The organism is Streptomyces sp. NBC_00154 (assembly GCF_026342835.1).
Taxonomy (GTDB): Bacteria; Actinomycetota; Actinomycetes; order Streptomycetales; family Streptomycetaceae; genus Streptomyces.
On the sequence record NZ_JAPEMI010000002.1, the window covers coordinates 115,343 to 172,850 of the forward strand.

At 70.5% G+C, this 57,508-nt stretch carries 48 protein-coding genes and 2 pseudogenes (1 of these 50 only partly in view); 31 read left to right on the forward strand and 19 right to left on the reverse strand.

What is annotated here, in order from left to right:
- The first annotated feature begins 36 nt into the window (after window positions 1-36).
- From OHA03_RS36895 to OHA03_RS36910, 4 genes are all read left to right on the forward strand, one after another.
- On the forward strand, window positions 37-2,043 hold the full coding sequence (locus OHA03_RS36895) for a GxGYxYP domain-containing protein (RefSeq protein WP_267008384.1): 2,007 nt from the start codon (window positions 37-39) through the stop codon (window positions 2,041-2,043).
- 259 nt (window positions 2,044-2,302) lie between these two features.
- A complete protein-coding gene (gene panD, locus OHA03_RS36900; protein WP_267008385.1) occupies window positions 2,303-2,728 on the forward strand; it encodes an aspartate 1-decarboxylase in 426 nt (141 codons plus the stop codon).
- 28 nt (window positions 2,729-2,756) lie between these two features.
- Window positions 2,757-3,107: a GNAT family N-acetyltransferase gene (locus OHA03_RS36905; RefSeq protein WP_267008386.1), complete on the forward strand. Its 351-nt coding sequence runs from the start codon at window positions 2,757-2,759 to the stop codon at window positions 3,105-3,107.
- Window positions 3,108-3,156: 49 nt separating this feature from the next.
- Window positions 3,157-3,783, forward strand: coding sequence for an aspartate/glutamate racemase family protein (locus OHA03_RS36910; RefSeq protein ID WP_267008387.1), 627 nt, complete (start codon window positions 3,157-3,159; stop codon window positions 3,781-3,783).
- A 351-nt stretch (window positions 3,784-4,134) separates the two neighbouring features.
- Here the strand turns inward: OHA03_RS36910 and OHA03_RS36915 are convergent, their stop codons facing one another.
- The 4 genes and pseudogenes from OHA03_RS36915 to OHA03_RS36925 all read right to left on the reverse strand — a co-directional run bounded on the left by OHA03_RS36915 (window position 4,135) and on the right by OHA03_RS36925 (window position 8,950).
- The gene (locus OHA03_RS36915; RefSeq protein WP_267008388.1) at window positions 4,135-5,517 is read right to left on the reverse strand and encodes a diaminopimelate decarboxylase; all 1,383 of its coding nucleotides are present in this window, start codon (window positions 5,515-5,517) and stop codon (window positions 4,135-4,137) included.
- A 101-nt stretch (window positions 5,518-5,618) separates the two neighbouring features.
- A pseudogene (locus tag OHA03_RS47910) lies at window positions 5,619-5,818 on the reverse strand (helix-turn-helix domain-containing protein); the annotation flags it as partial.
- A 32-nt stretch (window positions 5,819-5,850) separates the two neighbouring features.
- The gene (locus tag OHA03_RS36920; protein ID WP_267008389.1) at window positions 5,851-7,311 is read right to left on the reverse strand and encodes a transcriptional regulator; all 1,461 of its coding nucleotides are present in this window, start codon (window positions 7,309-7,311) and stop codon (window positions 5,851-5,853) included.
- Between the two features lie 247 nt (window positions 7,312-7,558).
- Entirely contained in the window at window positions 7,559-8,950 is a 1,392-nt protein-coding gene (locus tag OHA03_RS36925) for an IS1380 family transposase (RefSeq protein ID WP_266999817.1), read from the reverse strand.
- 205 nt (window positions 8,951-9,155) lie between these two features.
- Here OHA03_RS36925 and OHA03_RS36930 point away from each other — a divergent pair, with 205 nt between their 5' ends.
- Window positions 9,156-9,977: a M64 family metallopeptidase gene (locus OHA03_RS36930; protein ID WP_267008390.1), complete on the forward strand. Its 822-nt coding sequence runs from the start codon at window positions 9,156-9,158 to the stop codon at window positions 9,975-9,977.
- 320 nt (window positions 9,978-10,297) lie between these two features.
- On the forward strand, window positions 10,298-10,783 hold the full coding sequence (locus OHA03_RS36935; protein ID WP_267008391.1) for a M64 family metallopeptidase: 486 nt from the start codon (window positions 10,298-10,300) through the stop codon (window positions 10,781-10,783).
- Window positions 10,784-10,915: 132 nt separating this feature from the next.
- On the opposite strand, the gene OHA03_RS36940 is transcribed toward OHA03_RS36935, so the two are convergent.
- The 4 genes from OHA03_RS36940 to OHA03_RS36955 form a co-directional block, all read right to left on the reverse strand.
- Window positions 10,916-11,713, reverse strand: coding sequence for a family 1 encapsulin nanocompartment shell protein (locus tag OHA03_RS36940; protein WP_267008392.1), 798 nt, complete (start codon window positions 11,711-11,713; stop codon window positions 10,916-10,918).
- Window positions 11,713-12,783 (reverse strand): Dyp-type peroxidase, encoded by a 1,071-nt coding sequence (locus OHA03_RS36945; protein ID WP_267008393.1) that lies wholly within the window; start codon window positions 12,781-12,783, stop codon window positions 11,713-11,715. Before OHA03_RS36945 ends, OHA03_RS36940 begins: the two co-directional genes overlap by 1 nt.
- A 142-nt stretch (window positions 12,784-12,925) precedes the next feature.
- Window positions 12,926-14,368 (reverse strand): NADP-dependent phosphogluconate dehydrogenase, encoded by a 1,443-nt coding sequence (gene gndA / locus OHA03_RS36950; protein ID WP_267008394.1) that lies wholly within the window; start codon window positions 14,366-14,368, stop codon window positions 12,926-12,928.
- Window positions 14,369-14,662: 294 nt separating this feature from the next.
- Window positions 14,663-16,192 (reverse strand): SDR family oxidoreductase, encoded by a 1,530-nt coding sequence (locus OHA03_RS36955; protein ID WP_267008395.1) that lies wholly within the window; start codon window positions 16,190-16,192, stop codon window positions 14,663-14,665.
- Between the two features lie 408 nt (window positions 16,193-16,600).
- On the opposite strand from OHA03_RS36955, the gene lepB reads away from it, so the two are divergent.
- The 4 genes from lepB (at window position 16,601) to OHA03_RS36975 (ending at window position 20,953) form a co-directional block, all read left to right on the forward strand.
- Window positions 16,601-17,326, forward strand: a complete 726-nt coding sequence (gene lepB, locus OHA03_RS36960) for a signal peptidase I (RefSeq protein WP_267008396.1) — start codon at window positions 16,601-16,603, stop codon at window positions 17,324-17,326.
- Between the two features lie 93 nt (window positions 17,327-17,419).
- Entirely contained in the window at window positions 17,420-18,019 is a 600-nt protein-coding gene (locus tag OHA03_RS36965) for a TetR/AcrR family transcriptional regulator (RefSeq protein WP_267008397.1), read from the forward strand.
- A 158-nt stretch (window positions 18,020-18,177) separates the two neighbouring features.
- Window positions 18,178-19,557: an ROK family transcriptional regulator gene (locus OHA03_RS36970; RefSeq protein ID WP_267008398.1), complete on the forward strand. Its 1,380-nt coding sequence runs from the start codon at window positions 18,178-18,180 to the stop codon at window positions 19,555-19,557.
- Between the two features lie 127 nt (window positions 19,558-19,684).
- Window positions 19,685-20,953 (forward strand): transglycosylase family protein, encoded by a 1,269-nt coding sequence (locus tag OHA03_RS36975; protein ID WP_267008399.1) that lies wholly within the window; start codon window positions 19,685-19,687, stop codon window positions 20,951-20,953.
- On the opposite strand, the gene OHA03_RS36980 is transcribed toward OHA03_RS36975, so the two are convergent.
- Window positions 20,923-22,131 carry a DMT family transporter gene (locus OHA03_RS36980; RefSeq protein ID WP_267008400.1) on the reverse strand — a complete coding sequence of 403 codons (1,209 nt, stop codon included), beginning with the start codon at window positions 22,129-22,131 and terminating at the stop codon, window positions 20,923-20,925. The genes OHA03_RS36975 and OHA03_RS36980 overlap by 31 nt on opposite strands.
- Before the next feature lie 224 nt (window positions 22,132-22,355).
- Between OHA03_RS36980 and OHA03_RS36985 the strand changes: the two genes are divergently transcribed.
- The 3 genes from OHA03_RS36985 (at window position 22,356) to OHA03_RS36995 (ending at window position 28,497) form a co-directional block, all read left to right on the forward strand.
- On the forward strand, window positions 22,356-23,066 hold the full coding sequence (locus OHA03_RS36985) for a (2Fe-2S)-binding protein (protein WP_267008401.1): 711 nt from the start codon (window positions 22,356-22,358) through the stop codon (window positions 23,064-23,066).
- A gap of 325 nt (window positions 23,067-23,391) precedes the next feature.
- Window positions 23,392-25,995, forward strand: a complete 2,604-nt coding sequence (locus tag OHA03_RS36990) for a PA14 domain-containing protein (protein ID WP_267008402.1) — start codon at window positions 23,392-23,394, stop codon at window positions 25,993-25,995.
- A gap of 150 nt (window positions 25,996-26,145) precedes the next feature.
- Window positions 26,146-28,497 carry a GH92 family glycosyl hydrolase gene (locus OHA03_RS36995; protein ID WP_267009599.1) on the forward strand — a complete coding sequence of 784 codons (2,352 nt, stop codon included), beginning with the start codon at window positions 26,146-26,148 and terminating at the stop codon, window positions 28,495-28,497.
- Window positions 28,498-28,541: 44 nt separating this feature from the next.
- Here OHA03_RS36995 and OHA03_RS37000 read toward each other — a convergent pair whose 3' ends face one another.
- Both OHA03_RS37000 and OHA03_RS37005 read right to left on the reverse strand, forming a co-directional pair.
- Window positions 28,542-28,997 (reverse strand): ATP-binding protein, encoded by a 456-nt coding sequence (locus tag OHA03_RS37000; RefSeq protein WP_267008403.1) that lies wholly within the window; start codon window positions 28,995-28,997, stop codon window positions 28,542-28,544.
- Window positions 28,998-29,099: 102 nt separating this feature from the next.
- Window positions 29,100-29,945 (reverse strand): RNA polymerase sigma factor SigF, encoded by an 846-nt coding sequence (locus OHA03_RS37005; RefSeq protein ID WP_267009600.1) that lies wholly within the window; start codon window positions 29,943-29,945, stop codon window positions 29,100-29,102.
- A gap of 216 nt (window positions 29,946-30,161) precedes the next feature.
- Here OHA03_RS37005 and OHA03_RS37010 point away from each other — a divergent pair, with 216 nt between their 5' ends.
- From OHA03_RS37010 to OHA03_RS37020, 3 genes are all read left to right on the forward strand, one after another.
- Window positions 30,162-31,646 carry an SDR family NAD(P)-dependent oxidoreductase gene (locus OHA03_RS37010; RefSeq protein WP_267008404.1) on the forward strand — a complete coding sequence of 495 codons (1,485 nt, stop codon included), beginning with the start codon at window positions 30,162-30,164 and terminating at the stop codon, window positions 31,644-31,646.
- Between the two features lie 279 nt (window positions 31,647-31,925).
- Window positions 31,926-32,099 (forward strand): hypothetical protein, encoded by a 174-nt coding sequence (locus OHA03_RS37015; protein WP_267008405.1) that lies wholly within the window; start codon window positions 31,926-31,928, stop codon window positions 32,097-32,099.
- A 242-nt stretch (window positions 32,100-32,341) separates the two neighbouring features.
- Window positions 32,342-34,702 carry an alpha-L-fucosidase gene (locus tag OHA03_RS37020; RefSeq protein WP_267008406.1) on the forward strand — a complete coding sequence of 787 codons (2,361 nt, stop codon included), beginning with the start codon at window positions 32,342-32,344 and terminating at the stop codon, window positions 34,700-34,702.
- Here the strand turns inward: OHA03_RS37020 and OHA03_RS37025 are convergent.
- The 4 genes from OHA03_RS37025 to OHA03_RS37040 all read right to left on the reverse strand — a co-directional run bounded on the left by OHA03_RS37025 (window position 34,680) and on the right by OHA03_RS37040 (window position 38,268).
- Window positions 34,680-36,116, reverse strand: coding sequence for a lipase maturation factor family protein (locus OHA03_RS37025; protein ID WP_267008407.1), 1,437 nt, complete (start codon window positions 36,114-36,116; stop codon window positions 34,680-34,682). The genes OHA03_RS37020 and OHA03_RS37025 overlap by 23 nt on opposite strands.
- A gap of 38 nt (window positions 36,117-36,154) precedes the next feature.
- The gene (locus OHA03_RS37030) at window positions 36,155-36,664 is read right to left on the reverse strand and encodes a DUF1990 family protein (protein ID WP_267008408.1); all 510 of its coding nucleotides are present in this window, start codon (window positions 36,662-36,664) and stop codon (window positions 36,155-36,157) included.
- A complete protein-coding gene (locus OHA03_RS37035) occupies window positions 36,661-37,614 on the reverse strand; it encodes a YndJ family protein (RefSeq protein ID WP_267008409.1) in 954 nt (317 codons plus the stop codon). Before OHA03_RS37035 ends, OHA03_RS37030 begins: the two co-directional genes overlap by 4 nt.
- A gap of 150 nt (window positions 37,615-37,764) precedes the next feature.
- Window positions 37,765-38,268, reverse strand: a complete 504-nt coding sequence (locus OHA03_RS37040; protein WP_267008410.1) for a cyclic nucleotide-binding domain-containing protein — start codon at window positions 38,266-38,268, stop codon at window positions 37,765-37,767.
- A gap of 201 nt (window positions 38,269-38,469) precedes the next feature.
- On the opposite strand from OHA03_RS37040, the pseudogene OHA03_RS37045 reads away from it, so the two are divergent.
- From OHA03_RS37045 to OHA03_RS37075, 7 genes and pseudogenes are all read left to right on the forward strand, one after another.
- Window positions 38,470-38,802: pseudogene (locus tag OHA03_RS37045) on the forward strand (carbohydrate-binding protein CenC); the annotation flags it as partial.
- Window positions 38,803-38,911: 109 nt separating this feature from the next.
- On the forward strand, window positions 38,912-40,978 hold the full coding sequence (locus OHA03_RS37050) for a SpoIIE family protein phosphatase (RefSeq protein WP_267008411.1): 2,067 nt from the start codon (window positions 38,912-38,914) through the stop codon (window positions 40,976-40,978).
- A gap of 166 nt (window positions 40,979-41,144) precedes the next feature.
- Window positions 41,145-42,569, forward strand: a complete 1,425-nt coding sequence (locus tag OHA03_RS37055) for a wax ester/triacylglycerol synthase family O-acyltransferase (RefSeq protein ID WP_267008412.1) — start codon at window positions 41,145-41,147, stop codon at window positions 42,567-42,569.
- 120 nt (window positions 42,570-42,689) lie between these two features.
- A complete protein-coding gene (locus OHA03_RS37060; protein ID WP_267008413.1) occupies window positions 42,690-43,688 on the forward strand; it encodes an aldo/keto reductase in 999 nt (332 codons plus the stop codon).
- 2 nt (window positions 43,689-43,690) lie between these two features.
- Window positions 43,691-44,002 (forward strand): L-rhamnose mutarotase, encoded by a 312-nt coding sequence (locus tag OHA03_RS37065; protein ID WP_267008414.1) that lies wholly within the window; start codon window positions 43,691-43,693, stop codon window positions 44,000-44,002.
- Between the two features lies 1 nt (window position 44,003).
- Window positions 44,004-44,861, forward strand: a complete 858-nt coding sequence (locus OHA03_RS37070) for an amidohydrolase (protein WP_267008415.1) — start codon at window positions 44,004-44,006, stop codon at window positions 44,859-44,861.
- Window positions 44,862-44,895: 34 nt separating this feature from the next.
- On the forward strand, window positions 44,896-45,756 hold the full coding sequence (locus tag OHA03_RS37075) for an Fpg/Nei family DNA glycosylase (RefSeq protein ID WP_267008416.1): 861 nt from the start codon (window positions 44,896-44,898) through the stop codon (window positions 45,754-45,756).
- A gap of 26 nt (window positions 45,757-45,782) precedes the next feature.
- Here the strand turns inward: OHA03_RS37075 and OHA03_RS37080 are convergent, their stop codons facing one another.
- Window positions 45,783-46,478, reverse strand: a complete 696-nt coding sequence (locus OHA03_RS37080) for a zf-HC2 domain-containing protein (protein WP_323181354.1) — start codon at window positions 46,476-46,478, stop codon at window positions 45,783-45,785.
- Between the two features lie 36 nt (window positions 46,479-46,514).
- On the opposite strand from OHA03_RS37080, the gene OHA03_RS37085 reads away from it, so the two are divergent.
- From OHA03_RS37085 to OHA03_RS37100, 4 genes are all read left to right on the forward strand, one after another.
- Window positions 46,515-47,297 carry a LytTR family DNA-binding domain-containing protein gene (locus tag OHA03_RS37085; protein WP_267008417.1) on the forward strand — a complete coding sequence of 261 codons (783 nt, stop codon included), beginning with the start codon at window positions 46,515-46,517 and terminating at the stop codon, window positions 47,295-47,297.
- Between the two features lie 62 nt (window positions 47,298-47,359).
- Window positions 47,360-47,722: a hypothetical protein gene (locus OHA03_RS37090; RefSeq protein WP_052189755.1), complete on the forward strand. Its 363-nt coding sequence runs from the start codon at window positions 47,360-47,362 to the stop codon at window positions 47,720-47,722.
- On the forward strand, window positions 47,719-49,200 hold the full coding sequence (locus tag OHA03_RS37095) for a cation acetate symporter (protein ID WP_267008418.1): 1,482 nt from the start codon (window positions 47,719-47,721) through the stop codon (window positions 49,198-49,200). The genes OHA03_RS37090 and OHA03_RS37095 overlap by 4 nt, the downstream gene beginning before the upstream one ends.
- 61 nt (window positions 49,201-49,261) lie before the next feature.
- Window positions 49,262-50,491, forward strand: a complete 1,230-nt coding sequence (locus OHA03_RS37100; RefSeq protein WP_267008419.1) for a sensor histidine kinase — start codon at window positions 49,262-49,264, stop codon at window positions 50,489-50,491.
- Between the two features lie 37 nt (window positions 50,492-50,528).
- On the opposite strand, the gene OHA03_RS37105 is transcribed toward OHA03_RS37100, so the two are convergent.
- Window positions 50,529-51,062 (reverse strand): hypothetical protein, encoded by a 534-nt coding sequence (locus tag OHA03_RS37105; RefSeq protein ID WP_267008420.1) that lies wholly within the window; start codon window positions 51,060-51,062, stop codon window positions 50,529-50,531.
- 129 nt (window positions 51,063-51,191) lie between these two features.
- Between OHA03_RS37105 and OHA03_RS37110 the strand changes: the two genes are divergently transcribed.
- A complete protein-coding gene (locus tag OHA03_RS37110) occupies window positions 51,192-51,392 on the forward strand; it encodes a zf-HC2 domain-containing protein (protein ID WP_267008421.1) in 201 nt (66 codons plus the stop codon).
- Here OHA03_RS37110 and OHA03_RS37115 read toward each other — a convergent pair.
- Both OHA03_RS37115 and OHA03_RS37120 read right to left on the reverse strand, forming a co-directional pair.
- Window positions 51,323-51,895: a sigma-70 family RNA polymerase sigma factor gene (locus OHA03_RS37115; RefSeq protein ID WP_267008422.1), complete on the reverse strand. Its 573-nt coding sequence runs from the start codon at window positions 51,893-51,895 to the stop codon at window positions 51,323-51,325. The genes OHA03_RS37110 and OHA03_RS37115 overlap by 70 nt on opposite strands.
- A gap of 227 nt (window positions 51,896-52,122) precedes the next feature.
- The gene (locus tag OHA03_RS37120; protein WP_267008423.1) at window positions 52,123-55,023 is read right to left on the reverse strand and encodes a glycoside hydrolase domain-containing protein; all 2,901 of its coding nucleotides are present in this window, start codon (window positions 55,021-55,023) and stop codon (window positions 52,123-52,125) included.
- Window positions 55,024-55,120: 97 nt separating this feature from the next.
- On the opposite strand from OHA03_RS37120, the gene OHA03_RS37125 reads away from it, so the two are divergent.
- The 3 genes from OHA03_RS37125 to OHA03_RS37135 all read left to right on the forward strand — a co-directional run.
- Entirely contained in the window at window positions 55,121-56,260 is a 1,140-nt protein-coding gene (locus tag OHA03_RS37125) for an ROK family protein (RefSeq protein ID WP_267008424.1), read from the forward strand.
- A gap of 177 nt (window positions 56,261-56,437) precedes the next feature.
- Window positions 56,438-57,352: a sugar ABC transporter permease gene (locus tag OHA03_RS37130; RefSeq protein ID WP_267009602.1), complete on the forward strand. Its 915-nt coding sequence runs from the start codon at window positions 56,438-56,440 to the stop codon at window positions 57,350-57,352.
- A protein-coding gene (locus OHA03_RS37135; RefSeq protein ID WP_267008425.1) for a carbohydrate ABC transporter permease crosses the window boundary here: on the forward strand, window positions 57,349-57,508 show its beginning. Its footprint extends 761 nt past the window's final position; 160 of the gene's 921 nt are visible here — the first part of the coding sequence; it begins with the start codon at window positions 57,349-57,351; its stop codon lies beyond the right edge, outside the window. Before OHA03_RS37130 ends, OHA03_RS37135 begins: the two co-directional genes overlap by 4 nt.

Genomic DNA, 57,508 nt, shown 5'->3' on the forward strand with positions numbered 1-57,508 from the left:
GATGTCAACTCCGCATCCGAGGAGGAGTGATCGTCCATGGTGTCACGAAGAGACTTCTTGCTGACCAACGGAACGATCCTGGCGGCAGCCGGACTGGGCTTCGGCCTCCCCGGTCGGGCCGCCGCCGCCGAACGCGACAGCCACACCCCCCTGCTGCCGTCCTTCGGCCACGCCACCACGCTCGACGTCGCCGACGTGAGCAGCCTGCACGGGGACGATCAGCTGCTGCTGACCACCCTGCAGGGGGTCGTCAACCGGCGCCGCCCTCGTCTCTACTTCAACTACGACGCCGCCGGCGTCGACCTGCGCTGGCTGGCCGGCACCGGCGCCGACGTCACCCGCCACGACAACGCCCTCGACCTGATCGGCCGCTACCGCGGCGAGGTCCGCGGCGCCGTCCTGCACGACCCCGAGGTCCCCGACTCGGTCAACGTCGCCACCACCCTCGCCGGTCTGGAGAACGCCGTCGCGGCCACCGCCGAACAGGCGAGCCGGTACGGCCTGAAGGTCGTCGCCGATCTGCGGGGCCGTTTCGCCGACGACCCGCAGGCGGTCTACCGCTGGCAACTGGACAACCTTTTCCCCCGCTGCGCCCACACACTGCTGGCCGGGCTGCCGCCCACCAGGACCGTGAAGGTGGACGGTGTCCAGTGGCGTGAGATCGCCCGCGAGCCGGACCGTATCCGCGACTCCTCCAACCGGGAGGTGCGCACCTTCGACCTCAGCCCCGAACTGCCCGGCACGGACGGGGCCTTCCTCCGCTTCCAGGACTCCCTGGGGGACGACGGCTGGGGCGCTTCGGTGGGGCGGGTCACCGTACGGGCCGACGGCCAGGAGATCGCTTCCTTCGCGCCGGGTACGGACGCCGAGGCCCCGTACCTCTTCGACGGGCTCAACTCTTCCCTCGGCGGCGACGCCAACCGCTTCTGCGACGGGGGCGGTTACTTCGTCTACCGGTTCACCGCACCGGCCGGGACCACCCGGCTCACGGTCGATGTCGACCTGTGGAACCAGTACCTGGTCACTGCCACGACCACCGCGCCCACCCGCGTCGAGCCCTTCCCGTACTTCCGCGACTACGCGGTCGCCTCCCGGGCCATGGTGGTGTGGCTGCCGCCGTCGGGGGCCACCGGCGCGCTGCTCGACGAGGTGTTCAGCCGGGTCGAGCCGACCACCCCGTACTGCGGCTGGTTCTCCAATGACGTGGCCGGGGAGTGGGGCGGCGTCGACCGGGCCTCGCAGCACGGGGTGGAAGTGGTGCCGGCCGACTACTACATGAACGGCACGGTGCACGCCGGCACCCGGGCGAAGGTCTCCGACCGGGTTCGGCCGCGCCCGCCGGCGACGCTTCGCAACCGGGTGTACCTCACGCTCACCGTCGGCGAGGGCGACAACGTCCAGTACTGCCAGCGCCGCATGCGTGACCTGTGGGACAACCCCGCGCGCGGCCAGGTGCCCGTCAACTGGACGGTCAGCCCGCTCCTGGCCGACATCGGACCCGCGCTGCTGGCCCACTACCAGCGCACCGCCACCGCCAACGACCTGCTGATCAGCGGCCCGTCCGGCGCCGGATACACCTACCCCGGCTCCTGGCCGCGAGAGGCGCTGGACGCGTATACCCGGCTCACCGGGAGGTTCCTGCGGCGGACCGGCATGGATCTGGTCTACGCGTACAACCAACGGCTCCCGGAGGGCAACGGCTGGGTCCCCTTCGACGAGCGCATCGTCCGCTCCTACCGGGACAACACCCCGTTGCGCGGCATCATCCAGTCCTGGGAGACCGGTGACCTGCAGATCCGTCCCGCCGGGCTGCCGGTGATCGGTAACTACTGGCCGCAGGGCAACGCGGCGGAGTACCGGGACGGGCTGGTGAAGCACATCGAGGGCTGGGACGGGAACGGCCCGCTGTTCATTGCCGGGGCGGTCAACGCGTGGAACTGGACGCCGAGCGACATTGCCGAGCTCGGTGAGCTGCTCACCGACCCGTTCGAGGTGGTGAGAGGGGACACCTTCTTCGAGCTGCTGGACCGGGCCTCCCGGTAGGAGGAGCGAAGAGAGCCGTCCTGCGACTCGCACGACACGAGACCGTCCGGGTCACAGGGGCGATCCGGGGTCTTCGCGCGATCGACAGGCGGGGAGAAGACGCTCTGCGGACTGCCGGCTGACCGGCGCGGTCGCCGGTCAGCGCGGGTCCTCGAAGAATGGGGAGAGCTGACCGAACATACGAATCGTTGTAGGCTGCGGAGACCGCCCTTGACCTGCAGAAAGCAGGCAGGGAGCAGACATTTCCGGGAGTTTCCCCATGCTTCGTACCATGTTCAAGTCGAAGATCCACCGGGCCACCGTGACCCAGGCCGATCTGCACTACGTCGGCTCCGTCACTGTTGATGCCGAGCTGATGGAAGCGGCCGATCTGCTGCCCGGTGAGCTCGTGCACATCGTCGACATAGACAACGGTGCCCGGCTGGAGACGTACGTCATCGAGGGCGAGCGCGGCTCCGGTGTCATCGGCATCAACGGCGCAGCCGCCCACCTCGTGCACCCCGGCGATCTGGTCATCCTGATCAGCTACGCCCAGGTCGACGACGCCGAGTCCCGCACTCTGACTCCGCGCATCGTCCATGTCGACGCCGACAACCGGATCGTCGAGCTCGGAACCGATGCCTCGGCACCCGTGCCCGGCACCGCCACCGAACGCAGCCCGTATGCCCTTCCCGCAGCCAACTGACCGTTCCGTTCACGAGGGAGACCCCGCCATGGCTGAGAACACCGCGCTCGAATTCTTCGACGACCGGGCGAACGGCAACCTGCTGGCACGGGTGGACGGCCGGACCGCCGGAGTCATTGCGTACTTCGTGATGGACGGCACCCCCGCCGCGCTCGTCGCCGTGCACACCGTCGTCGAACCCGAGCACAGGGGCAAGGGTTTCGCCGGAGCCCTGGTCCAGGAGTTCTACGCCATGGCGGACCGCGAGGGAGTGCCCGTCGTCCCGCTCTGCCCGTACGCCGCGAAGTGGGCCCTGGGCCACCCCGACCAGGCTCCGGTGGCGCCCACCGAGCTGGTGGAGCAGGCAAAGCAGCAGCTCAAGTCCCACCCCGAGCTGTAGCGATCCGATCCCGTCCCGTCCCGTCCGAACAGGATCCGAGCCCGCGCCGATGACACTTGCGCTCCTGCACACCTCCCCGGTCCACGTCCCGGTCTTCGAGGCGCTCCGCGACGCCGACCACCCCGGTCTCGCCCTGCGGCATCTCGTGCACGAGGACCTGCTCGCCCGTGCCCGGGACGCAGGTCCGGACGCGGTGCGGGGCGAGATCGGGGCGCTGCTCGCGGGAGCGGTCGCCGAGGGTGCGACCGCGGTGCTCTGCACCTGTTCGACGATCGGCGCGGTCGCCGAGTCCGCCGCGGAGTCGCTCGGCGTCCCCGTCCTGCGCGTCGACCGTCCGATGGCGGCGGCCGCCGCCACGTGGGACCGGGTGGTGGTCCTCGCGGCGATCGACGACACCCTGCCGCCGACGCTCGCCCTGCTCACCGAGGAGGCCGGCAATCGGTGCGTGGACATTCGCACGGTGCTGGTGGACGGCGCATGGGCGCGGTTCCGGGCCGGTGACCGTGACGGTTACCTCGACCTGGTGGCGGCGGCCGCCGACCGGGTGACGGACGCCGATGTGATCGTGCTGGCCCAGGCATCCATGGCCGATGCCGCCACCCGCACAGCCACCCGGATACCGGTCCTCTCCAGCCCCCGACCCGGGCTCTCCGCCGCGGCCGCCGCGGCGGGTTGAGCCGCCGTACGGGTTCTCGTCCGACGGTACGGAACTCGTACGTATGGACTCGGCAGGCGAGGGCAGCCGCTCCGGGAGACGGTGGACTCGAGATCTGCCCGAACCTTCGGAGGCCCGAGATGACCAACCCGTATCCCGACCCCATTCCACCCGCGCCGACCCCCGGCCCCATGCCGGGACCGCCGTCGCCGCTGCCCGAGCCGGCGCCCGCGCCGCCCGTCCCCGGCCCTGTGCCGCCCGGTCCGTCGCCCCACCCGATTCCGCAGCCGCCGCGGCCCGAGCCGGTGCCGGAGCCGGAGCCGTCGCCCCAGCCGCCCGGATGACGGGGCCGGTCCGTACCGCCGCGACCTGCTACCGGTCGCGCCGCGGTCCGAGCCCGAGGAGCGAATCGGCGTGGCCGGCGCCGCTCTCCTCGGCGATCGAGTCCAGCGACTGCGCATCACGCACCGGCGCGAAGCGCACCGTGTCCCCGTCCGAGCTGTCGTCCCCGCCGTCGCCGACCGTGCTGAAGCCGTACACGGCGGGGCGCGGCAGGCTGTTGTACGCCCACGGTGTGGAGAAGTAGTACGCGCCCGTGTCGTACAGCACCACGAAGTCGCCCTCCCGCAGCTCCGGCAGCTCCCGGGCGTGCGCGACGACATCACCGGCGAAGCAGCACGGCCCCGCGATGTCCTGGACCAGCGGCGGGCCCTCCTTGGGCCGCCCCTCGGCGTCGAACGCCCCCGCCCGCAGGGGCCAGGCGTCAGGCATGAAGACGGTACGGGTGGCGATCTGCGCCCCCGCGTGGGTGAGCGCGATACGGCGGCCCCCCGCATCCTTTGTGTACTCGACGAGCGCCCCGATGAACCCGTTCTTGGCGAGCAGCGACCGGCCGAACTCGGTGACCAGCCCGTAGCGGCCGTCGAAGAGACCCGGCACCGCCGCCCGCAGCGCCGCCGCATAGGCGGCGAAGGTGGGCCGTACGGAGTCGTCGTCGAAGTTGACGGGAAGGCCGCCGCCGATGTCGATGCTGGTGACCTGCGGGGTGCCGAGCGTCTTGTTGATCTCCTCGGCGAGCTCGTACATCTCCGCGACACCGGCCGCGATCAGCTCCAGCGAACAGCCCTGGGAACCGACATGGGCATGCAGCTGGGTCAGCCAGGAGTGCTCGGCGAAGGCCTGTACGACACGCTCGCGCGCGCCGGGGTCGAGCAGCGCCACGCCGAACTTGGAGGTCGACGTGGCGGTGCTCATCGCCCCGATGGAGCCGCCGCCCACCTGCGGGTTGACGCGTATCCCGATGACGGAGGCCGAGCTGCTGGGCCGCAGTGAGGCGATCCGGCGTACCTCGTCGAGGCTGTCGGCGTTGAGCGCCACGCCGAGCGCGAGCGCCTGACGGATCTCGTCACGGGTCTTGGCGGGGGAGTCGAGCACGATGGACGAGGGCGCGAAACCGGCGTCGAGAGCGATTCTCAGCTCACCCGGGCTGGCGACCTCGCACCCCATGCCGCAGTCGGCGAGCAGCCGCAGTACGGGGACCAGCGACGCGGCCTTGGCGGCGAACGTGTGCAGCACGCCGGGAGTCCCGGCGAACGCGTCCTGGAGGGCGGCGACCGAGTCGCGCACCCCGTCGGTGTCGATGAACCCGGCGACGGGCCGGGACTCGCCGAGCAGCCCGGCGCCGACGGCGTGGCGGACCGCGGCGGCGACACGCGCGGAGGACGGAGGGTCGGGAGCGGGCGCGGTGAGAGGCATACGGCGAGAGTCGGTGATGGGAGCCCCGCAGGTCTCTGTCGGACGGGACAGGATCGGTGTCGGTCCTTGGCCGTGAACGGTTGTAGCAATACAGGACAAATCTATCCGCTGAGGCGGACGGCGGAAGTGATGAGCAGCCGGGTGTCGGGGTCGCCTAGATCGACGCCGAACCGCTCCCGGGCGCGGCGCAGCCGGTACCGCAGGGCGTGCGAGGGAGGACGAGCCGCCGGGCCGCCCGTGCGCCATCGCCCGACGCGTCCACAGGGGCGGCGAGCGAGCGGACCAGCTCGCCGCCGGTCGCCCTGCGGCATGCACCGCCCCGCGCACTGCGCTCTACGAGGTCGGCGGGCGCACCGGCGCCGGACCCAGCGTCGTGCTGCCGGGCGCCGCCCGGTGGCCGAGGCCGGTCCGGTACGCGTCCATCGCGGCCTCGGTACGCCCGGCCCGCCGCAGCAGATCCCCGAGAAGCCGGCAGATGTCCGCAAGGTCACCGGCGGCGCCTGCCCGCTCCAGCAGGCCGAGCGCGGTGACGTAATGCTCCTCGGCGCGGTCGAGGTCGCTCCGCTCCTCGGCGATCAGGCCGAGCAGCCGGTGCACGCCGCCCGCATGGACCGACCCCCGGTCCGCCTGCAGTTCGCCCAACAGCCGCAGCAGCAGCGCCTCCGCCTCCTGTCGCTTGCCGAGTCGGCGTAGGACATCTGCGAGTTCCACCTCGACCTGCGCCGTGTAGAGCGCGGCCCGCTTCGACGCCAGCATGTCGCGGGCGGCGCGCAGTTCGGTCTCGGCGCCGGACAGATCGCCGTCCTGCGCATGGACGTAGCCGCGCATCCAGTGGCAGTGCGCCATCTCCGTACGGATCTGCAGCTGTTGGTAGATCTCGGCTGCTTTGGCGAGCGAGGCGTCGGCCTCCTGTGTGCGACCGGCCGCGATGAGCGTACGGGCGACGCCCCGGTGCAGCCCGGCGACCAGCTCCGGGTCGGACACCTGGGGAGCCAGGGCCAGGGCCAGTTCGCCGGCCTGCGCGGCACGGGCGTGGGCGCCCATGTCCATGTAGGGGGCGATCGCGGCCGTGTACAGGAGCAGGAGGGCGCCGGGGTCCTGCAGACCGGAGGCGTTCAGTTCGTCGATCGCGCTCTCCAGCAGATAGCAGGCGTACCGGAGTTCACCCGCCAGGAGGTGCGCGACGGCCCGGCCGCGCACCGCCGGCGCGCGCTGCGGGAGCGGGGCGTCCGCAAGCAGCTTCTCCGCGGCCTCGAAGCGCTCGCGGGCCACCGGCAGCTCGCCCGTCTCCAGCGCGCACTGCCCGAGCCCCAGCAGAGCCGTGGCGCGTTCGCCGTCGAGGCCGAGCTGTTCGGCCTCGGCGAGCAGCCTGGTGTAGTCGGCCACGGCGTCCTCGGCGGCGCCGGTGGCCAGGGTCCGCTGGGCTTCGACAAGTTTCAGCCGCAGGTCGGTGGCGAGATGGGCGGGACGTCCCGTCTCCAGCTCCTCGTACGTCACCCCCAGACGCTCGGCGAGATGACGTATGGCAGCCTCCGAGGGGCGGACCCGGCCCGCCTCCAAGGTGGAGATGTACGCCGGGGTGTAGGCGGGTTCGGCCAGCTGACGCTGGGTGAGGCCGCGCTCCGTACGCAGTCGGTGCACGCGTCGTCCGACGGCGCCCGGGTCGTCGGACGACGCACGCCGGGCCCCCTGTTCGCCCCCGTCGCTCGGCTTCTGCCCGGTGTCCGTCCCTGCGGTGTGCTTCGCGGCCACTGAGTCACCCTCCTGCTTCTCACATCTCACCCTGCGCCCCATGAGGGGCAGTTGACCGGTTACGAACACCAACCACGGTCCGTCCGGGCCTTGTTCCGCGTCCGACGCACCTCTAGGTTAAGCCTCGCGCTAAGCCTTGATCCACCGAGGTGGTTTGAGAGTGGTCTTTTGATCGGCTTCGGGTCGGGTGGCCGGGTGAGGGCAGCTTGTGTCCGCTGGTCTGCCCAGCATTTCCACGGTTCGGTTCCGGTCGGGCCCTTGCGGGCGGGGCGGGCAGGGGCTGTTCGTATCAGCCGGCCGGTCCGTGGGCGGTGGAGAACAGGTGTGTCCAGGCGTGCTGCCAGGGCCAGTTGTGCGGTAGGTGCAGGGTGATGCGGCGGCCGGAGCGGGCGATCCGGGCCGGAACGTGGACCAGGTGGGTGCGGATCGTGGCGGTGGTGGCCCTGGCGTGGAAGGCGGAGGCCTGTGCGCCGGTGGCCCGCAGCAGGTTGTAGGTCATCGCCCACAGGGTGAGCCATGCGGCGTTGGCGTGGAAGTGTGCGGAGGGCAGGTGGGCCAGGGCAGAGGCTTTGCTGTCGGCGATGACCTGCTCGATGACCGCGTGGTGACGGTGTTCGCGTTCGGCCTGGAGGGTCTGTGCGGGCTGGTCGGTGAAGAACGGGTGGTAGCGCCAGACGGGAAACAACTCGCCCTGCTCACCCACAACGGCGGGTTTGGCCAGGTCGCGGACCCGGCGCACGATCAGCCGCGCGGTGACCCGCTCTGCTTTTGTGCGGCTGGCGAACGCGGTGTAGGCGGGGATCTCGGCGACTTCGGCGTCCGAGATGAGTTCACCGGTTGCGGGATCGGGCACCGCGGTCGGGTACGTGATCTGCTGCCAGGCCTGGTCGGGGAGGGTGTGGATGGCCCGTTTGATGGAGGGGTTCATCCCGCAGGTGATCGAGAAGTGGGCTCCGGCCCGGCGGCAGGCGGCGATCACCCCGGCGTTGTAGAACTGCGAGTCCGCTCGCAGGATCCGGGTGCCGGTGCAGCCCGCCTCGACGGCGGTGGCCAGCGCCTCACTGACGAATTTCGGGGCCCCACGGGAATCGGCTGCCTTGCCGCGGCGCATCCGTACTGTTGCGATCACCGGCCGGGAGGTGGGGGTGCAGATCGTGGCAAGCAGGGGGTGCAGGGTGCGGATGCCCTTGAACCGGCCGTACTCGGCGCCCTGCTTGGCCCGGCCGTAGACCCGCTTGTGGGTGGAGTCGACATCAATGAACACCATCTGATCGGCGCCGGGAAGCAGCGGGGTGTGCGCGGCCAGTTGACCGAGGAACCTGCGGTGGACAGCGTGGAGTTGGAGTGCGTGACCGTGGGTGAACGCGCGAAGGAACGTGCCCAGCGTGGACGGCGCACGAACCCCTCGGAACAGGGCGGGCATCGCGCCGTGCCGCAGCACGTGGAGGTCGTCGATGCTGTCCGCGCCCGCCGCCATGCCGGCCACGATGCTGCTGACCTTGGCGCCCGCCGACGCACCCGCGCCGTTCGTCGTCCCGCTCAGCTCCACCTTCTGCGTCACCAGGCCCGACAGCCCACACCGTTCGGCCAGCCGCATCACCGGAACCAGCCCGGCAAGCGCGACCAGATTCGGGTCATCGAACGCAGCGGAGACCGCCGCTGGAGTATGGGAAACTTGCATCTCGGAAGTGCCTTGCCGATCGTGCGTGCTGGAAGCCTCAAGAACTCCCATCATCGCAGGTCACAAGGCACTTCCTTGTTTCCCGAAGAGTCATCCACAGCCATCAGATCGGTGGATCAAGGCTAAGTCGATTTAACCCACAAGTTAATCGACGGTTGCGCCGACTCGCGTCCGCCCGAAGTCCGAGGCTCTCAAGGAGTTCTACATGCGCATACGTCCAGGCACGCGCCGAACGGCAGGATCGGTGGCGGGACTCGCCCTCGCCGGCCTGCTGGCAGCGACTGCCGCCGGCACCGCCCCCGCGGAAGCCGCCCCGACCGGGAACGGCCGAGGGGGAAGCCACCGGGTCGAATACTTCCCGCAGCCCGGCGGCGCCGGGAGGACCGTCGAGGTCCCGGCCGACACACCCGCGCGGACCGGTCGGAGCTCCGGGGCGTCCCTGAGCGCCGCCGAGGCCGCTGTGGACGGTACGGTCGGCGAGCAGGCCGTGACCGGATCGACCGACGACCGGCTCGATGTCGTGATCATCGGGGACGGCTACACGGCCGACCAGCAGGACGACTTCCACGCGGACGCCACCGCCAAGTGGGCCGACATCACCGCCATGGAGCCGTACCGGAGCTACCAGAACCTGTTCAACGTCTGGACCGTCGACGCCGTCTCCAACGAGTCCGGCATCAGCGGCGATCCGGGCGCCGACGTCGTCAAGGACACAGCGCTTTCCAGCTACTTCTGGTGCGCGGACACCGAGCGCCTGGTCTGCACCGACATCGACAAGGTGGCGTCGTACGCGGCCGAGGCGCCCGCCGCCGACCTCGTCGTCGTCATCGCCAACTCCACCAAGTACGGCGGTGCCGGCTACTCCGGTCTGCAGGCCGAGGGGTACCCGTTCAACGGCGTGTCCACCCTCTCCTCCGACCACGCGTCGTCGAGCATGATCGCCGCCCATGAGATCGGCCACTCGGTGGGTCTGCTGGAGGACGAGTACACGTACCGTTCCTGGGCAGTGAGCAGGAGTGAGTCCTGACTCACCGGCGCGCCCCGAACGGTGTTGGGCGCGCTGGTCCTCCGCTTTCGCGTCCCGGTCGGCGACGCATATCCCGTATGCGGTCCGTCCCGGGCGGGCGGCATCCCTACGACCTGGCCATATGGGTGTGGCTAGAGGCGACGGGGAGGCCCCGAACCATCTCGCTGGTGACACGGGGGCCCCGACCGCTGACGCCACACCCGGCGTCCCAGATCGCACCGAGAACATTACGCACACCCCGCCAGCCATGCCCACAGACCGTCGCACCGTTCACTCAATCGTGCCCATGTTTGCCAAAGCAGCTTGTGTGCCCAGCAGTTGTGAACCCCTCGTACGGCGCCTGGACGGGCGGCGAGACGGACGGCCCCAACTCCACCACGTACACACCGGCGCAGCTCATCGAGAAGCGGGCCAAGTGGTACCGCTGGCTGGGGCAGAGCGACCCGACGGGCTCCACGGTCGGCACGTACGAGGGGAGCGCCTACTACCCGTACGGCATCTACCGGCCGACCTCCACGTCGATCATGCGTGAGCTGTCCAGCACCGACTTCAACCTGCCCGGACGCGAGGCGATGATCGCCGGCTTCTACCGTGCGGGCAACGCGCTCAGCACCACCCTCGACACGAACACCGCGGTCAAGCGCGGCAAGCGGATCCCGGTCAGCCTGGCCATGGGTACCACCGGCCTCGCCCGGACGGATCTGCGCTGGTACGTCGACGGTGTCGAGAAGGTCCACGCCCGGGGCCGTACGCCGTCACCCCCGGCTCGCTCGGCGTCCGTGCCGACGGTCGCAGTCACAAGGTGACGGCCGAGGCCGTGGACCGTACGGACGCCATCCGGGATCCCGCCGTCCGCGCCCTGGCCACCGACACGCTCACCTGGAGCGTCCAGGCCACCGGCCACCGGAAGTAGCGGGGCTGTTCCGGGCTCTCCCGGCTCAGGCGACGATCGGGATCACGGCCTCCGGCGTCAGCATCCGGAACGTGAACGACTGGTGGAAGTAGAGCCGGATGTGGGTCGCATCGTGGTCCTGATAGCCGATGGACAAGTCCTGGCCCAGCCGCAGCTCGAAGTCGCCGCCACGGGTGGACAGCAGTACCCCGCCCTTGACGGCGGGCGCCCACAGGATCTGGTCGTCCAGCAGTCGCGCGAGATGCGTGGCCACCGGGTAGCCGTGGTCGGACGTCTCGGTCGCCTCGGTGAACGCGTCGGCGCCGAGCAGCAGCCGGTACGGCCCGTCCACACCGGCCAGCCGCAGCTGGGTCAGCGCCTGGCTCACGGTGGTCGGGTAGTCGCGGGCATCGGCCGGCAGTGGCAGCGCGGGATGCGAGGAGCCGTCCCGAAGACCGGTGATCCCGGCGGCGGCGTACCCGTCGATGATGGCCATGTCCTCGGCGAAAGCACAGGTCCGGGCGGCGTCCTTGACGGGCTGCCAGTCGCTGTCGTCGGAGCCGCGCTCGACGTCGTCCACGGCCGCCCGGGTCACCGTGAACGGCACCCGCCACTCGATGACCGGCTTCGACGTACGGGCCCGGGCGATGACGTCCGGTGTCGGCGGATCGATGTCACGCAGATGCCCGTCACCGACCGCCGCGAGCGCGGGCCCTTCCGGGTCCGTCACATCGACGACGCGGCGGCCCGCCAGATGGCGGCTGAAGGTGCGCCGGGCCTCTTCTTCGATCTGGTCCCAGGCGGCTTCCGTGACGGGGGCGAGTTCGCGGTGGAGGTTGTTCATCACTGGGCGCTTTCTTGCAGGCTGCCGATGTGCAGCGAACCGTCGCCCGCACCCGTCGGAGCCGGGGCCTGGGCCACCGGCGCGGACGCCGGATGCGGCAGGGACTCGGTCCCGGACAGGACGGGAGACGGCGGCGGGGCGTCGAAGAAGTCGGCGCAGGGGGCGTAGAAGAGCGTGCCGGTGACCGCGGTCGAGAAGTCGAGAATGCGGTCGTACGTACCGGGCGGACTGCCGAGGAACATGTTGCGGAGCATCTGCTCGGTCACGTCCGGGTCGGCGGCGTAACCGATGAAGTACGTGCCGAACTCGCCCTGCTCGAAGCTGCCGAACGGCATATTGGCACGCACGATCTCGCGCGCCGACCCGTCCGGCGCGGTGAGGGTGTTCAGCGCGACATGGGAGTTGGCGGGCTTGACGGCATCGGACATTTCGACGTCGTCGGCCTTGGTGCGGCCGATGACCCGCTCCTGCTCCTCCGTGCTCAGCGAGTTCCAGCCGGCCAGGTCGTGGAGATACTTCTGCACGATGACATAGCTGCCGCCGGCGAAGTCCGGGTCGGCGGAGCCCACGAGGGCCGCAGCCCGCGCACCGGCACCCACCGGGTTCTCCGTCCCGTCGACGAAGCCGAGCAGATCCCGGTGGTCGAGATAGCGGAAGCCCTGGGTCTCGTCGACGACCTTCACCGCCCCACCGAGTCTGCCGATCAGCCGGGCGGCCCACTCGTAGCACACGTCCATCCGCTCGCCCCGGATGTGGAACAGCAGATCGCCGGGGGTGGCGGGCGCGTGGTGGCGGGCGCCGCGCAGCTCCTGGAACGGATGGAGTCCGGCCGGCCGCGGCCCCGCGAACAGCCGGTCCCAGGCATCCGAGCCGAACCCGGTCACACACGCCAGATCGGAGCCCGGGAACCGGAAGTCGATGGACCGGGCGAATGCCCCGAGGTCCGGCAGTGCTTCGCGTACGGCGGCCTCACCACCGGGCTCGATCGTGACGACCAGGATCAGGGCGGCGGTGGTCAGCGGCGAGACGACGGGCTGGGCGGCGGCCGGGTCCGGGACGGCGTCGGGCATGCGGCGGCTCCGAGGAGTGGTGGCGACAGCGCGCTCGTGGCGGCGGTGCAGGAGTACGGCGGGACTCGCTGCTACTTACGCATACGTACGGTCCTGCCGCACTCCGGGTGACCCGGCCGGACGAACAGCTGCCCGAGGCCCGTCAGCCGGTGGCGGTCTCCGACCGGTCGCCGCCCCAGAGCGTGTGGAAGGAGCCAGGACGGTCCGTACGCCGGTAGGTGTGCGCCCCGAAGAAGTCCCGCTGCCCCTGAGTGAGCGCCGCCGGGAGCCGGTCGGCGCGCAGACCGTCGTAGTACGAGAGCGCGGCGGCGAATCCGGGGGTCGGCACTCCCTGGCGTACCGCCTCGGCGACCACCGTCCGCCAGTCGTCCTGCGCCGCACCGATCTCCTGGGCGAACTGCTGGTCGGAGAGGAGACTCACCAGCTCCGGCCGTGCGTCGTACGCTGCCCGGATCCGGTCCAGGAATGCCGCCCGGATGATGCAGCCGGCCCGCCAGATCGCCGCCACCGCACCGAGATCGATCTTCCAGTCGTACGTCTCGCTGCCCGCGCGGATCTGATGGAACCCCTGCGTGTAGGAGACGATCTTGGAGGCGTACAGCGCCTGCTCCACCCGGTCGGCGAACGCCGCGGCCTCGGCTCCGGCCAGTGGAGTGGCCGATGGGCCCGGCAGCTCCCGTGCGGCCTCCCGCAGATCCGCGTGGCCCGACAGCGAACGGGCGAAGACGGCCTCCGCGATGCCGGAGACCGGCACGCCCAGATCGAGTGCGATCTGCACGGTCCAGCGGCCGGTGCCCTTCTGCTCGGCCCGGTCCTGCACGATGTCGACGAACGGCTTCCCCGTCTCCGGGTCCGTGTGGGAGAGGACTTCCGCCGTGATCTCGATCAGATACGAGTCGAGCCGGCCGGTGTTCCAGCTGCGGAACGTCTCGGCGATCTTCGCGGGGGAGTAGCCGGCCACCCTCCGCAGCAGGTCGTACGCCTCCGCGATCAGCTGCATGTCCGCGTACTCGATGCCGTTGTGGACCATCTTCACGTAGTGCCCGGCACCGTCGGGGCCGATGTGTGTGGTGCACGGAGTGCCGTCCTTCGCCTTCGCGGCGATCTTCTCCAGCAGCGGCCCCAGTGATTCGTACGACCGGGTGGAACCGCCGGGCATGATGCTCGGCCCGTTCAGCGCGCCCTCCTCGCCGCCCGAGATACCGACACCGACGAAATGGATGCCGCGCTCGCGCAGATCCTTCTCGCGGCGGCGGGTGTCCTCGAAGTGTGCGTTGCCGCCGTCGATGATGACGTCGCCCTCGTCGAGCAGCGGGGCGAACTCCTCGATCACCGCGTCCGTCGGATCGCCGGCCTTCACCATGATGACCAGCCTGCGGGGGCGTTCCAGCGCCGCCACGAACTCCTCGGGCGTGCGCGCGGCGACGAATGTTCCCTCGTCGCCGAACTCCTTGACCAGGGCATCGGTCTTCGCAGTCGTACGGTTGTGCACCGCGACGGTGAAGCCGTTACGTGCGAAGTTCCGGGCGAGATTGCGGCCCATCACCGCAAGTCCAGTGACGCCGATCTGCGCAGTGCCGCTCATCTGTGTGCTCCTGCAATCTGTCGAGGATGCCGGGATGCCCAGTATGGATACGGGGCGCGGGGAAGGCCTGTTCAAGCCGCCGCACGCCGGTCACGTCGCCGCAGCAAAACCTCCGTACGGTCGAGTGGGGAGCCGGCCGGACCGGCCGGTGGAACGGGAGCTCCGGCGAAGGGGCCGGCGGGATGACCGTGCTCGGGCTCGTGGGGGCGCCCGGATCGGGTCGGCCGGTTGCGTCGCCGGAGCCCGGCCGGGGCGGTGTGCGGCTGTCGCGGTGCCACGCTCGCGTGTCGCCTGTCAGAGGGCGGAGGCTGCCTTCACCTGCTCCGACCGGGTGGGCAGCATGGTGGCGCGAGCGATGTTGCGGGCCATCCCTCCGAAGACGACGGCGTGGAAGGGGGCGACACTCCACCAATAGGCGTGACCCAGCAGCCCCCGGGGATGGAACAGCGCGCGCTGCCGGTAGTGCGCGCCTCCGGTCCCGTTCCGTTCGGCGTACAGCTCCAGCCAGGCCAGGCCGGGCAGCCGCATCTCCGCGCGCAGCCGGAGCAGATGGCCCGGCACGATCTCCTCGACCCGCCAGAAGTCCAGCGAGTCGCCCACCCTGAGCCGGGTGGCGTCCCGGCGGCCCCGGGTCAGTCCGACACCGCCGATCGCACGGTCGAGCCAGCCGCGGACGGCCCATGCCAGGGGGAAGGAATACCAGCCGTTGTCGCCCCCGATGCTTTCGATGACCCGCCACAGGGCCTCCGGGGCGGCGTCGATGTCGAGTTCCCGCTCGTCGGTGTAGAGACTGCCGCCTGCCCAGCCGGGGTCCGTGGGCAGCGGGTCGCTCGGTGCACCGTGCACAGACGCCGACGACCACCGGGTCGTCACGTTCGCCTCGCGCACCCGCTGCAGTGCGAGCGCGAGCGCTCTCCGGAAGGTGAACGGCTGTCCCGGCCCGTCGGGGACGTAGCGTGTGATGTCGTGCTCGCGGCACACGACCTCGTACTTCAGCGATTCGGCGAGCGGGCGTGCGATGGAGGCGGGGACGGGTGTGACCAGCCCGATCCAGTGGCTCGACAGCCCGGGCGTCAGCATCGGGACGGGCAGGATCAGCCGATGCGGCAAGCGGGCGACGGCCGCGTAGTCCTGCATCATCTCCCGGTACGTGACGATGTCCGGGCCGCCGATGTCGAAGGTGCGACTCACCTCGGCAGGCATGGTCGCACTGCCCACGAGATACCGCAGTACGTCACGGACGGCGACCGGCTGGATCCTGGTCGACACCCAGCTCGGCGTGACCATGACCGGTAGACGTTCGGTGAGGTATCGCAACATCTCGAAGGAGGCCGAACCGGAGCCGATGATCACGGCCGCGCGCAACGCCGTGGTCGGCACGCCCGACTCCAGCAGGATCCTGCCGACCTCGGCACGCGAGCGCAGATGCGGCGACAGTTCGTGCTCGGGGACCCCGGCGGGTGTGAGTCCGCCCAGGTAGACGATGCGTGACACACCTGCGGCGCGCGCCTGCTCGCCGAATGTCCTGGCCGCCTTCCGGTCCGTGGCCTCGAAGTCCGAGCCGCTGCCGAGCGCGTGCACCAGGTAGTAGGCGACGTCCACTCCCTGCATGGCCGGCCCCAGCGACTCCGGGTCCATGACGTCACCGCGGACGACCTCGGCCCGGCCGGCCCAGGGGTGGTCCCGCAGCTTCTCGGGCGTACGTGCGAGACAGCGCACGCTGTGCCCGGCATCGAGCAGTTCGGGGACCAGCCGTCCCCCGATGTAGCCCGTCGCACCGGTGACCAGGCAGCGCAGTACCGGTGCGCCGTCTTGGTGATTCATGGCGCCTCCACGTGTCTCGATGTCCGACTCTTCCACCGTGCCTGCGCGCCGTCCTTTCCGCTGCCCGACGATCTGTGGATCACTGAGTGGCAGAAAGCCGCCGAGCAGCTGGTACGTCGCTGCCGTCGTCCGTTCAGAGGGGCGGTAAGGCCACCGCAGTCGCCGTCAAGAACTCCGCGGGTTCCCTCGCCGGACGTCCGTCGGCGCGAGCGGTGGTGCGGGCGTGGTGCCGGAGGCGACGGTATGGAAGATCCGCAGCACAGTTCGCCTGGTCGGGGCGGCCAAAACCTGAAGCGCGTTGCCCCTAGAGTGGTTGCGTAGCACAGACAACTGGTCCCGACCTCACAAGGGTTGCGGACGGGGCGTGCGGCAGCCGTCCGAGGCGTGCCGCGACGAAGCGGGGGCGGCGTGACAGAGGCAGAGGTCGGAGCGCGTAATTCGAGCGACGCAGAGGGCGAGCCCCCTGCCGAGCGGCGCTCCCGGAAGAATGAACGACGGTCGTTCTGGGTCGAGTTGCCCCTGCTCATCGGCGTTGCGCTGGTGCTGTCGCTGCTCATCAAGACGTTCCTGGTCCAGGCCTTCTCGATCCCCTCGGACTCCATGCAGAACACGCTGCAGCCCGGGGACCGTGTGCTGGTCGACAAGCTCACGCCCTGGTTCGGTGCACAGCCCGGGCGCGGGGAGGTCGTGGTCTTCCACGACCCGGGCAACTGGCTCCCGTCCGACCCGGCTGCGCCCGCCAACCCGGTGCAGGAAGTGCTGTCCTTCATCGGCCTGATGCCGTCGGCGGACGAGAAGGACCTGATCAAGCGCGTGATCGGGGTGGGAGGAGACACCGTCGAGTGCCAGGGCACCGGCCCGGTCAAGGTGAACGGTAGGGCCCTCGACGAGCCTTATGTATTCCCCGGGAACACCCCCTGCAGCTCGGATGCCGAATTCAAGATCACTGTTCCGCAAGGGCACATCTGGGTGATGGGCGACCACCGCCAGGCATCGGCGGACTCGCGCTACCACCGGGAGCAGCCGGGGGGCGGTGCGGTACCCGTCGACGACGTGGTCGGACGAGCTTTCACCGTCGTCTGGCCGGTCGACCGATGGGACTGGCTGTCCGTCCCGGACACCTTCGAGCAGTAGGCAGCCGGTGAGCGGCGGCGCCTGTGTATGACCGGAGTCCGCTAGGGACCCTAGGTAGTAGCCTAGGGTCCCTTGCTCCGGTGGAGGTGGCGGATGGTTCGCGCTGGTCTGACGACCGATCGCGTGGTGGAGGCGGCGGCCGATCTGGCGGACTCCATCGGTCTCGACAAGGTCACCGTGTCCGCGCTGGCGCGCGGTTTCGGGGTGAAGGACGCCAGCCTGTACTCCCACGTCAGGAGCGTGCAGGACCTGCGCACCCGGGTCGCCCTGCTGGCCGCGGGGGAGTTCGCCGACCGGCTCGGCACGGCGGTCGCCGGACGGGCCGGAAAAGACGCACTCGTCGCGTTCGCCGACGCCTACCGCGCCTTTGCGCTGGAACGGCCGGGCCGGTACGCGGCGACCCAGATCCGGCTCGATCCCGCAGTCGTCGCCGAGTCCACCGCGTACCACCGCACCATCGAGATCATCTACGCGATGCTGCGCGCCTACGACCTGTCCGAACCCGACTTCACGGACGCCGTACGGCTGCTGCGCAGTACCTTCCACGGCTACAGCGCCCTGGAGGCCAACGGCGGTTTCGGTGCCCCCCGCGACGTGCAGGCGTCCTGGCAGCAGTGCGTCGAGGCGCTGCACCTCGTACTCGAGCGTTGGCCGTCCGCACAGCCCAGCGGGGAGGGGGAGAACGATGGATGAGCGGCCTCGAACCGTGCCGGCCGTCCGAAAGTGCCCGGAGTGATCCTCCACCACGAGGTGAGCGAGCCCGGTCTGTGTCGCGCGGCGTCGGCCGGTGGGGCGGCCGCACCCGTTCCGCGCCCGGCCGACGGGCTTGATTCCGTGAAGGGAAGGAAAACATGGCCGAGCGCGCCGGACGGACCGTGCGCGACCTGCGGCGGGGCAACCGGGCGAGAGTACTGCAACGGCTGTATTTCGACGGGCCGTTGAGCCGCCAGGAGCTCGGCCCCGCCACCGGGCTGAGCTCAGGATCCATCAGCAACGTCGTTGCGGAGCTTGCCGCGGAGGGGCTCCTGGAGGAGGCGGGCATCGTCGGCTCCGACGGCGGCCGTCCGCGCACGCTGCTGCGCGTGGCGCCCGGCGGGGGACTTCTCATCGGCATCGACATCGGTGAGACCCGGGTCCGCGTCGAGCTCTTCGACCTGTCGCTGACCGAACTCGCCCGCACGGAACGGCTGCTGGCCCAGGACGGCTACGACGTCGAACGCATCGTCGGCCACGTCGGCAGCGGCGTGGCGGACGTGCTCAGGGAAGCGGGAGCGGATGCGGATGCCAGTGCGCGACGGCTGCTCGGCATCGGTATCGGGGTGCCGGGCATCGTCGAACGGGACAGCCGCGAGAGGGCCGTTGGTGAGGCGCTGCGCGTACCGGGCGAAGTCGGCGCCGTCGTGCACGGTCAGACGATCGGCTGGCACGATGTCCCCTTCGAACGGCTGCTGCGCGATGCGGTCGATGTACCGGTCGACGTCCCGCTGTTCATCGACAACGGTGCGAAGCCGCTGGGCCAGGCCGAGATGTGGTTCGGCGGCGGACGCGGCACGGAGGCCGCTGTGATCGCCCTGATCGGATCGGGGGTCAGTGCCTGCGTCAACCGCGGCGACATTCTCGACGAGGACCGCAGCAGTATGGCGCTGGAATGGGGCCACACGACGGTGCAGCTTCGCGGCCGCCGTTGCCGCTGCGGGTCCATCGGCTGCCTGGAGGCGTACGCGGGTGCGCAGGCCATGCGCGAACGCTGGCACGAGGCGGGTGGCCCGCTGCCCCGCGACGCCGACGACGAGACCGCGCTGGCAGCGCTCCTGGCCGCCGCGTACCCCGATGGCGAGGGCCCGGATCCCGACCCGGTCGCGCTCGCCATCCTCGACGAGACCGCCGAATGCCTCGGCGCGGCCCTGGCCGACCTCGTCAACCTGTTCCTGCCCGAACGCATCCTGCTGGGCGGCTGGGCGGGGTTGCTGATCGGACCGCATCTGATTCCGGACATCCGCCGGTACGCGCAGGAGTACGCGCTCCGGCACCCGGCGGCCCGCACCACGGTCGAGATGGGCCGGCTGGGCCCGGACGCGGTCACCCTCGGCGCGGCGACGCTCCCACTGGCCGAATTCCTGGCACGGGGCGGCCGTCGCCGTACGGTGGACGCGCCACCGAACGTGCCCGCGGCCCGGCTCCTGACGGCAGCCGACGTCGTACGCAACCGCCACCGCACCCCGGCACCATGAAGCCCGTCCTGCGCTCCCCGATCCGTCCAGGACCGGCAGGTCTCGGCCACTGCCTTGTCATCACCCGTTGTCTGCCCATAAGTTGACCGCTTGCGACGTGTCCTACAGCCAGTGGGGGAGCCAAGTCATGGCCGCGAACGGACGACACCGCAGATACCAGCCGAGCCGCATCAACCGCGCCTCGCTCACGGTCACGGCGGGCGGCGCGGGCATCGCGCTTCCCCTCGTCACCGCCGCCTCGGCGGGCGCCGCATCGGCCGATGTCTGGGACAAGGTCGCCGCCTGCGAGTCCACCAGCAACTGGCACATCAACTCGGGCAACGGCTACTTCGGCGGTCTGCAGTTCACCCGGTCGACCTGGGCGGCATACGGGGGCACGGTCCATGCCCCACGTGCAGATCTGGCCACCAGGGAACAGCAGATATCCGTCGCGGAGAAGGTGCTGAAGGCACAGGGCCCGGGTGCCTGGCCGACCTGCTCGGTAAGGGCGGGCCTGACGCGGGGCGGCGGCGCCCCCGACGTCACGCCGGAGTCGGAACGGACCGGCGGTCCCGTCGATGCCTCGTCGGCAACGACCTCCACGCCCAAGAAGGCGAACCCGAAGACGAAGAAGACGGCCGCGCCCGCCACCCCGACCACGGTGCCCGGCAAGCGCGAGTCGTACACCGTCGCGCGCGGCGACTCCCTCTCCGGGATCGCGGCGACCGAGCATGTGCAGGGCGGCTGGCAGCGCCTTTACACGGCGAACCGGAAGGTCGTCGGTGACGACCCCGATCTGATCTTCCCGGGCCAGCGGCTCACCCTGGATGTGGCTGCCACCCCGCAGGCCGGCCCGAAGAGCGGAACCAGGCCCGCCGCGAAGCCGAGCCGGTCGGCCGGAGCGAAGCAGAAGACCCATCCGGATCAGCCCGCGAAGCAGAGTCACCGGTCGACGAGGCCGCACCAGCCGGCGAAGGCGCAGCCGAAGAAGACCGAGCGGGCCGAGAAGGGCTCCGGGCTCGTCGCACCGGTGTCGGCGACCCGTGTCGGCACCGCGTACCACCAGGCAGGTTCCTGGGCGAGCGGCCACCACACGGGCGTCGACTTCCCCGTCCCCACCGGCACCTCGGTCGAGGCGGTGGCCTCCGGCACGGTCGTTTCGGCAGGGTGGGCGGGGGCGTACGGCTACGAGATAGTCATCCGGCACAGCGACGGCAAGTACAGCCAGTACGCCCACCTGTCCGCGCTGCTGGTGCGCGAGGGCCAGCACGTCAGCGGCGGCCGGCGCATCGCCCGATCAGGTTCCACGGGCAATGCGACCGGACCGCACCTGCACTTCGAGATCCGTACAGGGCCCGGCTACGGCTCCGACGTCGATCCGCTGTCCTACCTCCGGGCGGGCGGCGTCAACGTCTGAACGGTCCTGTGCAGCGCCGTGGGATCGCCGGTGCCACCGTCCTCGGCGGACAGCGCACCTCGCCGTCCCGAACCGGTGCGCGGCTGCCGTGCGGAGCCACCGAAGTCGACCTGCCCCACTCGTCGCCGCTCCAGCGGCATCGTGACAGCCAGCTTGAGCGGCGCCGGCAGCGTTTCGGCGGCAGCGGTGGGCGGGGCTGCCCCGACGGCCACGGCCGTGGCCCTTCCGGGCTCAGGAGAAACGACCAGCACGGGCTCGGCTTCCGCAGCGTCCCCGGCGCCCTCCGCGGCAACCTCCGGGACATGCGGACCTGCCGGGAGCACCCGCTGTCCCTCGCGCTGCTCCGCGTCCAGCCGTTCCGTCATCAGCATGACCAGCCCGCCCGCGGCGACCACACCGCAGGCAAGCGCCAGGAGCGCGCCCGCCGTGCCGTGCTGGAACTGCTCACCGAACAGTGTGATGCCGACTGCCGAGGCGATCACCGGGTTCACCACAGTCACTGTCGCCAGCGGTGCGGTCAGGCCGGCGCCCCGGTACGCGGACTGCGACAGCAGCAGCCCGGCCGACGCCAGAGCCGCTATGACCACGAGCGAGGGCAGCCCCGCGCCGACCGAACCGGACGCCCACTGCATCGCGACCGTCTTCGTGAACACCGACGCGATGCCGAAGGCGACACCGGCGGCACCGGCCAGGACCACACTCCGTACCACCGGTGGCCGCATGCCCTTCGCGACCAGCACGAGCAGCGCCACGCCACCGAACGTCACGGTCGCCAGCATCAGCTGCTCCGGGCCGCCCAGGGTGTGCGACTCCTTGTTGCCGGTGAGAGCGAGCAGACCCGCCAGACCGACGGTCGCCATGATCGCGCCACGCCAGGCGGTCGCCCTGGCCCGGCGGCGTGCGAAGAGCGCCGCCATCGGCAGGGCGAAGACGATCGTCAGCGCGCCGAGCGGCTGCACGAGGCTGAGCGGGCCGTACGCCAGCGCCACCACGTGCAGCACCGCACCCACACCGTTCAACGCCACCGCAACCCACCAGACGCGGTTGCGCAGAGGGGCGAACGAACGGCCGTCTCCGGCCGTGGCGACGCGCTCCTGGACGATCGCCCCGGCCGCGTAGGCGACCGCGGAGATCAGTGACAGCAGCACGGACAGTGCAAGGAAGCTCATGTACACCACGATGGCCCTTCAAAGCCGCCCAGTCGTCGTCCCTGAGACGGCGTTCCGACGTACTGCTTTGGTAGTAGGGGAGTGGTTTTTGTGTCCTCCTCCCGACGGTAGTCCTCTCCCCGCCGAGCCTCAGGACGATCATCACCACGGATACGGTGAACGGTGAGACCCGGCCCCAGGGGTGGCCGGGTCGTCACTACGAGTGATCGGGGGAGCCCGTGAAGGAGCAGCGCATGGTGCAGGCCGGGGCGGCGTCGGTGGGCGGATTCTTCGCCCTGCGCGGGACACCGGTGCCCGGCGGCGCGCACCGTCCGCTCGCCCTCCTGTACGCGGGGGAGACGGCACCGCTCACGGCCCGCATCGACACCGTTGCCGCCCGGCTCCGTACCCCCGAGCGCAGGGTCGCCGCGTCCGTCGCGCACCTGGGGCTGGCCGCCCGCCTCTGGTCGACCGCCCTCGGACCGGCCGTCCTCTCCGGTCGCTTCCCGGATCTCTCCCCGGCCGCACTCCGCTGGGATCCGCAGCACCCCGCGCCGGACGACCTGTGGCTCGACTCCGCGGAAACACTGCCGGGCACCGCGGACCGCATCCGCGAGTGCGTCCAGTACGGCCACCTCGTACCGCTCGCGGACGCGATCCAACGGGACGGACGCGTCGCACCCCGGCTGCTGTGGGGCAATGCCGGCTCGGCCCTGGCCGGAGCGCTGCGCGAGCTGATCACCTGGGCCCGCGCCCACCAGCGCCCCGACGCAGCGCACCGGGCCCGCACCCTGGCCGCCGAACTCTTCGACCACCCGGACCTGCGGACCACCGGGACCCCGCACACCCCGGCATTCCGCAGGAACAGCTGTTGCCTCTACTACCGGTGCCCGGGCGCCGGCCTCTGCGGGGACTGCGTCTTCGATTGCCGGCCGGGCGCTTCCGCTCCGTCGCTCTCTCCATGACAGACGTCGGCCGTCGGCGAGATTCCGCTCGGCGGCGTCGGCCGCGACGCTGACAGGAGCGGACCGGACCGCGCGGGCGGCATGGCGCCGGCCCGCGTGCGACGAGGTGGAGGCGGCCAGGAATGCGCAGGCCAAGGGGCGGCGCGGCCGTCTTGCCGGCCGGTCCGTTGCTGGCGTTCCGAGGCTTCTCTCCGGCCCTCTCCTTCGCGCTGTCATGCACCTGGACAGTGGAACGGGAGTCGTGCTGTCATGCCAACTGTCGTTCCTTCCAACGTTGTACATCCTGTTGCAACGAGCCGCCACCCTTCCTCACCAAGGAGGATCCGTGCGCATCAGAAAGAAAGTCGTCCTGCTTCTCGCCGCCGCTCTCGGCGTCGCCGGGCTGTCCGGTGTGCCTGCCGCGTCCGCCGCCTCGGACCCCGGCGGCACCGCCGAAGTGCATGGTCTGAAGGGCGAGTACTACACGCAGTCCGCCCCAGGGGCCTTCGACTTCGGGCAGCTCAAGGCCACCGGATTCGATCCGGACATCGACTTCTCCACCCTCGAATCGCGGCTGAGCTCGGCCACCGGGCAGGCCGACGACGCCAGCATCCGGTGGACCGGGAAGATCGTGCCGGAGAAGACCGGTTCCCATGTCTTCTCGATGATCGGGGACAACGGGTTCCGTCTCTGGATCGACGGAAAGCCGGTCATCGACCACTGGGTCGACGACTGGGAGAAGGAACAGACCTCGCAGCCGGTCGAGCTGACCGCGGGCAAGGCCTACGACTTCAAGGTCGAGTACTTCGAACACTTCGGCGGGTCCAACCTGCACCTCAAGTGGACCGAGCCCGGTGGCACCAAGGAGCCCGTGCCGCAGTCCGCCTTCCGGTTGCCGGACGACTTCGCGTACGACGGGGCCATCGGTGCCACCGTCCTGGCCGACGGCCGCACCCTCAAGCTGGACTTCGCGCAGAAACTCGCGGCCCTGCCCGACGGACTCACCAACCATCTCAACGCCGTCATCGGTGGTGCGACGTGGCCGCTCGGGGCCATCAAGGCCGACCCCGCCGACCCGCGCAGCCTCACCGTCGCGCTCAAGGAACCGGTCGTCGGGAACAAGGCCGGCGACGCCAACGGACTGGCCGACATCCGCTACGACGGCCAGGGCGGGCTGGCCGGCCAGGACGGCAAGGCCGTCGGAGCCTTCTGGTCCAGCGGGCCCAACCACTCCACGTACGAGCTCCGTACGAAGTGGGCCGACAAGGTCGGACCGCGCAACGCGCTGCCCGAGTACCCGAGGCCGCAGCTCACCCGCGACAACTGGCAGAACCTCAACGGTTCCTGGGAGTTCGCCGCGGCGAAGGCGGGGGAGCAGCCCCCGGTCGGCAGGAAGCTCGGTGAGAAGATCCTCGTCCCGTATCCGGTGGAGTCGCAGCTCTCCGGCCTCGAACGGCACGAGGACCGGATGTGGTACCGCCGCACCTTCACCGTTCCCGAGGGGTGGAAGGTCGGTCAGGGCAAGCGGCTGCAGCTGAACTTCGGTGCCGTCGACTGGCAGTCCGAGGTGTATGTCAACGGGCACAAGGTCGCCGAACACAAGGGCGGCTACGACAAGTTCAGCGCCGACATCACCGATGCGCTGAAGCCGGGCCGCACCCAGGAGTTGATCGTCGGCGTCTACGACCCGACCGACGCCCAGGACGGCGAGAACCCGCCGATGGGCAAGCAGCGCCTCGACCCGAGCGGCATCTGGTACACCCCGTCGTCCGGCATCTGGCAGACCGTGTGGATGGAGCCGGTCGCCGCCGATCACGCCGACTCGCTGAAGCTCACCCCCGATGTGCAGGGTGAGAAGGTCGCCGTCGAGGTGCGCGGGGTACGGGACGGGGTGCCGGTGACGGCAACCGTGTACGACGGGAAGCGCAAGGTCGGGACGGCCACCGGCCGCACCGGATCGGCGCTGGACGTGCGCGTGCCGGACCCGCATCTGTGGTCCGCGAACGACCCACACCTCTACCGGTTGAAGGTCTCCGTCGGCTCCGACCGGGTCGGCAGTTACTTCGGGATGCGGTCGATCGCTGTGGAGAAGGTGAACGGCACCCCGCGCACCGTTCTCAACGGCAAGCCGGTGTTCATGATGGCCACCCTCGACCAGGGCTTCTGGCCCGACGGGCTGCACACCGCGCCCACCGACGAGGCACTCGCGTCCGATCTGAAGATGCACAAGGCCATGGGGTTCAACTCCGTGCGCAAGCACATCAAGGTGGAGCCCGACCGCTGGTTCTACTGGGCGGACAAGCTGGGCCTGCTGGTCTGGCAGGACATGCCGGCGATGAACACCGTCAACCCGTCCGCCGCCGCCCGTGCCGAGTACGAGCACGAGATGAAGGAGATGATCGACGAACACTACAATCACCCGTCGGTCGTCATGTGGGTCACGTTCAACGAGGGCTGGGGCCAGTACGACGAGGCCCGCATCGCCGACCAGGCGAAGTCCTGGGACCCGACCCGGCTGGTCAACAGCATGTCGGGCATCAACCTGGGCGTCGACGGAGGCACCGGGGACATCATCGACGAGCACGGCTACCCGAGCCCGGCCCTGCCCAAGCCGGACGGGCAACGCGCCCTGGTCAGCGGCGAGTACGGCGGACTCGGCCTGGCGGTGCCGGGCCACGCCTGGGCCGTGCAGCAGTCGTACATCGCGGTCGACCAGTCGACCTACACCGATGACTACCTCGCCAAGCTCGACGAGGTACGGAAGCTCGCCTGCAAGGGCAGCAACGGCGCCGTCTACACCCAGATCTCGGACGTGGAGGGCGAGTTGAACGGCCTGCTCACCTACGACCGACGGATCGTCAAACCCGACGTGAAGCGGATCAAGGCGGCGCAGGACGCGCTCGTCCGCGACGCGTCCAACCCGGTCGTGGCGGGATGCCCCACCGCCTGACCCTGTGACAGTGCTCCGGTCCGCCCCTGCCCGGGGCGGACCGGAGCGTTCGCGTCCGAACCCTTGACGCGGATTACCGGGGAACCAAGAATGATCGCGCTCTGACAACGTTGTCCAAGGAGGAGTACCCCCATGCACCGGCTCTCACGGATGCACCGGACCCCACGGCCGAGACTCCGCGGCCCGGCGGCCGCACTCGCCGCCGTCGCGCTCCTCGGAGGTGTCCTCACCACCGGGGCCACGGCCCAGGCCGCACCCCGCACCGAAGGGCAACTGACCGATCTGGTCAACCCGTTCATCGGCACCCAGAACGAGGGCAACACCTACCCGGGCGCATCCGTGCCGTTCGGCATGGTGCAGCTCTCCCCGGACACCGGCCACAACACCGGCTACGACTACGCCGAGAACCACATACGCGGCTTCTCCGCCGTACACCTCTCCGGCGTCGGCTGCGGACTCGGCGGCGATCTGCCGACGCTGCCCACCACCGGTGACATCACACAGACCGACTACACCAAGTACGCGGCGGAGTTCAGCCACGACGACGAGAAGGCGAGCCCCGGCTACTACAAGGTCGGGCTGAAGACCGGGATCGACGCCGAACTCACCGCGAGCACTCGCACCGGCGTACAGCGCTACACCTTCCCTGCCACCGACAAGGCCAACGTCCTGCTCAACGCGGGCCAGTCGCTGCACCGGACGCTGTCCTCGAAGGTGGAGATCCTCGACAACCGGACCGTCCGGACCGCGATCACCGGCAGCGGCTTCTGCCAGGACACCAAGGCGTACACCGTCTACACGATCACCCGCTTCGACCGGCCGTTCACCACGTCCGGCACCTGGAACGGCGACACCGTCACCGAGGGTTCGAAGGTGTCCTCGGCGGCCGGCGAGCGCAACGGCGCCTGGCTGCGCTTCGACACCGGCAAGGACCGCACCGTCGAGGCCACCACGGCCCTGAGTTACGTCGACGCCAAGGGCGCCGCACTCAACCTCCGGGCCGAGGGCGGCCGTAGCTTCGACCGCGTCGAGCGCGCCGCACAGCGGTCCTGGGAGGACCGGCTCGACGACGTGAAGGCCCAGGGCGGCAGCGACGAGCTGCGCCGCACCTTCTACTCGTCGCTCTACCGTTCCTTCCTCGCCCCCAACGTCGGCAGCGACGTCGACGGCCGCTACACCGGCTGGGATCAGAAGACCCACCACGTCAAGGGCTTCACCTACTACCAGAACTGGTCCCTCTGGGACACCTACCGCACCCAGGCCCAGCTCCTCTCGCTGCTCGCCCCTCGCGAGTCCCGCGACATGGCGATCTCGGTCCTGCGGATCGACGCCGAAAGCGGCTGGCTGCCGAAGTGGGGCTACGGCACGGTCGAGACGAACATCATGACCGGCGACCCCGTCACCCCGTTCCTCACCAACGCCTACCAGCAGGGGCTGCTGAAGGGGTACGAGGAGGAGGCGTACCGCGCCCTGAAGAAGAACGCCGACGGCGTCCCGCCCACCGACTCCGCGCCCGTCGGCCGCGAAGCCAACGTGCAGTATCTGAAGGACGGGTTCGCCCCGTACATCAAGGACCGTCCGCACGCCAAGCCCGGTGACTCCGACTTCGACCACGGTGCCTCCGCCACCCTGGAGTACGCCCTCTCCGACGCGATGCTGGGTGAGATGGCCCGCGACCTCGGCCACGACGCCGACGCGAAGCGGTACGAGGACCGGGCCCAGAACTACCGCAAGATCTTCGACCCCTCGACCGGCTTCTTCCGTGCCCGCGACGCCTCAGGAGCCTTCACCGGCCCCGCCGACCCGGCGCAGAGCGAGGGCTTCCACGAGGGCACGTCCTGGCAGTACCAGTGGCTCGTGCCGCAGGACCTGCCCGGCATGGTCGGCCTGATCGGCGGGAAGGACGCCGCCAACCAGCGGCTCGACTCCTTCTTCGCCTACGACAAGCTGCTCGCCGATCCCGCGAAGACCGCCCGTGACGTCTGGGTCAACGGCCCGTACGCGTACTACAACGCCGACAAGTACAACCCGCAGAACGAGCCCGACCTCATCGCCCCGTACACCTATCTCTCCACCGGGCAGCCGTGGAAGACCACCGACGTGGTGCACGCGGCGCTGACGCTCTTCACCGACGCCCCGACGGGCATGACGGGCAACGACGACCTCGGCACGATGTCCGCCTGGATGGTGCTCTCCTCGATCGGTGTCTTCCCGGTCCAGCCCGGCACCGACACCTGGGGTCTGTCCACGCCGGCCTTCGAGCGTGTCGACCTCACGCTCGACCGCCGCTACTACCCGCACGGGTCGTTCACGGTGAAGGCTCCCGGGACGTCGGACGCCGACCGCTACATCCAGTCGGCGAGCATCGACGGCGCGGCGCAGTCGCGCACGTACCTCACCACCGAGGACATCCGCTCGGCGCGGTCGCTCGCCTTCACCGTGGGCAGCGCGCCCTCGGCATGGGGCACCTCGCCCGCGGACGCTCCGCCCGCCCTGGGCTGACCGGCGTGGTCGTGGGGTGGGCGGCGTCCCGCCCGCCCCACAGCTCAGCTGCTGAGCTCGAACTCGGCCCGGATCCGCTTGCCCACCGGCACCCGCTCGGCGGTCAGCCGGTCGCACAGGGCGATGACGATCTCCATGCCGTGACCGCCGGGGCGGGTCGGGTCGGGGGAGTAGAACAGCGGAAGCGCCGTGCTGCTGTCGTACACCGTGACGCTGACCCGCTCGGCGGTGCCCTCCAGCTCCAGCAGATACGGGCCCTGGCTGTACCGGTCGGCATTGGTGACCAGCTCGCTGACCGCCAGCATCAGATCGCCCCGGGTGTGCTCACCGAACCGCGTCCCCGACTGGGCCGCGAGCCGCGCCAGAAAGCTGTCGGCAAGGGCCCGGGCCTGCGCGATGCAGCCGGGCTCGCCGTCGAACGCCGCGGCGCTGTGGAGCACCTCCGTGGGCCGATGCCCGTACGGGCGGTCGGTCGGCCGCAGGATGACCTGATCGTTCATGTGCTCCAGCCAGGGCGACGCAGGGACGGTCGGTGACCATGTCTCACCGTGCGCCTACCCGCGGCGAACGGTCTCACTCCAGGCAAAAGTGGACGACGCGGTTCAGCTGACCACGCACATGCCGGTACGCAGTCGCTTCACGATCCGGGACAGCAGCCGGGACACATGCATCTGGGAGACCCCCAGCTCCGCCCCGATCTCCGACTGCGTCATCTCGGCACCGAAGCGCATCTGCACGATCCGCCGTTCGCGGTCGTCGAGCCCGGCGAGGAGCGGCGCCAGCGCATGCAGATTCTCGACGCTCTCCATGGCCGGATCGGGTGCGCCCAGCACGTCGGCGAACGTGCGCCGGTCCTTGCCGTGGTCGCTGTCGACCGCATGGGTGTCCAAGGACCCCGCCGCGTAACCGTTGGCGGCGACCAGGCCCTCGATGATCTCGTCCTCGGGCAGCTCCAGATGCGCGGCGAGCTCCGTGACGGTGGGGTCCCGGTCCAGCTCCAGCGCGAGCCGCTCCTTGGCCTTCGCCAGATCGACACGGAGCTCCTGCAGCCGCCGCGGCACATGGACGGCCCACGTCGTGTCACGGAAGAACCGCTTGATCTCGCCGACGATGTACGGCACCGCGAAGGTGGCGAACTCGACCTCGCGGGACAGGTCGAAACGGTCGATCGCCTTGATCAGACCTATCGTGCCGACCTGGATGATGTCCTCGGCGTCGTCACCGGCCCGGTTGCGGAAGCGGGACGCGGCGAAGTGCACCAGGGAGATGTTCATCTCGATCAGCGTGTTCCGGGCGTACGCGTACGCGTGCGTCCCCTCCTCCAGATCCTGGAGGCGGTCGAAGAACAGCTTCGAGAGCGCGCGGGCATCGGTCGGTGCGACGCTGCCGGCGTCCTCGACCAGTGGCAGCCCACTGGTCTGCTCGATCCGTTGTGCCGGTACGCCCATCACTGCGGTCGTCCGTGCGGACCTGGCTGCCATGACGTCGTCCTCCCCTACGGCGGAATGCTGTCGACGCGCTCCTGCCCGGCCGTGGCGAAGTCATGCCTATCCCCTGCCGCGCGCCGCTTCACGCGAACGGAGCAGCGCCCGTCGCATGGCAAACTTGATCGGGGCGCTCTGCCCGCAACCAGTGACCCCATGACCAGTGACAGAGGAACGGCAATGACGGTGACAGAGGACAGCCAGGAGCTCGCTCCCGGTATCGAGGAGTTCGGTCCCGGTATCGACCCGGAGCGGCTGGCCGTCTGCCTGAGAGTGCTCGACGAACTCGACACCATCGAGGTCGACCACCCGGACGCCATCGCCGTGCGCCGCGCCACCGCCGGTATCTACCGGACCGTGAAGCAGCGCCGCCGCCAGGAGCGCCGGGCCGCCAAGACCGCGCACGACAAGGCCGTCACCGAAGCCACGGCCACCGGCTCGGCCGAACGCATCGACGACGAGACCCAGGGCGTCCTGCCGTCCTCCTCGGCCGGCGCCGAGATCGCCGGGATACTTCAGCGGCCCCGGTCCTGCTACATCTGCAAGACCCGGTACGTCGAGGTCGACGCGTTCTACCACCAGCTCTGCCCGCAGTGCGCCAAGGAGAACCGGTCCCGCCGCGACGCGCGCACCGACCTCACCGGGCGCCGGGCGCTCCTCACCGGCGGCCGCGCCAAGATCGGCATGTACATCGCGCTGCGGCTGCTGCGCGACGGCGCGCACACCACGATCACCACCCGCTTCCCCAACGACGCGATCCGCCGCTTCAAGGCGATGCCGGACAGCGCCGAGTGGATCCACCGGCTGAAGATCGTCGGCATCGATCTGCGTGACCCCGCCCAGGTCGTCGCGCTCGCCGACTCGGTCGCCGCCGAAGGACCGCTGGACATCCTGATCAACAACGCCGCCCAGACGGTGCGCCGCTCCCCGAAGGCGTACAGCGAACTGGTGAGTGCCGAATCCGCCCCGCTGCCTGCGGGCGAGCTCCCCGCCGCCGAGGTCATCGGCACTTTCGGCAGCGGTTCGGTCGACCGCGTCGCGGCCCTGCCCGCCGCCCGCAAGGAGGGCCTGACCGCGCAGGACGTCACCGAGCTCGCCCTGGTCACCGGCTCCGCGTCCCTGGAACGGATCGCCGCCGGCACCGCGATCGACGCGGGCGGTCTCGTACCCGACCTGCATCACACCAACAGCTGGATCCAGACGGTCGAAGAGGTCGAACCGATCGAGCTGCTCGAAGTCCAGCTCTGCAACTCCACCGCGCCGTTCATCCTGATCAGCCGGCTCCGCCCGGCGATGGCCGCGACGGCCGCCAAGCGAGCCTATGTGGTCAACGTCTCGGCGATGGAGGGCGTGTTCAGCCGGGGTTACAAGGGCGCGGGCCACCCGCACACCAACATGGCCAAGGCCGCGCTGAACATGCTCACCCGCACCAGCGCGCAGGAGATGTTCGAGAAGGACGGCATCCTGATGACCGCCGTCGACACCGGTTGGATCACCGACGAGCGTCCGCACCCCGACAAGATCCGCCTCGCCGAGGAGGGCTTCCACGCCCCGCTCGACCTGGTCGACGGAGCCGCCCGGGTCTACGACCCGATCGTGCGGGGCGAAGAGGGCGAAGATCTGTTCGGCTGCTTCCTCAAGGACTACGCGCCCGCAGGCTGGTAGATCACCCGGTTGTCCGAAAGTGACCTACTGCACGCATTCCATCGAGCGCGGACGCGCTCATTTGGTTAGTCTGATGTGCACGGACGCCACCAAGGGATCCACGAAACCTCCTCGGCCGTCCTGGGACAGGTCTGTAACCAGACCGCCGTCCCCGACCCACACCCGGCGCCACCGCGACCGAACTGTTCCTGCCCCTGCCCCTTATGGGCAGTCGATTTCCGGTTACTGAGGCCGGAGGCTCGGCGCCGCCCGGGGTGACGTGACACAAAGGAGTGCGCGGTGACACCAGAACTGACGAAGCACGAGAAGCGACCGGCGGAGCGACACGGAGAGCAGGCCAAGCGGCCCGAGAAGCTCCGGAACATCGAAGTCTGGGCCAGATCCGCACCGATCCGGCTGGCCGGCTACGAGGACGATCTCGCCGAGCCGCACATCCTGCAGGGCATCGACTGATCCTCCGGCCCGACTTGCGCGGCCCGATCACTCGCCCCGGTCCGTCAGCTCGGAAGCCCCGGCCCTCCGCCACCATGGAGAGCCGGGGCTTCGGCATGTGGTCCAGCAGTTCGGTAGGGCCGGCGGACCGCACGTCCTGACCGCAGATGCATCCAGTCATCCGATGGTTGTGGGGAAGAAGTTTCGTTCTGTCTGGAAAATTTCATTGACAGGTCTCCGCCACGCTCCAATCATCGGACGTCATGACCGAACTTCCCAGACGCCATGTACTCGGAATGACGGCAGGGGCGGCCGTCGGCGCCGCCCTGCTCAGCCCCGCCACCGCCGATGCGGCCCCGCGAACCGGAGCCGCACTCCCGGGGCCGGACGCCCACGGCAGCGACTGGGGCACTGTCCCCGCCGCTGTCCCCGTGCCCCTGGACAGCTGGTTCGACAACGACGGCATCGATACCGCCGAGGCCCGTGGCGGCAACTTCGACGGCTCCGGCTACACCTTCCCCGGTGAGGAGCTCCCCGCCGGAGAAACAGAGATCGACGGCACCACGTTCCTCTTCCCGGCCTCCGGCGCCGGAGCCGAGAACAACATCGTCGCCCTCGGCCAGCGCATCGATCTGCCGCCCGGCCGCTACCTCTCCGGGCTCTTCCTCACCGCATGCAGCTACGGAGCCGCCTCCGGCCAGGCCACCGTCCACTACGCGGACGGCACCACATCGACCCCCGCCCTCGGCGGCCCCGACTGGTATTCCGGCAGCGGTGCGCTCACCGCTCCGTACCGCTACCTCCCCGACGGTGACAAGGACGCGCACCAGGTCTCCATCGCCGTCACGGAGATCGCGCTCGACCCGAGCCGGGAAGCCGTCGCGCTGACCCTGCCCACCACCCGGCCCGCCGAGGCCAACAGCTCGTCCCTGCACATCTTCGCGCTCTCGCTCCAGCCGGCCGCCGAGGGGCGGGCACTGTCCCTGCGCGACGCGCACTCCACCACCTCGCTGCTGGACTCCGGCGCGCAGAGCGTCGAGGCCACCGTCGTCAACGCGGGCACCGTCGCCGTCCTCGCCACCGACGGCCTCAGCCTCTCCGTGGACGTCCCCGGAGCCCGTACCGTCGAGCCCGCCCGGATCACCCGGCTCGCCCCCGGCGACCAGGCCCGCGTCCGGATCGGCATCCGCAGCAGGCCGGGCACCGCACCCGGCACCGCCCAGGACGGCAACGTTGTCGCGCGCGGCCGCGGGCAGCAGGCGGCCACCGTCCGCCGCTCGCTCACCCTCGGCGTCCCCGACTACCGGCCCACCGATACGTCCCTCTCCACCCACCAGGCGCCGTACTGGTTCCAGGAGGCGAAGTTCGGCATCTTCATCCACTGGGGGGTCTACTCGGTACCTGCCTGGGCGCCGGTGGGCACGCAGTACGCCGAGTGGTACTGGAACCAGATGCAGGACCCCAACAACCCGACGTACGCCCACCACCGCGACACGTACGGCGAGTCCTTCAACTACGACGACTTCATCCCACAGTTCCGCGCCGAGCGTTTCGACCCCCGGTCCTGGGTGGAGCTGTTCCGGGACGCGGGTGCGCAGTATCACGTCCTCACCTCCAAGCATCATGAGGGTTTCGCGCTCTGGGACACCAAGCTCTCCGACCGCAACGCGGTGAAGATGGGGCCGGGGCGCGACCTGGTCAAGGAGCTCTTCGACGCCTCGCGCCGCTACACCCCGGAACTGCACCGAGGGCTGTACTTCTCGATGCCCGAGTGGTTCAACCCCGACCACCCCTGGATGGGCCACGCCCCGCGCAACCCGTACACCCTGGAGCCCGTCCCGTACACCGGATACACGGCGGGCAAGGACTACGTCACCGAGTTCCAGGGCCCGCAGATGCTGGAGCTGGTCCACGGGTACGACCCCGAGATCCTCTGGTGCGACATCGGCGGCGACAACGACAGTCACCGGGTGCTGTCCGAGTACTTCAACCACGCCAAGAACCGGGCCCGGCCCATCGATGTCACCGTCAACAACCGCTCCGGGATCGGGACGTACGACTTCACGACGCCCGAATACACGACGTACGACCAGATCGTCACGGCGAAATGGGAATCCAGCCGGGGCCTCGACCCGTTCTCGTACGGCTACAACGCCCAGACACCCGACGAGAAGTACATGACCACCGAGGAGGTCGTGCACTCGCTCGTCGACATCGTCTCCAAGAACGGCAATTTCCTGCTCGACATCGGACCGAAGGCCGACGGCACGATCCCCGAGATCATGCAGCGCCGGCTGCGCGAGACGGGGGAGTGGCTCAAGACCAACGGCGAAGCCATCCACGGGACCACGTACTGGTCACGGATGCCGCAGCTCGGCGAGGACCTGCGGTTCACCGTCCGGCCGGACAAGGCCTTCTACATCCACTCGCTGGCGCAGCCCGGCGCCGCCCTCACCGTCGAGGCCCCGGTGCCGATCCGCAGCGGCGACCGGGTCACCCTGCTCGGGTACGACCGGCCGCTCCACTGGCGCACCACGGGCGGCTCGCTGGTGATCGACGTACCGGCGGGCGCCCGGAGGACCGGGAAGCACGCCTGGGTCTTCAAGGTCGCCTGGTCGGGCTGAGGAACGAGGGACCGAGTGAGACGGGCCGGATGAAGTCCCGCACATAGGTGCGGTGCCACCAGCGTCCGGTGGCCCGCAGTTCGCGCCAGGTCGTGTACCGGTAGTGGTACACTCTGGCGCGAATGTGCGTGGGCGGGACGTCGGGGAACGGGTTGTGGCGCAGCAGCCGCAGCGTGTCCCGGTCGTTCTCCAGCAGCCGCTCCACGAACGGGCCGAACCAGGACTGTGCGTACGCGGGGGACAGCGCCGCGAACCACATCAGCCAGTCGAGCCGCAGATGGTACGGGGCGAACTGGCGCGGCAGTCGGCGCGGATCACCCGGTTTGCCGTGGAAGCCGTACTCCTGCCAGGCCGTGCCCGGGTGGAGCAGCTGCTCGTCGGTGCCCTCGACCACGATCTCCAGGCGGACCCGGCTGATGCTGCCGAACGCACCGTACGTATTGACGAGATGCAGCGGGTCGAAGGAGCGGTTCATCACCTGGCGACGGGAGATCAGGTTGCGCGCCGGACGGTAACTGAGCACCACGACCAGCGCGGTGACGGCGATGACCACCACCTCGTACCAGAGCGGCGGGGCGGACTGTGCGGGCGGCGTGGCCACCAGGGACCAGTCGACGGCGGACAGGGCGAGGGTGATGGTCACCCAGTTCAGCCAGGCGAAGTTCCCGGACAGCACCAGCCACAGCTGGGTGGCGATCATCAGTCCGGCGGCCGCGCTCGACACCGGCTGCGGGGCGAACAGCAGCACCGGGACCAGGAGCTGGGTGACATGGTTGGCCGCCACCTCGACCCGGTGGAGCGGCTTCGGCAGCCGGTGGAAGAACCAGCTCAGCGGGCCCGGCATCGGCTGGGTCTCATGGTGGAAGTCCAGACAGGTCAGCCTGCGCCAGCACTCGTCGCCCCGGATCTTGATCAGTCCGGCGCCGAACTCGACCCGGAACAGCACCCAGCGCAGCAGCCACAGCACCAGGACCGGCGGAGCCGTAGCGGCGTTGCCGAGAAAGACGGCGAGGAAGCCGGTCTCCAGGAGCAGCGACTCCCAGCCGAAGCTGTACCAGACCTGACCGACCTGGACGATCGACAGATACAGCGCCCAGGGCAGCAGCCACAGCAGCATCGCCGCCCACAGCGGCACGTACGAGTCCACCCCCGCGATCAGCGCGACCGCGACGGCGCAGCCCGTCCAGCAGACGACGGCGAAGAAGCGGTCGGAGTAGTGGAGGCGGAAGAGACCGGGGGCGTCCCGCCAGTCCGTACGCCGCAGGAACTCCGGCACCGGGAGCATGCCGCGCTCGCCGATCAGCGCCCGGAACTGGAACGCGGCGGCGAGAAAGGCGACCAGATAGATGCCGGCGAGAGCCCGCTGGAAGATCAGCCGGCTGAGCCAGTAGCCATCTGCGGTGAACCACTCCATCACGTCCAGTATCGGCGCTGCGGAGCGACTGAGCCGGTTCAGCTCGCCGAGACGATCCGGCGCAGTGCGGTGCCGAGCCGGCGCGCGTACATTCGCTGGGCCACCGGCACGAGCGGCCCGGCGAGCCGGGTGTACCAACCGACCGGACGGGAGAACGCCAGCACGGTGAACCACACGGTGCCGTCGTCCGCCAGGTCCACCACGAAGCACTCCTCACCGCACTCGGGGTGGTCCGGACGTGTGCCGTAGGCGAAGCCGATGCGCTCCTTCTCGTACGCGGTCCAGACCACCTCGCACGGCGCGGTGAACCGGAAAGGGCCGAGACCGATCGATACCCGCACGGTGGCCCCGGCCTCGGCACGTGCCGCCGAAGCCCGAACCCGGGCGCCGGAAGTGCGATGCATGCGCCAGTCGGTGATGGCGGCGCCCGCAGTCTCGAAGTCGGCGCGGCCGTGGCCCACCGCGACCCGGTGGTGGAGATGGTGGTACCCGTCGGGGAGCGGGCCGAGCCGGGTGGCGCCGACCTCGGGATAGGTGAGGGTGCTCATGACGTCCTGTCCTTGAGGCCGGTGAGGGGCGGGTCGGTGCGGACCGAGGTGTTGAGGGCCGGGTCGGCAGGGGGCCGCCCGGTGCGAGGGCGGTCGGGTGGGGCCTGCTCGGGTGGGGCCCGTTCGGGACGGTCCTGGAGCCGTCGCCAGGCGAGCACCGAGCAGAGCGCGAAGCCCAGTGCGTTGCCGAGACCGTGGGTCGCGGCCATCCAGGTCAACGTGGGGTGGGGCAGCCCGGTCGCCTCGCCGAGCGCCCAGCTCAGCGCGAGCACTATGGTCGCCACGAGCACGGCGGACGAGACGGCGAACAGCATGCGGGTGGTCCGGTCCCGGCTGCTGCCGCGGATCGTGCGCCAGGTCAACAGGGCGACGGTCCACATCCCGGCTGTCAGCACGACTGCCCCGGCCAGCTCGGCCCAGTCGCCGATGAAGTAGCCGATCAGCACGAGCAGGGTGCCCAGCGGCACGCTCGACGCGGCGAACCGGCCGGCCGGGCCGTCCGCGACCCGGCAGACGAGTCCGGCGATCAGTGCGGCGGCGAACCCGGCGAAGTGGAAGTGCGGCACGGTCAGCGCGAGGATTCCGAGCCCGAAGCCGAAGAGGGCATGCCCGGAGCGTTCGGCGACCAGCGCGGTGGCGGCGACCGACGGGGCGACCAGGGCGGTGAACAGTGCGATCTCGGCGGTGCGGTGAGCGGCGGAAGCCCGGACCTTGCGGAGCAGACGGGGCGGCGCATGCAGGGCGAGGAGTACGGCCCCGAGCGCGTAGCAGCCGGCGAGGATCGTGGCGGGTCCGCCGCGCGGCAGCCAGAGGGCGACGGCGCCGGGGACGGCGAAGAGCGGCCACAGCCGGCGGATCCGGTCGAGCTCGGGTGCCCCGGTCAGCCGCAGCCCGGCCGGTACGACGACCAGCATGCCCAGCATCACGATCAGGTCGACCAGTACGGACACGGCACATCCCCGTCTTGAACGCGTTCAAGTAGTTGCCGGTGTCGACTCTAGAGCCTTTCTTGAACGTGTTCAAGGAGTGGCGCCGGGGATGTGTGCCGCTCCGACAGGGGATGGAGGAAGGACGGGTGGCGTGCAACCGTGCGCGGCGGGTCAGATGTCCGCGAGGTCCTGGCCGATGTCCGCTTCATGGGCTGTACCCGCCCGGTTGCCGGACTGTGGACCGTACAGGGCGAGCAGCCGGGTCCGGGTCCCGCGCAGCCGTGCCGCCACGGTCTCGGCGACGTACTTGTACAGCGCGCGGCCCAACTCGGCGTCTTCGTCGCACAGTGCGCAGACGGCCGCGGCATCGAACTCCACGGCGTCCACCGGGTAGATCGCGACGGCGCCGAGATGCCAAATGCGTGGCGGGAACAGCCAGGACCAGCCCAGCAGTTCGTCCCGGCCCAGCGTTTCGATCACCGCGGCACGACCGCCGGGCACATGAAGGTCGAGTTCGACCTGTCCGGATCGGATGATCCAGAAGCGGTCGGCCTTTCGGCCCTCTTCGAAGATCCGGGTGCCGACGGGCAATGACACCTCGCGGGCCGCCTGTTCGAGCAGTCGCGCGCGCCCTTCGGGCGGGAGCGCGTCCAGCAGATTCTTGGCCGTTGACATTCCGTCCTCCGTCCACCACGGATTCCGGGGTGCTGTGCACGCGGACTGCAGCCGCACCGGCGCACCACCTCTAGTGAACGATATGCGCTCTTTCGCGCCACCGCTCGGGCGGGGCACGGGCCGTGCCGCGCCTTGCCCGTGGAGCCTCCCGCGCCGAGTGGTTCGCTCGGCGCCCTCGCCCGTCGTCGGTCCAGGCCCAGGCTGAACATGCAGTACTACAACGGCAGCATGTACGGCTGCTCCGGCGACTCGTACTCCGCCGGAACCGTCCAGGGGTCCACCGCGCAGACCGACTGTCTGAACAACGGCCTGACCGTCCAGGGCACCACGATCAAGGTGCCGTACGACAAACACGTCCCGGGGCTGCCGGCGCAGCCCGGCGCCGTGGGCGGCTACATGGCGCCCAACCTGGTCTCACAGGCCAGGAACACCTACGGCGGCGGGTTGAAGGGCCTGATGGACTGGTCGCTCAACTGGGACGGCTCGAAGCAGTGGACGTTCGGGGACAACGTGAAGGCGCTCCAGGGCCGCTGAAATCGGCGGAACAGCGTTGCGGCGCAGGGTGCCCGGTGTCCGGGGCTCTCTGGCATCGGGCGATCGGGATCATTCGAGGAATCGGACAATTGATGGCAGAGTGACCCGCATGGATGATCGGGTTGCGGGTGCCCTGTCACTCCCGGACGACTGGCCCGCCCACCCGGATCTCAGCCTCGCCCTGAACCGTATGGGCAGCTTCGACTGGGACCTCGACAGCGGCCTCATGCATATGGACCGGCCCGCGCTCGACGTGTTCGACCTGCACGCCGACGAATACGACGGCCGGCCGGAGAGCCTCGGACCTCGGGTACCGACCGACGAGGCCGCACGACTCGATGCCATGGTGTCCGAGGCCCTCAAGCGCGGGCAGGTCAACTACGGGGCGTACTTCCGCATACTCCGGCGCGACGGCACGCTGCGCTGGACCCACACCCAGGGCTTCATCCGTCGCGACGAGGCCGGCCGCCCCCATCGCATCATCGGCATCGTCCGGGACGCCACCGAGGAACTGGCCGACTCCACCGCCCGCCGGGAGCTGGACGAGGAGCGGCACCGCCGCACCAGCCTGGTCGAGACCACGACGGCCGCCCTGGCCCATGCCCGTACCGTCCAGGACGTCATCGAGGTCCTGAAGAACTCGCAGGGCCTGGCCCACCTCGGTGCGACCAGCCTCGTCGTGGGGCTCCTCGAAGCCGGGCGCATCCATCTCGTCGCGGACGGTCCCGCGGGGTCCTTCGTGCCGGGTACCCGTTTCACCCGTACGGACGAGCCGTACCCGATGAGCGAAGTGATCCGTACGCTCAGGCCTCGTTTCATCGTGTCCGCCGAGGACTTCGCCACCTCGTACCCGATCCTGTGGCCGCGCATCAGCGGTCTCGGCATCACCTCCGCCGCCTATCTGCCGCTGATCGCCCAGGCCCGGCCCATCGGTGCACTCGGACTCCTCTACAGCGACAAGGACGGCTTCGAGGGCGACGAACGCAATCTCCTGGTCGCACTCGGCAGCTCCATCGCCCAGAGCCTCCAGCGGGCCATGCTGTACGAGCAGGAGCACGACCTCGCCGAGGGGCTCCAGCAGGCCATGCTGCCCCGCCGGATCCCCGAGGTACCGGGCGCGCAGATCGCCGTCCGGTACCGCTCGGCCCGGCAGGGGCAGGACATCGGCGGCGACTGGTACGACGTCATTCCGCTTCCCGGCGGCCGCGTCGGCGCCGTCATCGGGGACGTACAGGGCCACGACACGCACGCGGCGGCCGTCATGGGACAGCTGCGCATCGTGCTCCGCGCGTACGCGGCGGAGGGGCACAGCCCGGCCACGGTCATGGCGCGGGCCTCCGCGTTCCTCCACGAACTCGACACCGACCGCTTCGCGACCTGCACGTACGCCGAGCTCGACCTGACCACCGGAGTCATACAGCTGGTCCGGGCCGGTCATATCGATCCGCTGGTCCGGGACGCCGACGGGAGTTGTCGCAGGATGCCCGTCGAGGGCGGGCTGCCGCTGGGGCTTTCGGCCGAGTTCGGAGGGCTCGAGTACCCGGTCAGCACCATGGAGCTGGACCCGGGTCAGACGATGGTGCTGTACACCGACGGCCTGGTGGAGGTGCCCGGCGCCGATCTCGACGAGGGGATGCAGCTGCTGGCCGCCATGATCCGCAACGGTCCGCAGGACCTCCAGCAACTGGCCGACCAGCTCTGCGAGGAGGTCGAGGAGTGCGGCGGTGAGGACGATGTGGCGCTGCTGCTGCTGCGCCGCAAGGCCGCGCACGCGCCCCAGCCGGGCGGTCGGCTCCAGCAGAACGTGGCCCAGAACGACCCGGAGGCGCTGAGCTCGTCCCGGCACATGATCCGGGCCGCGGTACGGGCCTGGGGCGCGAAGGAACGGGCGGACGAGGTCGAGCTGGCCGCCGACGAGCTGATCACCAATGCGCTGATGCACACCGACGGCGGGGCGATCGTCACCGCTCGGGTGCTCACCGGGTCCGCGCGGCGGCTGCGGGTCGATGTCGAGGACCGGTCGAGCGCCCTGCCGCGACGCCGGGACGCGGGCGAGACCGGGGTGTCCGGACGGGGCCTGATGCTGGTGGACCGGCTGGCTGACGCCTGGGGTGTGGAGTCCCGCGGCACAGGCAAGTGCGTCTGGTGCGAATTCATCATTCCGGAGCGCGAATGACGGGTCGGGCGGAGGGGCTGGGCCGGTGGAGGGAGCGGGGGACACTACCGGACAGTAACAGAACGTAACATGTCTGTACTTGACCGTAACCGATCGAGGGGGATTGACTGCGACTGCGGCAGTCGTTGACTCCGGCAATCTTTGTCTTCGATGACATGAGGATCCGTTGGGCACTGAGCTACTGGCACCTCTCGATCTGGCCTTCTGGCACCTCGAAACCGATGCGCATCCGATGCACCTCGGCGCGCTCGCCGTCTTCTCGCCGCCCCCTGTCTCCGCGCCAGGTGTCGACGCGGAGGCGGTCCTTCAGCTGCTCGGCACCCGCGCGGCCGCGATCCCCCGGCTGCGGATGCGCGTACGGGACGTCCTGCTGCCGGTCGGCGGCGCCGCCTGGTCCGTCGACAAGGAGTTCGACGTGTACCGGCACGTCAAGCGGGTGCGGCTGCCCCGGAGCGAGGTGGACCCGGCGGGCGGCGGGTTCATGGCAGGGGCCACCCGGCTCGCCGGTGAGCTGATGGAGCAGCCCCTCGAACGCGGGCTGCCGCCCTGGCAGATGTACGTCATCGGCGGCGCCGACGACGGCCCCTTCGCCGTGCTCGTGAAACTGCATCACGCGCTCGCCGACGGAATGCGCGCGGTCGCCATCGGCGCCGGGATCTTCGACGAGATCGCCTCCGTCGGGGCCCGCTCCCGCGGTGGTTCGAGCACTCGACTGGCACGCCCGGTCCCGCCCCGCTCCTGGATGCCCGGGCCACGCCAGGTGGCCGGCTTCGCGCTGGGCCGGATCGAGGATCTCGGCCGGGCGTTCGGTGTCGGCGCTTCCGTCGTGCGGGCCAGCCGCCTCGATCTGCGCGGCGCCCCCGCACTCACCGCGACTTCCAGCGGCACCCGGCGCCTGGCCACCACCGACCTGGACGCCGAGGCCGTCCGCCGGATCCGCCGGATCGTGGGCGGCACCACCAATGACGTCCTGCTCGGGGTCGTCGCCGGGGCGCTCCGCCGCTGGATGCTGGAGCGCGGCGACCAGCTGCCCGACGCCGACCCGCGCGCCCTCGTCCCCGTCTCCCGGCGCAGGCCCGGTGCCACCGCCGCCACCGGGAACCGGCTCTCCGCCTATCTGCTGGGCCTCCCCGTCTCCGAGGCCGACCCGTGGAACCGGCTGCGCGCCGTCCGTAAGGCCATGGACCGCAACAAGGCCGCCGGACCGCTGCGGGGCGCGGGTGCGGTCGCCGTACTCGCCGATCAACTGCCTTCGCTGGCGCATCGCTTCGGTGCCCCGCTGGCGGGCGGCGCGGCCCGGATGCTCTTCGATGTGCTGGTCACCAGTGTGCCGCTGCCGCGCTCGGCGCTCTCGCTCGGCGGTTGCCCGCTGCAGGCCATCTATCCGATGGCGCCGCTGGCCCGCGGCCAGTCCCTGGCCGTCGCCCTGTCCACGTACAGCGGCCGGGTGCACATCGGTCTGGTTGCCGACGGCAAGGCGGTCCCGGACCTGGAGCGGCTGGCCCGCTGCGCCGAGGACGAGCTGCGCGAGCTGCTCGCCCTGATGCCGGCGGACCAGGGCGCCCGACTGTCGGAAGGCGTCCGTCTATAGGTCGGACAAATTTCCTCGCACCAGTGGCAGATGGTGACGTTCGGGGAGTTGACGTGCCCAAGTGATCCGATGAATATTCGTTGTGCAGAAACAGCGATCACCGGGGAGGGCGGCAACGGCATGCGGCGAAACAGGGTGGGAAGCAGTGCGGTCGAGGTGACCGAGCTGTCCTTCGGGGCGGCCGGCATCGGCAATCTCTTCCACGAGGTCGATCCCGCGCAGGCCGCCGCCGCCGTGGACGCCGCCTGGGACGAGGGCGTCCGCTACTTCGACACGGCACCGCACTACGGGCTCGGCCTCTCCGAACGCAGGCTCGGCGAGGCTCTGCGCCAACGGCCCCGCGACGCGTATGTGGTGTCCACCAAGGTCGGACGGGTGCTCGACCCCCTGCCGGCCGGCGCGCCGGCCCCGGACGACGGTCTCTCCGAAGGATTCGCCGTAAGGGCCACCCACCGACGCCGATGGGACTTCAGCGCCGACGGTGTACGTCGCAGCATCGAGGACAGCCTCGAACGGCTCGGCCTCGAGCGGATCGACATCGCCTATCTGCACGACCCGGACGACCACGCCGAGGCAGCCTTCGGCACGGCCTATCCGGCCCTGGAGAAACTGCGCGCGGAAGGTGTTGTCGGCGCCATCGGCGCGGGCATGAACCAGACCGCAATGCTCACCCGCTTCCTGCGCGACACCGACGTCGACGCTGTGCTCTGCGCCGGTCGCTACACCCTCCTCGACCAGTCCGCGCTGGCCGAGCTGCTGCCCGAAGCAGCCGCCCGCGGCCGCTCCGTCGTCATCGGCGGGGTCTTCAACTCCGGGCTGCTCGCCGACCCGCGCCCCGGTGCGACCTACGACTACGCTGCCGCCCCGATCACCCTGCTCGACCGGGCCCTGCGCATCAAAGCCGTCACCGAGGCGCACGGCGTACCGCTGCGCGCCGCCGCGCTGCACTACCCGCTCGCTCACCCGGCCGTCGCCTCGGTGCTCGTCGGCACCCGCTCGCCGGACGAGATGCACGACGCCGCCGACCTGCTCTCCCGCGAGATCCCGGACGCCGTCTGGGACGACCTGCGCGCCGAGGGCCTGCTCACCGAGGCCCCGCTCGACAAGGACGGACGCTGATCATGAGGATCGCCCTGCACACCAAGGTCCGTGCCGACCGCATCGAGGAGTACGAGGCAGCGCACCGCGAAGTCCCCGCGGAACTCACCACCGCGATCCGGGCGGCGGGCGCCACCTCGTGGACGATCTGGCGCAGCGGCACCGACCTCTTCCACGTCATCGAGTGCGCGGACTACGCCCGGCTCCTCGCGGAGCTCGAGCAGCTGCCCGTCAACGTCGCCTGGCAGGCCCGGATGGACGAGCTCCTCGATGTCGCGCACGACTACTCGTCGGACGGCGCCGCAGCCGGTCTTCCCGTCGCCTGGGAACTGTGACATGACCGGCCGGGAACGGATCGTCGACGCCCACCACCACGTATGGGACCTGGCGGTACGCGACCAGGAGTGGATCACCGGGGACGAACTGGCCCCGCTCGCCCGCACGTTCACCCTCGCCGACCTGGAGCCCGAGGCCCGCGCCGCCGGGGTGTACGCCACCGTCCTCGTCCAGACCGTCACCGTCCCCGAGGAGACCCCCGAGTTCCTCGCCCTCGCCGACGGCAACGACCTTGTCGCGGGCGTCGTCGGCTGGACCGACCTCACCGCGCCCGACATCGCCGACACGCTTGCCGCGCTGCGCGAACTCCCCGGCGGCGACCGGCTCGTCGCCATCCGCCACCAGGTCCAGGGCGAACCCGACCCCGAGTGGCTGCTGCGCCCCGACGTCCGCCGCGGGCTGTCCGCCGTGGCCGCCGCCGGACTCGTCTACGACCTGGTGGTCCAGTCCCATCAGCTGCCCGCCACCGTCTCGGCCGCCGCCCTGCTGCCCGAACTCACCTTCGTACTCGACCATGCCGGCAAGCCGCCCATCGCCACCCGGAGCCTGCACCCCTGGGCGGCCGACCTCAAGGCCCTGGCCGACCACCCCAACACCGTCTGCAAACTCTCCGGCCTGGTCACCGAGGCCGACCTGCGCTCCTGGACGGTCGACGACCTCCGCCCGTACGCCGACACCGTTCTCGACGCGTTCGGACCCGACCGGCTGATGTTCGGCTCCGACTGGCCGGTCTGCCGGCTCGCGGCGAGTTACGCGGAAGTCGTCGACGCGGCCCGCACCCTCACCGAAGACCTTGCCGAGGACGAGCGGGCGGCGGTCTTCGCGACCACCGCCGAGCGGGTGTACGGGCTTCGATAGGCACGGGCCCGTCGGGTGCGGCACCCTGGGAACCATGCCCGAACTACCGGAGGTCGAGGCCCTGCGGGTCTTCCTCGACGAAAACCTGGTCGGCAAGGAGATCGTCCGCGTCCTGCCGCTCGCCGTCAGCGTGCTCAAGACCTACGACCCACCGCTCACCGCCCTGGAAGGCCTCACCGTCACCGACGTCGCGCGGCACGGCAAGTTCCTGGACATCGGCGTCGGCCCGCTGCACCTGGTCACCCATCTCGCCCGGGCCGGCTGGCTGCACTGGAAGGACAGCTTCCCCGCCACCCCGCCGCGCCCCGGCAAGGGACCCCTGGCGCTGCGCACCGTACTCGCCGGTGGCGACGGCTTCGACCTCACCGAGGCGGGCACCACCAAACGCCTCGCCGTGTATCTGGTGCGCGACCCGGCCGAGGTGCCCGGCATCGTCCGCCTGGGGCCCGATCCGCTCGACGACGCCTTCGACCGTGACGCGTTCGCCGCGCTGCTTGCCGGGGAACGCCGTCGGATCAAGGGCGCTCTGCGCGACCAATCGCTGATCGCGGGCATCGGCAACGCCTACAGCGACGAGATCCTGCACGCCGCGAAGATGTCACCGTTCAAACTGACCGCGAGCCTCACCGACGACGAGACCACCCGGCTGCACGCCGCGCTGCGCACCACGCTCCACGACGCTGTGGCACGCTCCAGCGGCGTGGCGGCCGGAAAGCTGAAGGCGGAGAAGAAGAGCGGGCTCCGCGTCCACGGCCGCACCGGCGAACCCTGCCCGGTATGCGGGGACACCATCCGAGAGGTCTCGTTCAGCGACTCGTCACTGCAGTACTGCCCGACCTGCCAGACGGGCGGCAAACCGCTCGCCGACCGCCGGCTCTCGAAGCTGCTCAAATAGCGCACCGCCGCGCTCACCGCCGGCCCTCAGCGGGTCAGTTGCAGCAACCGCCGTCCGTCCGCCGCACGGATCTCGAAACGGTCGATGGCGGCCGGGTGCAACGCAGCCCCGCCCTGCATCGACAGCGGCCTCCCGTCCGGGCCGGCCACCGACCAGGTGGTGACGGTCTCCTCGCTGCCGTCCCGCCCCACCGCGACCAGTGCGCACACCCCCGCCAACGGCACGCGCGACACCTCCAGACCGACATCCGTGCCCCACTCCTTCGCCCCGGTCGTCACCACGGCAGCCAGCCCCGTGGACCGGTCGGCCGCCGCCCACCGCTGCACCTGGGCCTGCCCCGGCGGCCCGGCCGATTCACCGACCACCACGAGCGGCCCGCCCACCGCGAGGACCACCGCCGCCGCCACCAGCGCCAGCCGCCGCCTGCGGCTCCTGCGCCGCGCGGCCACCACCGCACCCACCGCACGCCGCATCAACTCCGGGCCCGCCCGCACCACCGGATCCACCCCCGGCGGCGTCCGCCGCGCATGCTCCGCGAGCACCTCGGTCACCGCGCCGAACTCCGCCGCCCGGATCTCGCACAGGGGACACTGGGCCAGATGCTCCTCGAAGCGGAAGGCATCGGCAGCGCCGAGCACGCCCAGTGCATAGGCGCCGACATTGCGATGAGGTTCCGGGGTGCGCATGCCGTCTGGTACGGACCCGGCCCGCGAATCACTCAAGCCAACTCCACCGGACACGCTCTACACTCCGGCCTCATGCTGCGCGTACTGGCCGTCGACGACGAAGCACCCGCCCTGGAGGAGCTGCTCTACCTCCTTCGCGCCGATCCGCGCATCCGCAGCGCCGAGGGCGCCACCGGGGCCACCGAGGCGCTGCGCCGGATCGGCAGCGCCGTCGACGCGGGACCTGACGACCCGTCCGCCATCGATGTCGTCTTCCTCGACATCCACATGGCGGGCCTCACCGGGCTCGATGTCGCCCAGTTGCTGGCCGGGTTCGCCGCGCCCCCGCTCATCGTCTTCGTCACCGCCCACGAAGGCTTTGCCGTTAACGCCTTCGACCTCAAAGCCGTCGACTACGTCCTCAAGCCCGTGCGCCGCGAACGGCTCTCCGAAGCCGTGCGCCGCGTCGCGGAACAGCTCGGCGACCGCTCCGCACCCGTGCACTCCACGCCTGTCCACTCCGCGTCCGTCCACGACACCGCAGCCGACCAGATACCCGTCGAACTCGGCGGAGTCATCCGGTTCATCCCGGTCGACGACATCACGTACGCCGAAGCCCAGGGCGACTACGCGCGGCTGTACACCGCCACCGGCAGCCACCTCGTCCGTATTCCCCTCACCACCCTTGAGGAGCGCTGGCGCTCGCGCGGCTTCGTACGCATCCACCGCCGCCATCTCGTCTCCCTCGCCCGCATCGACGAACTGCGGCTCGAGGCGGGCACCATGAGCGTCCGCATCGGCACCGCGGAGCTTGCCGTGAGCCGACGCCACACCCGCGCGCTGCGCGACCTGCTGATGCGGCGGACCGGCCGCTGACCAGGGCCTACCCGGGTTCGAACCCTTCCCAGAGCGCCCCCGGCTGCGTACACTCCGGGCCCATGTCCGCAGAGTCGACGCCCCGGCGTGAAGTGGTGACGGGGGAGCCCCGGCGGGTGCGCCCGCTGCCGCGCTACCGCACCCAGTCGGAGATCGACGAGCAGACCGCTCTCGGTGGCGCCTACGTCCGTTCGCTGATGCGCAGTCAGCTGCGCGCCGGACTCACCGCCTTCAGCGTCCTCGCCGTGGTCGTCGGAACGCTCCCGCTGGTCTTCGAGGCCCTGCACAGCGCCGCCGTCGTATGGGCGGTCCTCGGCTTCGCCGCCTATCCGCCGCTGACCCTGATCGCCTGGTGGTACGTGCGGCGGGCCGAGCGCAACGAGCGCGACTTCGCGCGGCTCGTGGAAGGCCGCCCCGCGCAGTGAGCCGGACGTACGCGGTGGTGGCCGTGGCCGCCGTCGTTCTCACCACCCTCCTCGTCGGCGGTTTCGGGCTGCGCATCTCCCGCACCACCTCGGACTTCTACGTCGCCTCCCGCACCGTCCGACCCCGGCTCAACGCCGCAGCGATCAGCGGCGAATACCTCTCCGCCGCCTCCTTCCTCGGCATCGCGGGCCTGGTGCTCGTGCACGGCCCCGACATGCTCTGGTACCCGGTCGGCTACACCGCTGGCTATCTGCTGCTGCTGGTGTTCGTCGCCGCGCCGCTGCGCCGCTCCGGGGCGTACACCCTGCCCGACTTCGCCGAGGGAAGGCTCGAATCGCGACAGGTGCGAAGGCTGGTGAGCGTCCTCGTCGTCGGGGCGGGCTGGCTCTATCTCGTACCGCAGCTCCAGGGCGCCGGGCTCACCTTGAAAATCCTGACCGGGGCGCCCGGCTGGCTCGGCGATGTGCTCGTCGCGTCGGTCGTCGTGACAGCCGTCGCCGCGGGCGGCATGCGGTCCATCACCTTCGTGCAGGTCTTCCAGTACTGGCTGAAGCTGACCGCGCTCCTGGTCCCCGCGATCTTCCTGGTGCTGGCCTGGCACGGCAGCGGGCATCCCCGGGGCACCTTCGACGAGCAGGTGTCCGTCTTCCGCGCCGACCATCCGCTGTACGCCACGTACGGGCTGATCATCGCGACGTTCCTGGGCACCATGGGGCTGCCGCACGTCGTCGTCCGCTTCTACACCAGCCCCAACGGCCGCGACGCCCGCCGCACCACCGTCGTCGTACTCGCCCTCATCGGCGTGTTCTATCTGCTGCCGCCCGTCTACGGAGCGCTCGGCAGGGTGTACGCCCCCGAGCTGATCCACGGCGGGGACGCGGACGCGGCTGTGCTGCTGCTGCCCGAGCGGGTCATCGGCGGCCTCGGCGGGGATCTGCTCGGCGCGCTCATCGCGGGCGGCGCGTTCGCCGCGTTCCTGTCGACCGCCTCCGGACTCACCATGGCCGTCGCCGGAGTCATCACCCAGGACGTCCTGCCGTCGCGCGGGGTGCGGCACTTCCGGCTGGCCACCGTGCTCGCCATGTGTGTCCCGCTGGCCGGCTCGCTGATGGTCAGCCGGGTGCCGGTGGCGGACTCGGTGGGGATGGCGTTCGCCGTATCGGCGTCGTCGTTCTGCCCACTGCTGGTCCTCGGCATCTGGTGGCGGCGGCTCACCCCGCCCGGCGCGATCGCCGGACTGCTGCTCGGTGGCGGCTCGGCGTTCCTGTCCGTCGCCATCACCGTCAGTGGTGCGGTGCGTCCGCCAGGATGGCCGCACACGCTGCTCGCCTGGCCCGCCGTCTGGTCGGTGCCGGTCGGCTTCCTCGCGATGGTTCTGGTGTCGCTGGCCACGCCCGGCCGCATACCGCCCGGGACGAACGCCGCGATGACGCGTTTCCACCTCCCGGAAGCGCTGATGCCCGGCAGACACCGATGAACGGGGCCGCGATGACTGAGGGACGCGGTGCGCCGGGGGCCGCGACGACCGGGGGACAGCCATGACCGGGGCCGGATACGCCGTACTCGTCCTGCTCGTACTCCTGCTGTTCGGCGGCGGCTTTCTGCTCGGCCGCCGTACCGCCCGCCCCGTACGCACCAGCGACGTCGGCACCCCCGTCGAGCACGCCACCTTCGAGACCCTGCACACCGCCTCGCTCGCCGCGCCCCCGCTGCGCGCCGGACTCACCGAGGAGAGCGCCCGCAAGTCCGCCCGCAGACTGCGCTCCCTGCTCGGCACCGACGCACTCTGTCTCACCGACCGCGACCGGGTGCTCGTCTGGGACGGCGAGGGCGACCACCACGGCAAGCACGTCATGGACCAGGTGCGGGGCCTCCTCGCCAGCGGCAGGGACACCGCCTTCCACAGCGACTGCGACGACCTCGACTGCACGCTGCGCTGGGCCGTCGCCGTACCGCTGACCGTCGACCACCGGGTCCTCGGCACCCTGATCGCCTACGCCCCGCGCGAGTCCGCGGTGCTGGCGAGGGCGGCCGGAGAGGTCGCCCGCTGGGTCTGCGTACAGCTGGAACTCGCCGAACTCGACCGGTCCCGGACCCAGCTCATCGAGGCCGAGATCAGGGCCCTGCGCGCCCAGATATCCCCGCACTTCATCTTCAACTCGCTCGCTTCCATCGCGTCGTTCGTCCGCACCGACCCCGAGCAGGCCCGCGAGCTGCTGCTGGAGTTCGCCGACTTCACGCGCTACTCGTTCCGCAGCCACGGCGACTTCACCACCCTCGCCGACGAGTTGCACTCCATCGATCAGTATCTGGCGCTCGTGCGGGCCCGCTTCGGCAAGCGGCTCTCGGTCAGACTCCAGGTCGCCCCCGAAGTGCTGCCCGTCGCCCTGCCGTTCCTCTGTCTCCAGCCGCTCGTCGAGAACGCGGTCAAGCACGGCCTCGAAGGCGCCGTCACCCTTCCCCGAGATCTCGACTCCGCGCGAGCAGGGGAGAGCCCGATCCGCATCACCATCAGCGCCCTGGACGCGGGCTCCGAGGCGGTAGTCGTCATCGAGGACGACGGCACCGGCATGGATCCCGAACGACTCCGGCAGATCCTGCGCGGCGAGGGCGGTACCTCCACCGGCATCGGCCTGCTCAACGTCGACGAGCGGCTGCGCCAGGTGTACGGCGACGACTACGGGCTCGTCATCGAGACGGGGATCGGCGCAGGGATGAAGATCACGGTGCGGTTGCCGAAGTACCGTGCCGGGGTGCACGGTTCATGACCGCCGCCACGGGCGGCACCCGCCGGGCGGGCAGCGGTCAGTACAGGTGGATCGCCAGATGCCCCAGCGGCAGCCCCAGCTGCCAGGCCGGCGTCCACACCTGGGCCGTGTCCTGCGGCCACTCCAGATCCTCCTCGAGATCGACCGGCTCCCACGGCGCCGGACCGATCGCATCGAGGTCGGCCGCGAGCAGCTCGGTCTCCTCCAGCCACCGCCACGCGACACGGGCCAGCGCCAGATCGGGGTCCGGTCCGTCCCGCTCACCATCCGGCGCCGGAGCCGCCGCCAGTGCGTCGAGCCGCTCGCAGACCCACATGCGCCAGGCCGTCCCGTACGCGGTCAGCAGCCGCAGCTCGTCCATCCGGGTCGCGGGCAGGGCATCGGCCACGCCTCCGTCGGAGAGAAAGATGGTCAGGGCGAGCGCATCGCGCCCCGCGCGGTACTCCAGCGTCGACGGCTCCATCAGATCGCCGGTCCGCAGCAGTTCATCGGCGATGTACTCGGCGTACATCCAGGCCATCGGGACCAGCAGCCCGCCCCCACTGGTTCCATCCGTACGTTCCGGACGCATCCCGTCTCGCCTCTTTCTCTTCTCGGCACCGGGCTACACGCAGCATTGAACCGGGGGAGCGCGCCCCGCGTGGCCAGAAGGACAGGATCCGTCGGACCGGATCCGTCACAGAACAGACATGAGGTTGCGATGACCGCCGATCCCGGGGAGGGCCCGCATGTGCGGCAGCTGCTCGGCGCCTATGTTCTCGACGCACTCACGCCCGGGGAGACCCGCCGCGTCTGCCACCATCTGCGGGAGTGCGACGGCTGCGCCGCCGACTATGTGGAGGTCGCGGAGGCCGCGACCCTGCTCGGCCTGGTCAGCGAGGAGGACCTGCTCTGGGAGTAGCCGGGCAGATTACGGGAGAGCAGGCGCAGCGCGTAGTAAGAGCGGGACTTGACCGTGCCCGCCGGTATGCCGAGCACCTGCGCCGTCTCGCCCACGCTCAGCCCGCGGAAATATATCTGCACCAGCACCGCACGGTGCTCGGGGCTGAGCGTGCGCACCGCCTCGCGCACATCGAGCGCGGCGACGGTGGACTCCGTGGTGTCCTCCCGGTCCGGGGCGCTCTCCAGCGCGATGTCGCCGACCTCGGTCGGCCGGGCCTGCCGGGACCTGCGCGCGTCGATCGCGAGGCGCCGGGCGACGGTGAAGAGCCAGGGCCGCATCGAGTCGTACGGACCGTCGAACGCCTCCGGGTGCTGCCAGGCCCGTACCAGCGTCTCCTGGAGGAGGTCCTCGGCCCGCTGCCGGTCGCCGAAGGTCAGACCGAGCAGGAAGTGCAGGAGCGCGGGGCCGTGTTCGCGCTGCAACTTCGCGAGGGCCTGCTCATCGGTCGTCGTCGTGGTCATCGTGCACGCCCTTCCCCGCGGAGACCCCTGCCGCCGCGCCGCTGCCTGCGCCGTATACGAACGCATTCGCGCCGAGACGAACAGCAGATGCACCGAGGCGTGCGACGAGCGGTCGCACAGAGCGGCGAATGGTGCGGTGAACGGTCGGGCGGACGCCGAGCGGGCTCAGGGCCTTCTTCGGCAGACCCCCGGCCCGTCCTCGGTCGCCGCGGCCGAGGACGAGCCGGTCAGCGGGGCACCGGAGCCGGCCGTACGGACAGCAACCAGCCGCGTCCCGGCGCCACCGGCACCCGCTCACCCGCCGCGAAGGAGCGTTCCGGCTGGAATCCCTCGATCGCGGGCGCATACGCCGCCACCGGGCCGTCGGCGTCCGTCAGGACACACCCCACCGGTTCCGCCGCCCATGACGCGACCGCGGTCACCGTCCCACCGGGTCCCTCCCAGGTGGAGGCGAGGACATCATCCCGGCCCGTGGCCACGGGGGGTTCGTCCGCCCACCAGCCGGTGAACTCTGCGTCGGGCAGACGTAGTTCGTCGAAGGCCCGCCACATCGGACGCACATCGGTCATCGGGGCGCGCGCCGTCATCCCGAAGACCAGGCCCCGCCACGGGTTGCCGCCGCCCTCCAGCATCTCGCCCATCAGCCCGAACGGGATGCCTGACAACTCCACCAGCCAGTAAGCGGGATCGGTCCCCTCGTAGTCGAACAGCTCGCCCAGCCAGAGCCGGTCGGTGTACGGCATCAGTTCCGCGTACAGATTGGCGCTGGACGCGAAGCCGTCCGGCTCCCGGTACTGGTTGCAGGAGTGCAGATCGATAAGGGGCGCCGTGTCGCCGGAGCGGGCCAGGGTCTTGCGTACGCGCTTCATGGTGGTCCGGTCGTACGCCACATCGTCGAGATAGAGGCCGTCGACCCCGATCCGGCGGCGCAGCCGGTCGATGCCGCACACATAGGAGTTGTGCCACCGCGAGTCGCCCGAGGTCACGACGGCCACATCGGCCACGTCGGGTGCCACCCAGCCGGGGACGTAGTCCGTGCCCAGATGCTCGTGCAGCCAGGCGTGTCCACCGCCGGGCCCCGGCGCCAGCACCTCGCTTCCGAGGGATGCCAGGACGGGCAACTCCGGGTTGTACCGGGTAAGTTCGCGCACCGTGTCGTACACCTTGACGCGGATGCCGAGCCGGTGCGCCTCGGCGGTGTACTCCTGGAGCACATCGGCGCCGAGCAGCGGATCGTTCAGGTACGGGTTGGGCGGGGTGGCGTGGTGGAGGTTGACGACGTTCGCGCCGTACGCGGCGACCTCGGCCGGGGAGGCGTATGCGTGGAAGTAGCGCTCGGTGAGTTGGCGTCGTACCTGGATCGGCTTGAACGGCGTGAGCAGGAGACGCAGTTCGAAGCAGCGGCGCTCCCCGGCGGCGATCCTCAGCGGGCCGCTGTACGCGGTCACGGTCCGCACCCCGTCCGCGGTACGCAGCCGGATGCCGCCGTGACCGTCCCCCGCCCAGGAATGCGGCGCGACGAGAGGCTTCTCGCGGTAGTAGTTGGTGTTCAGCGGCCGCGCATAGTGCTCGTCGCGCAGCGACACCTGGATGCCGGCCGAGGGGGAACCGAGCCAGAGGGAGTCCTGATTGCGCGTGGGGGTGTCCCACTTCCAGTCGTACGTCTCCGGGCAGACCTGCCCCGGCAGTCCGAGCCCCATCGCGTACCGGGCGATCTCGGCAACGACCGGCACATCGAGCCGTACGTCGAGGGTGAGATCGTCGACGGCCTCGACGGTGGTCCGTACGACAAGGAAACCATCGGCCTCCAACTCACCCTCGGTGGCGAGGCGGAGTCCGGGAGCGGTGGCTTCGGTCGACCAGCACACCCGAGCCGGTCCGGTCCGGTCCAGCGTCAGCGGAACCCGGTCGAGCGGGCGGCCGACCGTGAGTGTCACCGGCCCGGCCAGCAGATCGCGCTCCGGCCCGTCCGTGCCGGTCACCGCCGAGGTGAACGAGGTGGTGAGCCGCTGCGGCAGCCCGTCGGGGCCGATCTCGACCGCCCGGCCGAGGATCTCCAGCCGGCTTCCGGCCACCTTCACCGGGGTGAACGGCGGGACGACCTCGTCGTCCTGGCCGATCGTCGAGTCCAGCCAGCGCAGCCGGGACAGCCGTGCCGGATCCCCTGCGCCGTGGTCGGTGACGGTCCGCGGCCCCACGGTGATCCGCAGCGGCAGTACCCGCTCGCCGGTGCCGTCGGCGCGTACGGCGACCTCGCCCTCGTACGTACCGGGCTCCGTGTCCTCCGGGACGTCCAGGCCGAACCAGAGCACCTGTACGCGCCCCGCGCCGATGCCGATCCGATTCTCGAACGGCAGTCCGCGTGCGTCGATGCCGCCGGTGGTCAGCGACCGGACCGGGAAGGGGAGCCCGCGGACCTCGGTACGGACCTCCGCCAGCGCCCGCACCGCGTACACCCCGGTCTGCAGCGCATAGAACTCGCCCCGCGCCGCCGAACCCGAGAACGGCGCGAACGGCACGGCGCCCACCCAGCGGGCGGGCAGCCCGTCGTACCGGCCCAACGGACGGTCGCGTGCCTCGCCGAACAGCAGGAACGGCTCGTCCGGGTGGGCCGCGGTCAGCGCGTCGCACTCGTCGGCGGTGGCCGCGAACCCCATCGGCGCGAAGGAGTCGACGGTGCTCACGGCCTCGTACCGGAACGCCTCCGCGCGAGGCAGCGTCGCCCAGACCCGCTCCGGTCGGTTCAGCCCGCACCGATGCACCCAGCCGGGGTCGGCGGTCGGTGTCGGCTGTCGGTAAGCGGCCTGCGGATAGTACGGCCGGCCGGTATGCGCGTACGGCAGGTAGTGCACGGCGTAGTCGCCCTCGCCCTCCACCGGCTCGAAGGCGATCCGGCCGTGCCCGGCCGTCACCTCGATCGGCACCGTGTTCCGCACCCGCCGGCCGGACGGCGCGAGCACGATGACGTCCACCGCCGCGGGGTCCGGATCCCGGCGACGCCATGGCAGTTGGGCCCCGAACACCGGGCCGCCCGAGGGCGCGCGTACCAGGATCCGGTGGTTGCCGTACATGTCGCTGTCCCATGATCCGAGCCCGCACTCCAGCTCGGGATGGCCCTGCTCACCCATGTCCGCACTCCCTCAAGGGCGCTATTTATTAGGTAAGTTGCTCAATCGCCATGGGCCACCATGGAGAGACTTCGATCACGCTGTCAAGGGAGAGGCCATGGACCGGGGTGGGGACGCCTCGCTGCTGCGCCGACTGAACACGGCCGCCGCGCTACGGGTGATGCGGGAACGCAACGAGGTGACCGTGCCGGAGCTCGCCGGGCTGATCGGGGTGTCCCGGCCGACCGCCCAGGACCTCACGGCACAGCTGCTGCGCGAGGGCATGCTGGTGGAGCTGGAGGCCAGCAGCGGCGCTGTCGGCCGTCCGGCCCGCCGGTTCCGCTTCCGGGCCGAGGCGGGACATGTCGTCGGTGTGGACATCGGAGCGCACAAGGTGCTGGTCCACGCCGTGGACCTGCTCGGCCGCACGGTCGCCGCACAGCGCGTCGTCGTCACCCCCGCCATGACCGCACGGCGACGACTCGAGGCCGTCCGCGGGGCGATCGAGGCCTGCCTGGCCAAGCCGGAGGCCGCCGGGGTCCGCCCCCTCGCCACCGGGATCGGCACCAGCGGCATGGTGGACCTGGCGGGCCGGGTGGTGCGGAGCACCGCGCTGCCCGGCTGGACCGGACTCGACCTGGGCCACGAGCTCGCCGACTGCGCGCCGGGGCCGGTGTTGGTCGGCAACGACATCCAGCTTGCGACGCTCGCCGAATGCGCCGGGGGAGTGGCCGTCGGCGTACGGGACGCCATCTACCTGTACGTCGGCAACCGCCCCGGCATCGGCCTGTGGCTGCACGGCAGACTGCACCGGGGCCACGGCGGTGCAGCCGGCGAACTGCTGCCCCCGGACGGCTGGTCGGCGGCCTACCGACGGCTGCTGGACTGGGCCGCCGGACACCAGGGCGCCGAACTGCCCACCCGGAACAGCGCCGCCCGCACCGTGGTCGAGGCCGCGGCCGCCGGGGACGGTGGCGCACGGTACGCCCTGTGCGCCTTCGCCGAGTCGCTCGCCGAATGCCTGGCGCCCCACGTTGCCGCGCTCGATCCGGAACTGGTGGTGCTGGGCGGCGGCATCTCCCGGGCCGGCGCGCTGCTCAGCGAGCCGTTCGCCGCGGAGCTGGCGGGCCGCTGCCCGAATGCGCCATCCGTGCGGAACTCCGCACTGGGCGAGGAATCAACTGCAATCGGGGCAGCCCGGCTGGCATTGGAACACATCGATCACGCCGTGCAGAAAAGTCCAACTGCCGGGGACTAATTGGCTGTTGACCTACTGGTGCGACGCTTCGATGATGTGGCCACTCTTTTCGGAAAGTTGGTTTCTAAATTCGTCGAGCCGCCAGGCCAGGGAGTACGTGTGACATCCGCTGCAACAGCGCGCAGCCCACGGGCCGCGTCCCCACCCGAGCCCAGAGCCGCGAGCGGTCGGCCCCCGCTGCGGCGCGTACCCCTGCGGGTCCGGCTGCGCAACAACTGGGTGATGCTCGCCCTGATGGCCCCGGGCCTGCTCTTCTTCGCCGTCTTCTTCTACGTGCCGATGCTGGGCAACATCGTCGCCTTCCAGGACTACCAGCCGTTCATCGGCTTCAAGGACAGCCCCCTGGTGGGCCTGGCCAACTTCCAGGAGATGTTCGCGGATCCGGCGTTCTGGGAGTCCGTACGCAACACCCTCGCCTTCGCCGCGCTGCAACTGATCTTCTTCTTTCCGGCCCCGCTGGCCCTTGCCCTGCTCATCAACAGCCTGGTCAGCAGTCGCGTCAAGAGGTTCGTGCAGAGTGTTGTCTACCTTCCGCACTTCATCTCCTGGGTGCTGGTCGTCGCCCTCTTCCAGCAAGTGGTCGGCGGCGCCGGCCTGATCAGCAACTTCCTTCGTGGACATGGCCTTTCGGCCCTCGACGTGATGACCGACCCCAGCACCTTCCCCATGCTGATCACCGCACAGGTGATCTGGAAGGACATCGGCTGGGGCATGATCATTTATCTGGCGGCGCTCGCCAACGTCGACCAGAGCCTGTACGAATCGGCCGCCGTGGACGGTGCCGGACCCTGGCGGCGCATGTGGCATGTCACCCTGCCCGCCGTCCGCGGAGTCACGATCATGCTGCTGGTGCTGCGCCTCGGCGATGTACTGTCCGTCGGCTTCGAACAGTTCCTGCTGCAACGCGACGCGGTCGGCGCCCGGGCCGCCGAGGTCCTCGACACCTACGTCTACTACCACGGCGTTGTCTACGGCGACTGGGGCATCGGCGCCGCCGCAGGCCTGGTCAAGGGCGTGGTCGGCGCGCTGATGATCTGGGGCGCCAACCGGCTGGCCCACGCATTCGGAGAGCAAGGGGTGTACAGCAGATGAGCATCGGACTGCCCTTGTCGAAGCCCCGGACCGCGGACCGCCGAGCCGCCTGGGAGGAGCCGCCCACCCGGCTGGGCTCGGCCGCCAAGGCCGTCGTGATCACTGTCATCGTCGCTGTGATGACAGTGCCGTTCCTCATCGTGCTCTCCACCAGCC

Bases quoted from the DNA above. Each gene is read 5' to 3' on its own strand.
- OHA03_RS36895 (WP_267008384.1), top strand. From the start codon at position 37: ATGGTGTCACGAAGAGACTTCTTGCTGACCAACGGAACGATCCTGGCG.
- panD (WP_267008385.1), top strand. From the start codon at position 2,303: ATGCTTCGTACCATGTTCAAGTCGAAGATCCACCGGGCCACCGTGACC.
- OHA03_RS36905 (WP_267008386.1), top strand. From the start codon at position 2,757: ATGGCTGAGAACACCGCGCTCGAATTCTTCGACGACCGGGCGAACGGC.
- OHA03_RS36910 (WP_267008387.1), top strand. From the start codon at position 3,157: ATGACACTTGCGCTCCTGCACACCTCCCCGGTCCACGTCCCGGTCTTC.
- OHA03_RS36915 (WP_267008388.1), bottom strand. From the start codon at position 5,517: ATGCCTCTCACCGCGCCCGCTCCCGACCCTCCGTCCTCCGCGCGTGTC.
- OHA03_RS36920 (WP_267008389.1), bottom strand. From the start codon at position 7,311: ATGGGGCGCAGGGTGAGATGTGAGAAGCAGGAGGGTGACTCAGTGGCC.
- OHA03_RS36925 (WP_266999817.1), bottom strand. From the start codon at position 8,950: ATGCAAGTTTCCCATACTCCAGCGGCGGTCTCCGCTGCGTTCGATGAC.
- OHA03_RS36930 (WP_267008390.1), top strand. From the start codon at position 9,156: ATGCGCATACGTCCAGGCACGCGCCGAACGGCAGGATCGGTGGCGGGA.
- OHA03_RS36940 (WP_267008392.1), bottom strand. From the start codon at position 11,713: ATGAACAACCTCCACCGCGAACTCGCCCCCGTCACGGAAGCCGCCTGG.
- OHA03_RS36945 (WP_267008393.1), bottom strand. From the start codon at position 12,783: ATGCCCGACGCCGTCCCGGACCCGGCCGCCGCCCAGCCCGTCGTCTCG.
- gndA (WP_267008394.1), bottom strand. From the start codon at position 14,368: ATGAGCGGCACTGCGCAGATCGGCGTCACTGGACTTGCGGTGATGGGC.
- OHA03_RS36955 (WP_267008395.1), bottom strand. From the start codon at position 16,192: ATGAATCACCAAGACGGCGCACCGGTACTGCGCTGCCTGGTCACCGGT.
- OHA03_RS36965 (WP_267008397.1), top strand. From the start codon at position 17,420: ATGGTTCGCGCTGGTCTGACGACCGATCGCGTGGTGGAGGCGGCGGCC.
- OHA03_RS36970 (WP_267008398.1), top strand. From the start codon at position 18,178: ATGGCCGAGCGCGCCGGACGGACCGTGCGCGACCTGCGGCGGGGCAAC.
- OHA03_RS36975 (WP_267008399.1), top strand. From the start codon at position 19,685: ATGGCCGCGAACGGACGACACCGCAGATACCAGCCGAGCCGCATCAAC.
- OHA03_RS36985 (WP_267008401.1), top strand. From the start codon at position 22,356: ATGGTGCAGGCCGGGGCGGCGTCGGTGGGCGGATTCTTCGCCCTGCGC.
- OHA03_RS36995 (WP_267009599.1), top strand. From the start codon at position 26,146: ATGCACCGGACCCCACGGCCGAGACTCCGCGGCCCGGCGGCCGCACTC.
- OHA03_RS37000 (WP_267008403.1), bottom strand. From the start codon at position 28,997: ATGAACGATCAGGTCATCCTGCGGCCGACCGACCGCCCGTACGGGCAT.
- OHA03_RS37005 (WP_267009600.1), bottom strand. From the start codon at position 29,945: ATGGGCGTACCGGCACAACGGATCGAGCAGACCAGTGGGCTGCCACTG.
- OHA03_RS37010 (WP_267008404.1), top strand. From the start codon at position 30,162: ATGACGGTGACAGAGGACAGCCAGGAGCTCGCTCCCGGTATCGAGGAG.
- OHA03_RS37020 (WP_267008406.1), top strand. From the start codon at position 32,342: ATGACCGAACTTCCCAGACGCCATGTACTCGGAATGACGGCAGGGGCG.
- OHA03_RS37025 (WP_267008407.1), bottom strand. From the start codon at position 36,116: ATGGAGTGGTTCACCGCAGATGGCTACTGGCTCAGCCGGCTGATCTTC.
- OHA03_RS37030 (WP_267008408.1), bottom strand. From the start codon at position 36,664: ATGAGCACCCTCACCTATCCCGAGGTCGGCGCCACCCGGCTCGGCCCG.
- OHA03_RS37040 (WP_267008410.1), bottom strand. From the start codon at position 38,268: ATGTCAACGGCCAAGAATCTGCTGGACGCGCTCCCGCCCGAAGGGCGC.
- OHA03_RS37050 (WP_267008411.1), top strand. From the start codon at position 38,912: ATGGATGATCGGGTTGCGGGTGCCCTGTCACTCCCGGACGACTGGCCC.
- OHA03_RS37060 (WP_267008413.1), top strand. From the start codon at position 42,690: ATGCGGCGAAACAGGGTGGGAAGCAGTGCGGTCGAGGTGACCGAGCTG.
- OHA03_RS37065 (WP_267008414.1), top strand. From the start codon at position 43,691: ATGAGGATCGCCCTGCACACCAAGGTCCGTGCCGACCGCATCGAGGAG.
- OHA03_RS37070 (WP_267008415.1), top strand. From the start codon at position 44,004: ATGACCGGCCGGGAACGGATCGTCGACGCCCACCACCACGTATGGGAC.
- OHA03_RS37075 (WP_267008416.1), top strand. From the start codon at position 44,896: ATGCCCGAACTACCGGAGGTCGAGGCCCTGCGGGTCTTCCTCGACGAA.
- OHA03_RS37085 (WP_267008417.1), top strand. From the start codon at position 46,515: ATGCTGCGCGTACTGGCCGTCGACGACGAAGCACCCGCCCTGGAGGAG.
- OHA03_RS37090 (WP_052189755.1), top strand. From the start codon at position 47,360: ATGTCCGCAGAGTCGACGCCCCGGCGTGAAGTGGTGACGGGGGAGCCC.
- OHA03_RS37100 (WP_267008419.1), top strand. From the start codon at position 49,262: ATGACCGGGGCCGGATACGCCGTACTCGTCCTGCTCGTACTCCTGCTG.
- OHA03_RS37105 (WP_267008420.1), bottom strand. From the start codon at position 51,062: ATGCGTCCGGAACGTACGGATGGAACCAGTGGGGGCGGGCTGCTGGTC.
- OHA03_RS37110 (WP_267008421.1), top strand. From the start codon at position 51,192: ATGACCGCCGATCCCGGGGAGGGCCCGCATGTGCGGCAGCTGCTCGGC.
- OHA03_RS37115 (WP_267008422.1), bottom strand. From the start codon at position 51,895: ATGACCACGACGACGACCGATGAGCAGGCCCTCGCGAAGTTGCAGCGC.
- OHA03_RS37120 (WP_267008423.1), bottom strand. From the start codon at position 55,023: ATGGGTGAGCAGGGCCATCCCGAGCTGGAGTGCGGGCTCGGATCATGG.
- OHA03_RS37125 (WP_267008424.1), top strand. From the start codon at position 55,121: ATGGACCGGGGTGGGGACGCCTCGCTGCTGCGCCGACTGAACACGGCC.